A 55,616-nucleotide genomic window follows, 5' to 3' on the forward strand; every position below is an offset into this window, starting at 1 on the left:
GCGCAATGCGTCGCCCGACTATCACGAGCGCATCCTCGCCATTTGCGCGGAAGCGGGCTTTCGCCCGGAGGTGCGCCACGAAGTGCGCCATTGGCTGTCGGTGGTGTCCCTGGTCTCTCAGGGCATGGGCGTAGCCTTGGTGCCGAGCGCCCTGCGTCACGCGGCGCTTCGCGGCGCCGTGTTCCGGCCGCTAGATGAGAAAGTGGCGCGCTCGGACGCCTATTGCGTGTGGCGCGACGGCCCGGAGAACGCGGTCGTGCAGGGCTTCCTGCAGGTCGTGCGGGCCGCCCGGCCGCGCACGGATTGAGCCTCAGGCGTACAACGGCTCTTCTTCCATCGCCTCGCACTGGTCCTGCAACATCTGGATCTGGCCCTTCCAGTAGTCGCTCGAACCGAACCACGGGAAATTGATCGGGAAGATCGGATCCTCCCAGCGGCGCGCAAGCCATGCGCTGTAGTGGATGAGGCGCAGGGTGCGCAGTGGCTCGATCAGCGCCAGTTCGCTCCGGTCGAAGTCGCGGAACTGTTCGTAGCCGTCGAGCAACCCGCTCAGTTGGGAGGTGCGTTGCGCGCGGTCACCCGAGAGCAGCATCCACAGGTCCTGCACGGCGAAGCCGGTGCGTGCGTCGTCGAGATCGACGAAGTGCGGGCCGCCACCCGGACGGTCCGTCGGTGTCCAGAGAATGTTGCCCGGGTGCACGTCGCCGTGGAGCCGCAGCTTCTTCATCGCCGGGTCGCCCGGAGCCTGTCCATTGCTGCCAAGCGCCGTGGCAGAGATCATGTCGAAGGCCGCATTGCAGGCAGTTTCCCATTCACGCTGCACGTCGAGCGGCACCATGTCGTGGCCCAGCAGCCAGTCTCGGGAGGCGATGCCGAAAGTCTGGAGGTCGAGCGTCGGGCGCGCTTCAAAAGGCTTTCGCGCGCCGACGGCATGGATGCGAGCGAGAAAACGCCCCACCCACTCAAGCACTTCGAAATCGTCGAGTTCGGGCGCCCGCCCCCCGCGGTACGGGCTCACGCTGAATGCGAAGCCGCCATGCCGGTGCAGCGTCTGCCCCTCGACCGCGATCGGCGGCACGGCGGGAACTTCGGCGGCCGCAAGTTCGAGCGAGAAGCCATGCTCCTCGAGGATTGCGGCATCGCTCCAGCGTCCGGGCCGGTAGAACTTGACGACCACGGCACTGCGGTCTTCGAGGTAGACCTGGTAGACGCGGTTCTCGTAGGAGTTCAGCGCGGTCAGCCGCCCGTCGCCGTGCATGCCGAGCGTTGCGAGCGCGTCGAGCACCACGTCGGGCGTCAGGTTTTCGTAGGGATGTCCAGCCGAGGCCGCATCAGGGGGAGGGGAATTGGAAGGCACCACAGCGACATTGTCGACGCTGCCGGTGCCCGTGACGCATCAACCCAGGCTCAAGAGCGCCTTTGTGCTGCTTCGGCAGTCGATGCCGCGAGCGAAAGGATGTGTCCGGTGCGCGGATCCCCGTGCCCGGCCAATACTTCGGCGTAGGCCGCTTGCACAGCCGCATCGCCGTCATGGTGTTCGACACGCAGCCATGGCGCCTCGGCGTTGGTCACCCGCGCGATGAAGGCTTGCCAGGCCTGCACCATGCGTTGCTCGAAGACTTCGGCGCCCCATTCGGTCGTGCGCTTCTTGATCTGCGCGGGCGCGAAGAACAGCGTCGCGCGCGGGCCAGGCAGATCCTTGCCGGAGCCGCTGGCGGCCAGCTGGTCGACGTGCGTGCCGCCGATGGAGGCGCTGTGCTTCAGGTGAATGAACCGCGTGTGGATCGCCCGGCGCAGCGCGCCGTTGCCTGCGAAGTCCACGTAGACGCAGGGGGTGTCGGCTGCAAGCCGATCGAGCTCGTCATAGGCCAGCACGCGGTCATAGCAACCCAGGCTTTCGCAGAAGGGCTTGTTGGCAGCCGAAGTCAGTCCGATCACTTCGATGCCTTCGCGTTGCGCCAGTTGGAAGGCAGTGCCGTACGCCGTCTTGCTCGATGCGCTCGACAGCAGCATCGCGCCGGGCCGCGCACCGAAGAAGTCGTTGTCGCCGAGGAAGTCGTCGATCAGCCAGGACGTGATGAAGAGCGGTCGCAACAGCGCCTGGATGTCTTCGGTGTCCGCGGTGTAGAGCGGATCCGACTTGCATCGGAAATACTGGTTGTAGACCGCCGGCAGCGCCGCCCGGTGCGCGGCGCCGTCGGTGAATCGTTCGGGCGACAGGCGCTCGGGCGTCAGCACGGTCGCGGAAGCCATGGGGAAATAGCCGTAGAGCCGCTCGCCGACGGCGACGCCGGGGTGCAGCGAGAGAACCACCGATGCGAAGCCCCACACCGGAATCGCGCCCCAGCCCTCTTCGCCGGTCGGGTAGAACTGCCAGTAGCTCATCGCGTTGCCGAAGGCGGCGTAGGTGATGTTGTTGGCGGTGAGGGCGAAGCGGTCGATGCGCACCCGGACCTGGCCGTCGGAAAGCCGCAGGTCCTCGGCGGTGCGCAGGCGGGTGGATGCGAGGTCGTCCTTGCGGATCAGCAGGTCTGTCGTGCTCATGCTTGCTCCTTTGCGCTGCGGTGTTGCGGAAGACCTTAGCGCAGGCCTGCGGCGGTTGCATGAAAAAGGCCCGGCAGATCGTCGCCTAGGCGACGCCCTGACGGGCCTGGGTCGGGCGTCTTGCCGCCGATCAGGCGATCGCGAGTTCGACCTCGACGTTGCCGCGCGTGGCGTTCGAGTACGGGCAAACCTGGTGGGCGGTCTCGACCAGCAGCTTCTTCTGCGCATCGTCCAGGCCCGGCAGCGTGATCGCCAGCTTCACGGCGATGCCGTAGGCCGCACCGGCGTCGATCGGGCCGAGCGAAACGCTGGCGTCGACGGCGACGTCCTCAGGCACCTTGACGTTGATCTTGGGCGCCACGGCGCGCATCGCGCCGATGAAGCAGGCCGAATAGCCGACCGCGAACAGTTGCTCTGGGTTGGTGCCCGGCTTGCCCGAGCCGGGGGGGCTGAGCTTGACGTCCAGCGCGCCGTCGCTGGTCTTGCCGGCGCCGTCGCGGCCGCCGATGGTGTGGGCCTGGGCGGTGTAGAGCACTTTGTCGAGTTTCTTGACCATGGTGGTTCCTTCGGTTGGTTGGAGAGAAAGGGTGCTTCGACGTCGAAGCGGGGGGAAAACTAGGCGGCCTTGATGCGGTCCCGCAAGCGCTGCATTTCCTGCGTGAGGGTCATCAGTTCGTCCACGGAGCATTGGGAGGAGGCCAGCAGGCAGGCCGGTACGCTGGCCGCACGCGCCTTGAGCTTGCGGCCAGCGGCAGTGAGGTTGACGTGCACTCGGCGCTCGTCGCCGACATCGCGGATGCGCGCAACCAGGCCATTGGCTTCCAGCCGCTTCAGCAGCGGCGTCAGCGTGCCCGAATCGAGGAACAGGCGCTCACCCAGCTCGGACACCATGAGGCCGTCGCGTTCCCACAGCACCAGCATCACGAGGTATTGCGGATAGGTGAGCTGCAGCTTTTCGAGCAGCGGCTTGTACAGCTTGGTCATGGCCAGCGAAGCCGAATACACCGCGAAGCAGAGCTGGTTGTCCAGCTGCAGCAGTTCGTCAATGGAAAGGGCGGGAGGGGCCGGGGTGCGCATGGGCTGAAGTTTAGCTGGCAATTCAATTGTGTGCAATTTAATTTGTAGCAATGTGTTCGACCAAGCGGCGCCAAGCACCGCAGGGGAATCAACGCCCGCTGAATCGCGCGGGACGCCGCTCGATGAAGGAGCGCACGCCTTCGGCCGCATCTTCGCTGTTGGCAAGACCTTGCTGCACCGGAATGAAATCCTCCACCGCCGCGAGCGGCCCCTGCTCGATCGCCTTCATGACGTTGAGCCGCGTCGCCACCACCGCCAGCGGCGCCTGCGCCGCGATGCGTTGCGCGATGCGCAGGGCTTCGTCCAGCTCCTGTCCGGCCGGCACTACCTTCTGAACGAAGTTCAGGCGGAACGCCTCGGCGCTGTCGAACTCGTCGGCCGTCAGCAGGTGCAGCATGGCGTTGCCCAGGCCCGCGCGCTCGGCCATGCGCAGCGTGGCGCCGCCCGTGGCCATGATGCCGCGCTGCACTTCCATCTGCGAGAACCGGCAGTTGTCGGCCGCAACCACGATGTCCGCGCCGAGCATCAGCTCGATACCCACCGTGAAGCAGATCCCCTTGACCGCGACCACCATCGGCTTCGTCCGGCGACGGTAGCCCGCAAGCCGAAATCGTGCGGCTCCACGAGCCCCTGCGGAATCGCCTTCTCCCCACGCTTCATGAATTCCGTCACCGCAGGCAGGTCCAGACCCGCCGTGAAGTGATCGCCGAAGGCATGCAGCACCCCGACCCGCAGCGCCGGATCGTCGTCGAGCCGCGTATACGCCTCCGCCAGCTGCCTGAACATCGCCGGCGTCCAGCCATTGCGCTTGGCGGGACGGTTGATGCCGATCAGCAGCACATGGTCGAGCACCTGTGTATCGATGCAGCCTTCAGCCGGCGGTGTCGTGGGAACTGCAGTCATTCATGTCTCCAAATCAAAACGTTCGATCCCACCCGAAGTGGGCAAGCCTGGGGGTCAGTAGGAATAGACTCCGCGGCCGGTCTTGCGCCCGAGCTGGCCGGCGGCAACCATCTCCTTCAGCAGCGGGCAAGGACGGTACTTGGAGTCACCGAACTGCTCGAGATACACCTCCATCACGGCCAGGCAGACGTCGAGCCCGATCATGTCGGCCAGCGCCAGCGGGCCGATCGGCTGGTTGCAGCCGAGCTTCATGCCGGCGTCGATGTCTTCCGCCGTCGCGAGGCCCTCGGCCAGCACGAAGAAGGCCTCGTTGATCATCGGCACCAAGATGCGGTTGACCACGAAGCCCGGCGCGTTCTTCACGGTGATCGGCGACTTGCCGAGCTTCACCGAGAGTTCCTTCACCGCATCGTGCGTCGCGTCGCTCGTCAGGTAGCCCCGGATGATCTCGACCAGCGCCATCATCGGCACCGGGTTGAAGAAGTGCATGCCGATGAACCGGTCGGCGCGCGACGTGGCCGCGGCGAGCTGCGTGATCGAGATCGACGAGGTGTTCGACGCGATGATCGCCTCCGGCGGCAGCATGGCGTCCACCTGCTTGAGGATCTTCAGCTTGAGCTCGTGGTTCTCCGTGGCGGCCTCGATGACGAGTTGCGCGCCCTTCAGGTCGTCGTAGTTCGTCGAGCCCTTGATCAGCCCGAGCGCCGCGTCCTTCTGGGCAACGGTGAGTTTGTCCTTCTTGATGAGCCTGTCGAGGCTGCCTGCCACCGTGGCAAGGCCCTTGTCGACAGCGGCCTGCGCGATGTCGACCATGATCACGTTGACGCCTGAAACGGCGCAAGCCTGGGCAATGCCGTTGCCCATCGTTCCGGCGCCGATGATGCCGACCGTCTGGATAGCCATGAGAAATACTCCTTGAACTGAATGATGAAAGGGGAGGGGATTCGCCTGCGATCCGGCGGCCCATGCCCGAGATTGTGAAACAGCCGCCGGACGGCACCGTTGCCGCTTGTGACAGGCGAGTGATTTAAAGTGCCGCGTTCAGATCCCCCAGCGACGGAACCGCACCATGACCACCCTCGGCACCCCCCTCTCCCCTTCCGCCACCCGCGTGATGCTCCTGGGCTCCGGCGAGCTCGGCAAGGAGGTGCTGATCGCTCTCCAGCGCCTGGGCGTGGAGACCATCGCCGTCGACCGCTACGACAACGCGCCCGGGCAGCAGGTCGCGCATCACGCGCGCACCATCACCATGAGCGATCCCGCCCAGCTCAAGGCTTTGATCGAGGCCGAAAAGCCCCAACTCGTCGTTCCCGAGATCGAGGCCATCGCCACGCCCATGCTGCAGGAGCTCGAAGAGGCCGGCGTGGTGCGCGTGATCCCGACCGCCCGCGCGGCGCGCCTCACCATGGACCGCGAAGGCATCCGCCGCCTCGCTGCCGAGACGCTGGGCGTGCCGACCAGCCCCTACAAGTTCTGCGACTCCCTGGCCGAACTGCAGGCGGCCATCGACGGCGGCATTGGCTACCCCTGCATCGTCAAGCCCGTGATGAGCAGCTCCGGCAAGGGCCAGAGCAAGATCGACGGCCCCGCCGACGTGCAGAAGGCCTGGGACTACGCCATGGCCGGCGGCCGCGTCAGCCACGGCCGGGTGATCGTCGAGGGCTTCATCGACTTCGACTACGAGATCACGCTCCTGACCGTGCGCGCGCTCGACGGCGCCGGCGCGGTGCAGACGCATTTTTGCGACCCTATCGGCCACGTGCAGGTGAGCGGCGACTACGTCGAAAGCTGGCAGCCGCATCCGATGGCGCCGGCCGCGCTGCAGAAGGCGCGGGAGATCGCGCAGGCCGTGACGGCGGACCTCGGCGGACAAGGCCTCTTCGGCGTGGAGCTGTTCGTCAAGGGCGACCAGGTCTGGTTCAGCGAAGTCAGCCCGCGGCCCCACGACACCGGCATGGTGACGATGGCGACGCAGTGGCAGAACGAATTCGAACTGCATGCGCGCGCCATCCTCGGCCTGCCGGTTGACACCACGCTCAAGAGCCCGGGCGCCAGCGCCGTCATCTACGGCGGCGTCGACGCCACCGGCATCGCCTTCGACGGCGTGGCGCAGGCGCTCGCCGTGCCGGGCGTCGACGTCCGGCTCTTCGGCAAGCCCGAAAGCTTCGTCAAGCGTCGTATGGGCGTGGCGCTGGCGCATGCCGCCGACATCGACAGCGCACGCCGCAACGCCAAGGAAGCGGCGTCCCGCGTCAAGCCGCGCAAGGCCTGATCCTTCAACCCTCCCGGAGTGTTCCATGCTGCATCCACAAGCCCAGGCGTTCATCGATCTGCTCGTCCAGCGCGGCGTGCCGCCCACCCACACGCTGTCGCACACGGACGCGCGCAAGTTCTATCGCGAGCGGCGTGCGATCACGCAGCCCGATCCCGGTGAAGTGGCCGAGGTGCGCGAGCTGAGCGCGCCAGGCCCGCATGGCCCCATTCCGATGCGGCTCTACCGGCCGCTGGGCTCGAATGCGTCGACGGCGCTGCCGGTGCTCGTCTACTACCACGGCGGCGGCTGGACCATCGGCGACCTCGACACGCACGACACGCTCTGCCGGGAGCTGTCCAACCTGTCCGGCTGCGCGGTGGTGGCGGTGGACTACCGCATGGGCCCGGAGCATCGTTTCCCCGCGGCCGTGGACGACGCGCTCGCCGCGACGCGCTGGGTGCGCAACGAGGCCGCCTCGCTCGGTGTCGACGCCAGCCGGCTGGCCGTCGGCGGCGACAGCGCGGGCGGCAATCTCGCGGCGGTCGTCGCCATCGCCGCGCGCGATGCCGGCGACCTGCCCATCGCCTTCCAGCTCCTGATCTATCCAGCGACGGACATGCGCCGCGGCCATCCCTCGCACACCATCAACGGCCAGGGCTACGTGCTGACGAAGGACACGATCAGCTACTTCCACGACCACTACATCGCCGACCCGGCGCACGACCTCGACTGGCGCGCCTCGCCCCTGCTGCACGGGAACCTGGCGGGCCTGCCGCCCGCATTGGTGCTCACCGCCGGCTACGACCCGCTGCGCGACGAGGGCCTCGACTACGCGCGCGCCCTGACCGAGGCGGGCAACCGCGCCACCTACGTCTGCTTCGAGCGCCAGATCCACGGCTTCATCACCATGGGTCGCCTGCTCGACGAGGCCAATGCCGCGGTGTCCCTCTGCGCGGGCGAACTCCGCCGTGCGCTGAATCCGCGCGCATAGGGTAAGTCCCCGCGCCACCGACGTCGCCGCGCCGGTTTGCGCCGCTACGATCCTTCGAACCGACGGCGGCCATCGGGCCCGCCGTGGCAGTGCGGAGGAAAGGGCATCCTGGTGACCAGACAACCGACGGACGCGGCGCGCGGCAGCCAGGGCGAGCGCCTCATGTGGATCACGACACAGCGCGTGTTCTATGCAGGGCTTCTCGGCGCGGCGGCGGAACGCAGCCTGGGCGGCCATGGCGTCTACGTGTCGCCCACGGGCGCGCCGCTGCGCATCCGCCTTGGCGGTGGTGCATGGCAGAGCGGGGAGCTGCTGGTGGTGCCGCCGCAGGTGCCGCACCAGGTCGCGACCGACCAGCGGCTGATCCTCAACCTTCTCGTCGAATCGGAATCGGTCGACCCTGCACTGCTGCCGGACTTCCTGCAGCATTGCGGACCGGTGGAAGCGCCGCAGTTCGTCCGTCGCGTGCGCGATGCGCATGCGCGCCTGCTCGAGGCTTCCGGCCGCGAGAGCTTCGACGGCTTCGACTTCGACACGCTCTTCTTCGCCCGGCCGCTGGCGCCGCGTCCGCTCGACCCGCGCATCCGTGCCGTGGTCGACCGCATCAACGCCGACCCGGCCTCGCCGACTTCGGCCGAGGAATGCGCAGCCGCGGTCAAGCTGTCGTTCTCGCGCTTCCTGCATCTCTTCAAGCAGGAGACCGGCGTGCCCTTCCGCGCCTTCCGCGCCTGGAAGCGTGCGCGCAGCCTGCTGCGGTACGTGCGGCAAAGCGCCACGCTGACCGATATCGCGCTCGACACCGGCTACCCCGACTCGACCCACTTCAGCCATTCGATCCGGCAGGTCTACGGCTTGCGACCGAGCGACATCCTCGCCGGCTCGCGGCGACTCGCGGTGCATCAATGAGACGCGGGGCCGCGCGCTCCGGGATGCGGGTGAACCCTCTGCGTCGCGCGCGGCGCTCGCCGCTATAAACCGCGAAACCCGCACGAGACCTCCCTTTGCAAATCCTTCAGCTCCTGCTCTCAGGCATCGCACAAGGCTGCATCTACGGCCTGATCGCCCTGGGGTTCGTGCTGATCTACAAGGCCACCGAAACGGTGAGCTTCGCGCAGGGCGAACTCATGATGCTCGGGGCCTTCTGCGCGTTTGCCGGCATGTCGTTGTTCGGTTTGCCGTTCTGGCTGGCCGCGCTGCTGGCGATCGCGGCGATGGTGGCCTTCGGCGTGCTGGTCGAACTGGTCGTGATCCGTCCGATCCTCGGGCAGCCGCAGTTCTCGATCGTGATGCTGACCATCGGCATCGGCTACGTGGCGCGCGGACTCATCACGATGATCCCCGCCATCGGCACCGAGACGCACGCGTTGCCGGTGCCGTACAAGGACCAGATCTGGAAGGTGGGCGAACTCGTCGTCAACGTGGAACAGATGGCGATCATCGTGTCGACGGCGGCGCTGTGCGGCCTGCTGTTCGCGATGTTCCGCTACAGCAAGCTCGGGATCGCGATGCAGGCCTCGTCGCAGAACCAGCTTGCCGCCTACTACATGGGCATACCGGTGAAGCGGCTGAACGGGCTGGTGTGGGGACTGGCTGCGGCGGTCGCGGCCATCGCCGGGATGCTGTTGGCGCCGATCACCTTCGTGCACGCGAACATGGGCTTCATCGGGCTCAAGGCCTTTCCGGCGGCGGTCGTCGGCGGCTTCGGCAGCCTGCCGGGGGCGATCGTCGGCGGGCTGGTCATCGGCATCGTCGAATCGTTCGCGGGTTTCTATCTGCCGGACGGCTTCAAGGACACGGCTCCGTACATCGTGGTGCTGGTGATGCTGATGGTGAAGCCCAACGGTCTGTTTGGCGAGAAGCTGCGGAAGAAGGTATGACCCCCAGGCTCGCGCACTGCGTGTCGCTCTCCACCCCCTTGCAGGGGGCAACCCCGGCGGCCCGGCGAAGCCGGTTCCGCGGGGTTTCTGGAATCGCCCGCGCTGACGTCCTGGTGGAAAGCTGACATGCGCTACATCTTTAAGACCAGCTATGCGCAGGACATCGATCTCGCCAGGCACGGCGGGCATGTGTTCTGGTACAGCCTGCTGGGCGCGGCGTTGATCGTGGCGCCGTGGGCGCTGCCGGAATACTGGTTGGCGCAGCTGACCTTCGTGCTGATCTACGGCATCGTCGGGCTCGGGCTGATGCTGCTGGCGGGGTTCACGGGGCAGTTCTCGATCGGGCATGCGGCCTTTCTTGGCACGGGGGCGTACACGCAAGCGGTGCTGAACAACATGGGGGTGCCGTTTCCGCTCGCGTTGATGGCGGCTGCGGCGCTGTCGGCCGCGGTGGGCGTGGTGGTGGCGCTGCCGGCCTTGCGCGTGAAAGGCATCTACCTGGGTATCGCGACGCTTGCCTTCGGGTTCATCGTCGAGGAGGTGTTCGCGCGGTGGGAGAGCGTGACCGGCGGCAATTCGGGGCTGCATGTGAAGTCGCCAACGCTGCTGGGTCTGGATCTCGGGTCGAGCGAGAGTTTCTATCTTGTGTGCCTGCTGGTCGCGGTGCTGTGCACGCTGGCGATCCTGAACCTGCTGCGCTCGCCGACGGGCCGCGCCTTCGTGGCCATTCGCGACTCGGAGATTTCGGCGCAGAGCATGGGCATCCATCTGGCGCGCTACAAGACGCTGTCGTTCGCGATCTCGGCGGCGCTCGCGGGTCTGGGCGGTGCGCTGTATGCGCACAAGCTGAGCTTCATCTCGCCGGACCAGTTCAGCATTCTCCAGTCGATCGATCTGCTGTTGCTGGTGGTGATCGGCGGCCTGGGCTCGGTGCATGGCGCATTCCTCGGTGCGATCTTCCTGATCGCCATGCCGCAGCTGATTGCGCTGGGAAAGGATTGGCTTCCGCCGGTCGTGGGGCAGGCGCCGGGGCTGCAGGGGCTGGTGTATGGGCTGGTGCTGATCGCGTTCGTGCTGTTCGAGCCGCTGGGGCTGTACGGTCGGTGGCTCAAGATCCGCACGTGGCTGCAGCTGTTTCCGTTCTATCGGAAGGGGCTGTTCAAGCGCCAGAAGTCCTTCACCAAGTCGGACAGACTGAGATGACCCCCAGGCTCGCGCACTTCGTGTCGCTCTCCACCCCCTTTCAGGGGGCAATCCTGGCGGCCCGGCGAAGCCGGTTCCGCGGGATTCCTGGGGTTGGCTGCATCGGGATCACGGGGGAGCGCTGAATGGGCCGCACGGACATCCTGCTTTCGGCCGAGGACCTGAGCGTGCGCTTCGGTGGCGTGCTCGCGGTCAACAAGGTGAGTTTCGATGTGCGGCGCGGCGAGGTGTTCACGCTGATCGGGCCGAACGGCGCGGGCAAGACGACGGTGTTCAACCTCATCAGCCGGATCTACACGCCGACGACGGGCGAGATCACGTGGCATGGCGAGGGTTCGCCGATTGCGTTGACGGAGCAGGCACCGCACGAGATCGCGGCACTGGGCATTGCGCGCACCTTCCAGAACATCGAGTTGTTCGAGCATGCGACCGTGTTGCACAACCTGCTGATCGGGCGCCACACGCATCGCAAGACGGGCTTCTGGAGCGAGGTGTTCTTCACGGCGGCTACGCGCGGGGCGGAGATCGCTGCGCGCGAGAAGGCGGAGCAGGTGATCGATCTCCTGGACCTCCAGCATCACCGCGATTCGATGGTGGCGGGGTTGCCCTATGGCGTGCGCAAGGTGGTCGAGCTGGCGCGTGCGTTGTGCACGGAGCCGAAGCTGCTGCTGCTCGACGAGCCATCGTCGGGTCTCAACGTGGAGGAGACGGCGGACATGGCGTTCTGGATTCAGGACATTCAGCATGAGCTCGGCATCTCTGTGTTGATGGTGGAGCACGACATGTCGCTGGTGTCGAAAGTGTCTGACCGCGTGCTGGCGATGAACATGGGGGAAGCGTTGGCTACCGGGACGCCGCGCGAGGTTCAGTCTGATTTGCGTGTGATCGAGGCTTATCTTGGGACTGTGGATGACGTGAGTAGCTTGCGGAGGGCTGCATAGTGCTTGATGTCTGCTTGTCCCTTGAAGAGTTCCGCCCGGCAGGCGGTGCGGGCTGTGCAACCCCGCTGCGCCGGCCCTTCGGGCTGCCCTGCAGTGCTCGCTTCAGGCGGGGTCCGCGCAAACTCGCTTCGCTCAAACACGCGCGGCCCTTTTTCCGCCTGAAGCTGCGCGCTTCGGCGGCGCAGAGGGGTTGCACAGCCCGCACCGCCTACCGGGCTCCGTGGTTGAGCGACGGATGCGGGCCTCTTGAACGGAGCCGACTCCTGCCGTCACCACGACGGTTGCAGCGGAGGGCTCAACCCGAACGCGTCAGCGGTGGCGGGTGGTGTGCCCTGAGCCGGCCGTTGAGGCACCGCCGAGCAGCGCAGCGGTGCGCGGAAAAAGGGCCGCGCGTGTCTGAGCGAAGCGAGTTTGCGCGGACCCCGCGTACCGTGAGCAGCGCAGGGCAGCCCGAAGGGCCGGTGACGTCGGCCGGCACAGGGCACACCGCCCGCCGCCGCCCCCTTCAACCGTCATTGGAAGGCGTTCAAGCATGAGCGACACAGTCCTCCAGTTGCTGAACGTAGAAAGCGCCTACGGCCCCATCAAGGCCATCCGGGGCGTCAGCCTCAAGGTACGCGCAGGAGAAATCGCCACCGTCCTGGGCTCCAATGGCGCAGGCAAGACAACGATCCTCAAGACCATCTCCGGAATCATCGACCCCCGGAAAGGAAGCATCGAATTCCAGGGCCGCAACATCACCGCCAAGGACCCCGCCTTCATCGTCCAGCAGGGCCTGAGCCACGTCCCCGAAGGCCGCGAAGTGTTCCCGTTGCTCTCGGTCCGCGACAACCTGCTGATGGGCGCCTACACCCGCAAGGACCGCGACGGCGTCGCTCGCGACATCGAGACCGTCTACACCTACTTCCCCATCCTGAAGGAGCGCGCCACGCAGGACGCCGGACTGCTCTCCGGCGGACAGCAACAGATGCTCGCCATCTCTCGCGCCATCATGGCCGCGCCGCATCTCATCCTGCTCGACGAGCCCAGCCTCGGGTTGTCGCCCAAGCTCACCAAGGAAATCTTCGAGATCGTCGTGCGCATCAACCGCGAGCGCGGCACCACCATCCTCCTCGTTGAACAGAACGCCAACATGGCGCTCAATGCCTCCGACTACGGCTACGTCCTCGAGAACGGCCGCATCGTCATGGAAGACACCTGCGACCGCCTGCGCGAGAAAGAGGACATCAAGGAGTTCTACCTCGGCCTCAAGGACGACGGCGTGCGCGGCGAGCGGCGCTGGAAGAAAAAGAAGACCTGGCGATGAAGAACAACGCCATCCACGCAAGGGCACCCGCCGGACTCTGGGACCTGGACCACCTCCAGCCCCGGCTCGACGTCGTGGTCCCTGGCGACACCATTCCCGCCATGTTCTGGAACGCCGTCCGCATGCGCGCCGACAAGGTGTGGATGCGCCAGAAGAAGCTCGGCATCTGGCGAAGCTGGACATGGCAACAGACCGCCAATGCCGTCCGCGAGATCGCCGGCGGCCTGATGGCCATCGGCTTTGCGCCAGGCGAGTGCGCCTCCATCCTGTCGAACACCGTCGTCGAATGGGTGCTGAGCGACCTGGCGGTGCTCAGCTGCGGCGGTGTGTCCAACGGCATCTATCCGACCGATGCCGCGTCCCAGGTGCACTACCTCTGCCACGACTCGCGCACCACCGTGCTCTTCGTCGAGGACGACGAGCAGCTCGACAAGGCGCTCGAAGTGCGCGCCGGCCTGCCGCTGCTGCGCAAGATCATCGTCTTCGACATGGAAGGCCTGCGCGACCTGCGCGAGACCGATGTCATGAGCCTCGATGCTCTCTGTGCGTTGGGCCGCGACTACCTGCAGACCCATTCGAACGAACTGGAGCGCCGCGTCGCCGCCTGCCGCCCGGAAGACCTGGCCATGCTGGTATACACCTCCGGCACCACCGGCAAGCCCAAGGGCGCGATGCACAGCCACCGCGGGCTGGTCTACACCGCACGCGGCCTGAACACGCTAGTCGGGCAGCACGAGGACGACGAACGCATGTGCTTCCTGCCGCTGTGCCACATCGCCGAGCGCATGGGCGGCGAGTACCTCGCGATGTACACCGGGTCGATCCTCAACTTCGTCGAGAACCCGGAGACCGTGCCCGAGAACGTGCGCGAGATCGCACCGACCGTCTTCAACGCCGTGCCGCGCGTGTGGGAGAAGTTCTACTCGGGCGTGATGATCGCGCTCAAGGAAGCGAGTGCGCTGCAACAGGCCGCCTACCGCTGGAGCATCGGCGTCGGCACCACCATTGCCGACCGTGTGCTGGCCGGGCAGCCTGTCGGCGGCATGCTGCGGTTCAAGTTCCGGCTCGCGCGCTGGCTCGCGCTGGACAACGTGCGCAAGCTGATCGGCATCCATCGCTCCCGCTTCCTCGTGACCGGCGCCGCGCCGATCTCGCCCGACCTGGTGCGCTGGTACCTCGCGCTCGGCGTGCCCATGCTCGAAGTCTGGGGCATGACCGAGACCTGCGGCGCATCCACCGGCGTGCCGGCGACACGCATCAAGCCCGGCGCCATCGGGCCGGCCGCGAGCTACAACGAAGTGCGCCTCGACCCGGCCACCGGCGAGATCCTCGTGCGCGGCACCAACGTCTTCATGGGCTATCTCAACCTGCCCGAGAAGACCGCCGAGACCATCGATGCCGACGGCTGGCTGCACACCGGCGATGTCGGCACGGTCGACCAGGACGGGTATTTCCGCATCACCGACCGGATGAAGGACATCATCATCACGGCAGGCGGCAAGAACATCACCCCGAGCGAACTGGAGAACGAACTCAAGTTCAGTCCCTACATCACGGATGCGGTGGTGGTCGGCGATGCCAAGCCCTATCTCACGGTGATCGTCATGATCGACCAGGAGAACGTCGAGAAATTCGCGCAGGACCACGACGTGCCCTTCAGCAACTACCAGAGCCTCACCCGCACGCGGGAGGTGCAGGACCTGATCCAGGCCGAGATCGACCGCGTGAACGCGAAGTTCGCGCGCGTCGAGCAGATCAAGAAGTTCTTCCTGCTCGAGACCCAGCTCAGCGCCGAGGACGAAGAACTGACGCCCACGATGAAGCTCAAGCGCAAGCTGGTGCAGGCCAAGTACGCCGAGCGCATCGAGGCCATGTACGCGTAGCCGATCGATTTCTTAGGTCAACCCAGAGGAGACAGCTGTATGAAGATCAAGACACTCATCCCCCTCGTCGCGGCGTCCGGCCTGGCGTTGGGGTCGGGCCTTGCCGCTGCGCAGCAGCAGGGCGTGAGCAAGGACGAGATCCGGATCGGCACGATCCAGGATCTCTCCGGGCCGCTCGCCGGCTTCGGCAAGCAGTCGCGCAACGGCATGCAGCTCGCGGTGGACGAACTCAACGAGCAGGGCAGCGTCCATGGCCGCAAGCTCAAGCTCTTCGTCGAGGACTCGGGCTATGACCCCAAGAAGGCGGTGCTGGCGGCGCAGAAGCTGGTCAACCAGGACAAGATCTTCATCATGGCCGGCCACATCGGCACGGCGCAGAACATGGCGGCGATGCCCGTGCAGTTCGAGAAGAACGTCGTCAACTTCTTCCCGATCACCGCAGCGCGCGAGATGTACGAGCCGCTCAACAAGCTCAAGTACTCCTTCGCCGCGACCTACTACGACCAGATCCGCCTGGCGCTGCCCAAGATGATCAAGGAGAAGAGCGCCAAGAAGGTCTGCACGATCTACCAGGACGACGAGTTCGGCCTCGAAGTGCAGCGCGGCGCGGAGGCCGGCCTGAAGGCCGCGGGCATGGAACTCACGGAGAAGACGTCGTTCAAGCGCGGCGCGACCGACTTCTCGTCGCAGGTCGCGAAGATGAAGGCCGCCAACTGCGACCTCGTCGTGCTCGGCACCATCATCCGCGAGACCATCGGCACCGTCGGCGAGGCGCGCAAGACGGGTTTCAACCCGACCTTCCTGGGATCGAGCGCCGCCTACACGGACCTGATCCACAAGCTCGGCGGCAAGCCGATGGACGGCATCTACGCCACCATGACCGTGCAGAACCCCTACACGGACGAGCAGTCGCAGCCGCTGCGCTTCTGGGCCAACAAGTACAAAACCAAGTTCAACGAAGACCCGACGGTTTTCTCGGTGTACGGCTACATGATCGTGCAGAGCTTCATCCAGGCGGCGAACAAGGCGGGGCCGACGCTGACCACGGACAGCTTCATCAAGGCCATGGACGCCAGCACTTTCGAGCCCGACATGTTTGGTGCGCCGAAGATGACCTTCAGCGCGACCAAGCGGCTGGGCAACGAGCAGTCGCGTCTCTCGCAGATCGTCGACGGCAAGTGGAAGGTCGTGTCGGACTACGTGGCGCCTTGAAGCGACCCGAAGACGCACCGCAAGCGTTTCAGGCCGCCTGGAACGGCCACGACATGGCGGCGCTCGGGGCGCTGTTCCATGAGGATGCGACCTTCGTGAATCGGTTCGGCCACTACGTGCGCGGCGTCGAGGCGATCGTCGAGCTTCACGCGCCGATCCACGCGACCATCTACAGCGACTCCACGTTGGGCAACGAGTTGATCGATGTCGTCGCGATCAGTGACGACGCGGCAGTGGTGCACTTCTGGAGTCGCCTCACGGCCGGTGCGGCGCATCCGGCGGGGCCGCACGTGGTCGATACGCTGATCCTCGCGGTGCTGACGCGACAGGCCGGTGACTGGCGGATCAAGGCGCTCGAGAACGTCACCTTGACGAATCCCCGGACTGGGGAGGCCGTGTTGAGAGTGGGGCCTGATCGGCGAAAGCTCTGACAAGCGCGCCGACAAGGATCAACCACCCCGTCGCTATACTCCGCCCCGTCATGTCAACAAAAGACGTGATCGGGTTTGGAAGCCCGAAGTAATCCGAGAACGCAAGCCGCAGTCCCGCACAGAGTCTGCGGCTTAGTTGTTCGCGCCACCATTTTTGGCGGCTCGAGCGGGGAGCCGCAAGGTTCGCCGGTTTTCCTTGGATTGCCCGGTCTTCCAACCCGTTCGAGCTGCCGCCCCCGTTTGGAAGCGGGCGCGGCGGTTGTAGCAAACCGCAATCCTAGGAGGCCCACTCTTGGCACACCCTACCTGCGCGCCCGCGCGCCACCCCACAATGCCATCCGCCGGCGAGTCCGCGCCTGACTCGACTCAATCGGATCTCGCCGCCCTATCCAAACAGGCGACCGCCGAGGTCGACGCCGTGCGAGAGGCGCATGTCGCCCTCGCATGCGTCAACAAGGTGCTGCTTCACGCTCCCGGCCTGCTGGGCAATGAGGCACACGTCAGTCGCTTCGAATTGAAAGCGCTTGCATCGCTGGTCAAGTCGGAGGTCGAGCGCCGCCTGCGGGCGGCTCACTCGACCATCGCGGCGATGCAGCGCATCAGTCCGAAACTCGAGCGGAGTCTCACCGAGTTCGTGCTGGATGAATTCGCCGACCAGGAGTTGTCTCGCGAGGCCGCGAGCCGCTTGGCCGAGAAATCGCGCGGCGTCGAGCTGGACATTGACGACCTCTGAGGCCGGTCAGTGCTCGTGCCAACATTTTTGGTGGCTCGAATGGGGAGCCGCAAGGCTCGCCGGTTTCTTCGGATTGCCCGGTCTGTCAACCCGATCGAGCTGCCGCCCTCAAAGCCGGTGTCGAGCGCCGCGTGCAGGCGGCTCACTTAGACCATCGCGTCGACGCGGCGGGGCACTGATCCTGGGCGAGAGCGTCTTTCCTGTTCCTTGATCACTGGCCCGGATCGCGATCCAGGCGCCCAACAAAAAGCCGCCCGAGGGCGGCTTCTTCTTTCGTCCTCTCCTTTCGGGAGAGGGCATCCATCCTCACTCCTCGACGAAAGCCTCTTCCCGCTTCGCCTTGATGGACGGCAGCAGCACGATGCCGAGCAGCAGGCATGCCGCCACGAGCAGGCCCGCTGACAGCGGCCGCGTCACGAACACGCTCCATGTGCCACGCGACAGCAGCAGCGCACGCCGCAGGTTCTCTTCCATCATCGGCCCCAGGATGAAGCCCAGCAGCAGCGGCGCCGGTTCGGTCCTCAGCTTGATGAAGAGATAGCCGATGAAGCCGAAGGCCGCCACCATCCAGATGTCGAAGGTGTTGTTGTTGGTCGAGTACACGCCGATCGCGCAGAACAGCACGATCGCCGGGAACAGGAACTTGTAGGGCACCGTCAGCAGCTTGATCCACATGCCGATCAGCGGCAGGTTCAGGATGATGAGCATCGCGTTGCCAATCCACATCGAGGCGATCAGGCCCCAGAAGAGTTCGGGGTTGCTGGTCATCACCTGCGGGCCGGGCTGGATGTTGTGGATGGTCATCGCGCCCACCATCAGCGCCATCACGGCGTTGGGCGGGATGCCCAGCGTCAACAGCGGGATGAAGGAGGTCTGCGCACCGGCGTTGTTGGCCGACTCGGGCGATGCCACGCCGCGGATGTTGCCCTTGCCGAAGGGCACTTCGCCGGGCCGCATGCGGATTTTCTTTTCCAGCGCGTAGGCCGCGAACGAGGCCAGCAGCGCGCCACCGCCAGGCAGGATGCCGAGGGCCGAGCCCAGCGTGGTGCCGCGCAGGACGGCAGGCGCCATGTTCTTGAAGTCCGCCTTGGTCGGCCACAGGCCCTTGACCTCGGAGGTGAACACTTCGCGCTCTTCGTCCGGCTGGGAGAGGTTGCCGATGATTTCGCCGTAGCCGAACACGCCCATGGCGATCACCACGAAGCCGATGCCGTCGGTGAGTTCAGGGATGTCGAAGCTGAAGCGGGCGACGCCCGAGTTCACGTCGGTGCCGACGATGCCGAGCAGCAGGCCCAGCACGATCATGGCCACGGCCTTGAGCAGCGAACCCGAAGCCAGCACCACGGCGCCGATCAGGCCGAGCACCATCAGCGAGAAGTACTCGGCCGGGCCGAACTTGAAGGCCAGTTCGGTCAGCGGCGGTGCGAAGGCCGCCAGGATCAGCGTGCCGACACAACCCGCGAAGAACGAGCCCAGGCCGGCGGCCGCCAGTGCGGGGCCCGCCCGGCCCTGTCGCGCCATCTGGTAGCCGTCGATACAGGTCACGACCGAGGACGATTCGCCAGGGAGGTTGACCAGAATCGCGGTGGTGGAGCCGCCGTACTGCGCGCCGTAGTAGATGCCGGCCAGCATGATCAGCGCCGACACGGGCGGCAGCGCATAGGTGGCGGGCAGCAGCATCGCGATGGTCGCGACGGGGCCGATGCCCGGCAGCACGCCGATCAGCGTGCCCAGGATGCAACCGATCAGGCAATACAGCAGGTTGGTGAGCGTGAACGCGACGCCGAAGCCGGTCGCGAGGTTGTGAATCAGATCCATGAAGGTCTCCTCAGCCCGAAATGAAGGTGGGCCAGACCTGGATCTGCAACTTGAGCGCCCAGATGAACGCCACGTAGCTGCCTGCCGCCAGGATGGTCGAGAGAACCAGCACGTCGCGCAGCTTGAAATGCTCGCCCGCGAGGCTGGAGATGATCGTGAGTGCGTAGATCGCGATGATCATGCCCATCGCCGGCACGCCGATGCTCGGCAGTCCGCCGAGCAGCACGCCGAAGGCGAGGTTGGCCGCGATGACGAAGAACAGCGGCTTCCAGGCCCACTTGCCGATTGGGTCGCCGTCGACCGTCTCGACCACGAGCGACTGGAACATCACCAGGGCGCCGAGGATCGCCAGCAGGATGCCGAGCATGAGCGGGAAGTAGCCGGGGCCCATGCGGGCGCCGTCGCCGATGTTGTACGTGGTGGCGCCGATGGCGAACGCGGCCCCCACTGTGGTGAACATGACTCCTGAAAAGAAGTCCGCCTGACTCTTGATACGCATTGTCTCGACCCTCGTTGATGAGCCATCGAGGGTCGTCTTCCGTGCCTGACTGCTGGCTGACCTCTACTGTACGGACTTCCACGTACCGGGTTTCCTCGCCCAATGAAAAAGGCTCCCGAAGGAGCCTTTTTGCATCTGTGCTGACGAGGGCTTAGTAGCCGCCGCGGCCACCGCCGCCGCTGCGATTGCCGCCGCCACCGCCGTAGCCGCCGCCACCACCGCCGTAGCCGCCGCCACCGCCGCCGCCGTAACCACCGCCGCCGCCGCTGCGGCCACCGCCGCCGCCGAAGCCGCCGGGCGAACGGGGCTCCATCGGACGGGCTTCATTGACCGTCAGGCTGCGGCCGTCGAGTGCATGGCCGTTCAGGCCTTCGATGGCAGCCAGCGCTTCCGCGTCGGTGCCCATTTCGACAAAGCCGAAGCCCTTGGAGCGACCGCTGTCGCGTTCCATCATGACCTTGGCGCTGGCGACCGAGCCGTACTGGCCGAAGGCCTGCTCGAGGTCGTTGTCGCGGATGGAGTAGGCGAGGTTGCCTACGTAGAGTTTCTTGCCCATGGTGGGACTCCTAATCAAACCTAACAAACAAAGCGATGGAGTCCCAGAATCACAACAAACTAAAAGCGCTGTGGCGCGAAACTGACCGATCACCGGATCACGCGCGGGCAGCAGATGTGACCGCGACGTCCCGGCATTCTCCGTCACTATGGAACTTTTGGGTGAAATGCTTTTAATTTTTGAACCCATTTGTATCTGAATGCGCCGTATTTGCGACGCTAAAGACATTCAGGGCCTTTTTCGCAACGGATTCAGCAGGGCTTTCAGGCCGTTGTGATCGATTTCGTGCATCAGCGCGAGCAGGCGGCCGATTTCTCCCGGGGGAAATCCCTCGCGTGCAAACCAGGTCAGGTAGTTTCCGGGCAGGTCGGCGATCACGCGACCCTTGTATTTGCCGAAGGGCATTTCGCGCGTCACCAGTTTTTCGAGGTCCTCGGGGTTCATGGTGGCTATGCTCCCTCATCTCCGCGACCCCGGCCATTTTCATTCACCGATTCCATCAGGCCCACCTTTTCCATGCCATTCCAATCGCTGGGACTCGATCCTGCCCTCGCGCGCGCCGCCGCTGACAAGGGCTATGTCGCGCCCACGGCCATCCAGCTCGAAGCCATCCCGGCGATCCTGCGGGGACGCGATCTGCTGGGCGCCGCCCGGACCGGCTCCGGTAAGACGGCGGCATTCTCGCTGCCCCTGCTGCAACGGCTGGGGCGCGAGCCCCGGCAATCGCCGCGGCGCCTCCAGGCGCTGATTCTTGTGCCCACCCGCGAACTCGCCGCACAGGTGGGCGAGACGATGCGCAGCCTGGCGCAGCATCTGCCCGCGCCGCCCAAGATCGCCGTCGCGTTCGGCGGCGTGTCGATCAACCCGCAGATGATGGCGCTGCGCGGCGGCGCCGACGTGATGATCGCCACGCCGGGCCGATTGCTCGACCTCATCGACCATCGTGCGCTGCGGCTGTCGACCGTGTCGACGCTCGTGCTCGACGAGGCCGATCGCCTGTTCGACCTCGGCTTTGCGGACGAACTCGGGCGGATCCTGTCCCTGTTGCCGGAACAGCGCCAGAACCTCCTGTTCTCGGCCACCTTCCCGCAGGCCACCCAGTCGCTGGCCGAAGGCCTGCTCCACGATCCGGTGCGCGTCGAGGTGCAGTCCGAAGCGGCCGAGGAGCCCGCGATCCAGCAGCGCGCGATCGAGGTCGACGCCGCGCGACGCACGCAGTTGCTGCGCCAGCTCGTCAAGGACAGCGGCTGGAAGCGCGTGCTGGTGTTCGTCGCCACCAAGCATGCGTCGGAAATCGTGGCCGACAAGCTGCGCAAGGCCGACATCGAAGCCGAGCCCTTCCACGGCGAACTCAGCCAGGGCAAGCGCACGCAGGTGCTCGCCGACTTCAAGTCCTCGCGCGTGCAGGTCGTCATCGCCACCGATCTGGCCGCGCGCGGCATCGACGTGGCCCAGCTGCCCGTGGTGGTGAACTACGACCTGCCGCGTTCGGCCGTCGACTACGTGCACCGCATCGGCCGAACGGGCCGCGCGGGCGCGAGCGGATTGGCCGTGAGTTTCGTCAGCGCGGCGACGGAGGCGCATTTCAGGCTCATCGAAAAGCGCCAGGGCCTCAACGTGCCGCGCGAGCGGGTGGCAGGCTTCGAACCGGTGGAAACGGCAGCGCCGGCGCCCGCCGGCGCCGGCGGCATCAAGGGGAAGCGGCCGAGCAAGAAGGACAAGCTGCGCGCTGCGGCGCGCTGAACGCGGTCACTCCCGCGGCGGCTTTTTCGCGATGCCCATCGTCTTCGCGAGGATGCCCAGCATCACCTCGTCGGCGCCGCCGCCGATCGAGGCCAGGCGGCCATCCCGGTACAGGCGCGACACGCGGTTTTCCCAGGTGAAGCCCATGCCGCCCCAGAACTGCAGGCAAGTGTCGGCCACCTCGCGGGTGAGCCGGCCGCACTTCAGCTTGGCCATCGAGGCCAGCGCGGTCACGTCCTCGCCCTGCACGTGGAGATCGCACGCCCGGTAGGTGAGGGCGCGCAGCGCCTCGACCTCGGTCTTGAGCTCGGCGAGCTTGAACTGCACCCACTGCTGGTCGGCCAGCGTGCCGCCGAAGAGCTTGCGCTGCTGCGCCCATTCGATGGTCTCGGCGATGCAATCGTCGAGCGGCTCCAGCGAACTCGCGGCGCACCACAGGCGCTCCTCCTGGAACTGCTGCATCTGGTAGACGAAGCCCTGGCCTTCCTCGCCGATGCGATAGCGCTGCGGCACGCGGACGTCGTCGAAGTAGATGAGGCCGGTGTCGCTCGAATGCATGCCGATCTTGCGGATCTTCTTCGCCTTCTCGATGCCGGGGCTGTCCATCGGCACGATGACGAGCGACTTGTTGCGATGCACGGGGCCGTCGCCGGTGTTGACCAGCATGCACATCCAGTCGGCTTGCAGGCTGTTGGTGATCCACATCTTCTGGCCGGTGATGAGGTAGTCGTCCCCGTCCTTGCGCGCATGGCTCTTGAGGCCGGCGACGTCGCTGCCCGCGCCGGGTTCGCTGACGCCGATGCAGCCCACTGTCTGGCCCGCGATGGCGGGCGCCAGGAATTCGCGCCGCAGCGCATCGCTGCCGAAGCGCGCCAGGGCGGGAGTGCACATGTCGGTCTGCACGCCGATCGCCATCGGCACGCCGCCGCAGCTCACATGGCCCAGCGCCTCGGCGAGCGCCATCGCGTACGAATAGTCGAGGCCGGATCCTCCGTAGGCCTCCGGCTTGTTGAGCCCCAAGAGTCCCAGCGCGCCCATCCGCCTGAACACGTCGTGCGCCGGAAAGCGCTCCGCGGCTTCCCATTCGTCGACGTGCGGATTGATCTCCTCGTCGATGAAGCGGCGCATCGTCTTCTGGATCTCGAGGTGTTCGTGGGTGTACTGCATGCCTGGTCTCCGGTCGGTCCTTTGTCAGCTTCGCAGACTCTAGGCTCGGCCTGCGAGCCGTGCTTGCGGGAAGTGGCTACACGCGGGCGCATGCCAGCGGATCAGCGCTGCGGGCGAATCCGATACAGGGCGTTGTTGCGATCGGCCGTCATGTAGATCGTGCCATCGCTGCCCACCGCCACGCCGGTTGGCACATAAGGGGGCGGCATGCCAGGCCCGCCTTCCAGTCCGATCGGCAGGTTCTCGGCGACGGTTCGGCGCGTGCCGCTCGCGATGTCGATCTCCACCAATCGCCGCGCGGCGCTCTCCGCGACGATGAAGGTGCCCCATGGCGTCTGCGCCACGCCTTCGGGCATGGCCAGGCCTTCCGCGACCGCGCGCAGCGGGGCGCTGGCATCGAGCGGTATGCGGGTCAGCTTGCCGGCGGCTTCGGTGACGTAGAGCGCGCCGTCCTTGCCCATGATCATCTGCACCGGTCCCGCGAGGCCGCTGGCGATGACTTCCTTCTTCTCGAACTTCGGCCCGCTCGCGCGCGTCACGCTGCCGGTCGCGATCTCGGCGTAGATGACGCTGCCGTCAGGCATCGGGATGGCGTCGACCGGCGCTTTCAGGCCGTGCAACACGCTGGTGGTCTGGAGCGTCTTGCGGTCCACGAGCTGCACCGTGCCCGTGAACCAGGAGGTCAGCGCGAAGTGCGTGGACGACAGGCCGACCGCGAACGGGTATTCGAGCTCCGGATCGCGCTGCATGCGGAAGACGTCGCGCACCGCGCCGCTCGTGGCATCGACCTGGCGGAAGCCGAAGATGTCGGCCACCCACAGGTCGTTGCCGTCGATCTTGAGGCCGGCCGGCACGGCCAGCTTGCCGCCGGTGAGCAGACGCAATTCACCCGTTGCGGGATTGAAGGCCTCGATCGAGTTGTCGGCCATGTTCGACACGTAGATCGTGCCTTCGGGCGCGATCGCGAGGTTGTCGAGCGACGGCTTGAGCTGCTTCGCGACCGTCTTGCGCCCCGTCGCGAGTTCGACGCGCACCAGCTCGCCGCTGCGTGCGTCGACCACCCACAGGTTGCCCTTGCCGTCCAGGTTGGCCGCGGCGGGGATCTTGAAGCCGTCGGCAATCACCGTCATCGCGCCGTTGGCCGGATCGATCTTCACCACCTGGCCCTTGAACCACAGCGGTCCGTAGAGCATGCCGTCCGGCCCGACCTCGAAGCCGTTGAACCCGCCCATGTCCTTCTTGATGAGGCGCGGCGGCTTCTGACCGGCGACGTCGATCTCCCACAGCGCATCGCCCAGGAACACCTGCGAGGCGTAGAGCTTGCCGTTGCGGCGGTCGAAGTCGAGCGAGTTGAGGCCGGGCAGGTCCTTGGCGAGCACGCGCATGGGTGCGCCGTCGCTGTCGCGCGTGCGCAGCATGCCCATCAGGTAGTTGGTCCACGCCAGCTCGCCCCTGGGGCCGACCGCGATGTCGTCGGCCTGGCCTTCCACGCTCTTGATGAGCACACGGGCGGCGCCGGTCTGCCGGTCGACCTCCCACAGGCTGTTGCCGACCACGGAGCCGGCGAGAAGACGGCCCTGCCGGTCGATCGCAAGCCCGTGCACGCCGGAGAAGGACGAAGGCGCCACGATGGCTTCAGGCGGCGCCCAGGCGCCCGGTCGCGTGGGGGGCGCAGTGGTGCAGGCGCCCAGCAGGAATGCCGACGCCAGCAAGGCGCCACCGAAGATCCGCTTCATGTTGTCTCCTCGTTGTGAAAGTCGCCGATGCAGTCTAGGAGCCGAGCCCCGGTTTGCAGTCACGCGCGGGACAAGCGCGGCCTCAGGCCCGAAAGCGCTTCCGCGTCACCCCGAGCGCAAGCCAGTACGCGGCAACGGTGTACACCACCAGCACCAGCGCGTGCCGCCACCAGTCAGGCGGCCATTGGTCCATGAACAGCGGCCGCACCAGCGCCACCGCATTGGTCAGCGGCAGCCACGCGGAAACCGCGCGCACCACGCCCGGCAACTGATCGAGCGGGAAGAACACGCCCGACAGGAACATCATCGGCGTCATGAAGAGCGTGAAGTAGTAGGTGAAGAAGTCGTAGCCCTTCGCCAGCGCGTTGAAGATCAGCGCGATGCACGAGAAGGTGATGCCGACGCCCACCAGCACGAACCACGCGATGAAGAGCTTCGGCGTGTGGCTGATGCCGAGCCCGAGCATCACGAACAGGATCGCGGTGGTCGTGAAGATCGCCTTGAAGCCCGCCCAGAGCATCTCCGCCAGCACCACGTCGTCGAGCCCGACCGGTGCGTTCATGATGCCGTCCCAGGTCTTCTGCACGTGCATGCGCGAGAAGGCCGAATACAGCGCCTCGAAGGAGGCCGCATTCATCGCGCTCATGCAGACCGAGCCGCTCGCGAGGAAGAGGATGTAGGGCACGCTGGTGCCGTCGACCTGCACCTCGCCCACCAGCGCGCCCATGCCGTAGCCGAAGGCCACGAGCCAGATCAGCGGCTCCGCGATGTTGCCGATCAGGCTCGGGATCGCGAGCTTGCGCCACACCAGCAGGTTGCGCAAGAACACAGGCCACCAGCGCATCGAGAGTTCGGGCGGGCGCCAGACCGAGCGCGTCGGTAGTGCGGCAGACGAAGAAGCCAGGCTCGACATGTGATTCAACCGTCCTCTCTGATCTGGCGGCCCGTGAGTTTGAGGAACAGGTCCTCCAGGTTGGCCGGGCGATGGAAGGTGCGCAAACCGCTGCGGTCACCCAGCGCCGCCATCAGCCCGCGCGCATCCTGCGTGTAGAAGAACACCGTCTCGCCGCTGACCTCCACGCGCGCGGCAAAGTCCTTCAGCGGCGACTGCGCCAGTTCGAGCGCACCGTTGCCGTAGAGCTCGACCACGTCGGGCTCCAGGTACTCGGCAATCAGGTCGCGCGGGCGGCCTTCGGCGATCTTGCGGCCGTGGTCCAGCACCAGCAGGCGCGAGCACAGGCGCTCGGCCTCGTCCATGAAGTGCGTCGTCAGCAGGATCGACTTGCCCTGTTGCAGCAGCACCTGCAGCCGTTCCCACATGAGATGCCGGGCCTGCGGATCGAGCCCGGTGGTGGGTTCGTCGAGCATCAGCAGCTTCGGGTCGTTGACCAGCGCACGCGCGAGCGAGAGCCGCCGCCGCATGCCGCCGGAGAGTTCACCGGGCTTGGCGTCGGCCTTGTGCGAGAGCGCCGCGAACTCCAGCAGTTGCGGAATGCGCGGCGCGATCTCGGCGCGGCGCATGCCGAAGTAGCGCGCATACACCATCAGGTTCTCCGCGCAGGAGAAGTCGGGGTCGAGCGTGTCGAACTGGCTCACCACGCCGAGCTGCGCCTTGATGGCGCGCGCATCGTGCGGCATCGAGAGACCGCCCAGCGCCTCGATCGTCCCGCCGTCGGGCGTGGTCAGGCCGAGGCACATCCGGATGGTGGTGGTCTTGCCGGCCCCATTGGGCCCGATCACGCCGAGGCATTCGCCCGGCGCGATCTCGAAGGACAAGTCATCGACCACGGTGGTGTCACCGTAGCGCTTGTGAAGATGGCTGGCGTGAAGGAGGGGCGCGCTCACCAAACCATTGTGGCGCATGAGAACGAAGGGCCAGGAACCCCGCGGAACCGGCTCAGCCGGGCCGCAGGGGTTGCCCCCGGACGGGGGTGGAGAGCGACACGAAGTGCGCGAGCCCGGGGGCGATCTAAACCTCCAATCCGGCGAACTCGGCCTTCATCCAGTCGATGAAGGCACGCGTGCGGGCAGGCAGCAAGCGAGCGTGCGGATAGATCACGCTCACCGGCCGCGGCGGAAGCTCGAAGGCATTGAGCACGATCGCGAGCCGCCCCTGCGCCACCAGCGGCAGCACCTGGTAGGAGAAGAACATGCCGAATCCCATGCCCGCCGCGCAAGCCTCGACGGCCGGTGCGATGTGGTTGAACTCCAGGTTGCCCCGCGGCGCGATCGCAAGAGGACGGCCCTGGTCGCGGAAGTGCCAGTGCGGCGTGCCGCCGGGATGGATGCGCACGCAGTTGACATCGAGCAGTTCGCGCGGATGCCGCGGCGTGCCGTGCGCCCGCAGAAAGCCAGGGCTCGCCACCACCACGCGGCGGATGCTGCCGAGCTGCTGGGCGACCAACGACGAGTCGTCCAGCGCACCGATGCGGATGCCCACGTCGATGCCTTCTTCCAGCAGGTTCACGTTGCGGTCGTGCAGCAGCACGCTGCAGCGCATCTTGTCGTGACGCTGGAGAAACCTGACGATCGCCGGCGACACGTACATGTGGCCGAACAGCACGGGCGCGGTGACGGTGAGTTGCCCCGCGGGCTCGGCTGCATCGGCGGTGAGCGCCCGGTCCGCGGCGTCGGCCGCCGCCAGCACCTCGCGTGCGCTCCGCAGATAGCTGCGACCCTCCTCGGTGAGCGAGATTCGCCGGGTGGTGCGATGGAACAGCCGAACGCCCAGGTGGGCCTCGAGTGCGGCGAGCGAGCGCACCACCGCCGGGAGCGAGGTGTCGAGCGCGTCGGCCGCTTTCGTGAGGCTGCCCTGGTCGGCGATCTGCACGAAGGTCTGCATGGCTTTAAGGCGATCCATCCGGCGATTAAACCGGAAAACGCAGGAGTCCACTGCATTCGAAGCCATTACTTCATCGGCGGCATGTCACGAGAATCGGGCATTGCCCACAACGCAGCAGGAGATTCGCATGACAGCCGTCCGCCCCGCGCAACCCATCAAGGTCTACAGCTCGTCCATCTCCGGTCACTCGCACCGGGTCAGGCTCTTCTTGTCCCTCCTCGGCCTGCCCTTCGAAACCGCGGAGACCGATCTGGGCGCCGGGGAGCACCGCACGCCGGAATTCCTGCGCCGCAATGCCTTCGGCCAGGTGCCGGTGATCGAGGACGGCGACACGGTCCTGGCCGATTCGAACGCGATCCTGGTCTATCTGAACGAACGCTACGCCGACGACCCTTCGCGCTGGTACCCGCGTGATCCCGTTGGCGCGGCGCAGGTGCAGCGCTGGCTGTCGGTGGCCGCCGGGCAGCTTGCATCGGGCCCCTCGGTGGCACGTGTCATCGTGCTCTTCAAGCAGGCGCGCGATGCAACCGATGTCATCGCACGCACCCATGACCTCCTGCGCGTCATGGAGGGCGAGCTGTCGCAACGTCCGTTCCTCGCCGGCTCGTCGGCCACGCTGGCCGACATTGCCAACTACACCTATGTGGCGCACGCGCCGGAGGGGAATGTCTCGCTCGAGGCCTATCCCCGCGTGCGCGAATGGCTGGCTCGCGTCGAGGCGCTGCCGGGCTTCGTGCCGATGGCACCTTCGTGCATCGGGCTTGCAGCATGAATGCCTCCAACGCCTTGGCATCGCCCTGGCATGAGGGCGAACTCGCCATGCAGTCGCTCGCGGGCGTCCGCGAGCGCATGGCGATGATCGGGCCGCGCGTGATCCGCGACTACATGCCGGACCAGCACCGCCTCTTCTTTGCGCAGCTGCCCTTCCTTGTCGCGGGCGGTCTCGATGCAACGAACCAGCCCTGGGCAAGCGTGCTGGCGGCGCCACCCGGCTTTGCGCACTCGCCCGACGAGCACTATCTGCGAATCGATGCTCGCCCGCCGGCCGAGGATCCGTTCGCGGCGGCGCTCCGCCCCGGTGCACCGATCGGGCTCCTCGGCATCGAACCGCAAACGGGGCGTCGCAACCGGATGAATGGCGTGATCGACCAGGACGACGCGCGCGGTTTCTCGGTCGAGGTCCAGCAGAGCTTCGGCAATTGCCCGAAGTACATCCAGGCGCGCGAACCGGTCTTCGTGGGCGCTGTTCAGGCGACGTCGAGCGCCCGGCGCAGCGATCGGCTGGACGACGCGGCACGGCGGATGGTGAGCAATGCCGACACCTTCTTTATCGCCACGGCGCATCCCGCGGCTGGTGACGCCGCCACGGCGCACGGTGTCGACGTTTCGCATCGAGGCGGCCGGCCGGGTTTCGTGCGCGTGACGGGCGATGGCACGCTGACCGTGCCGGATTTTGTCGGCAACTCGTTCTTCGCGACGTTGGGCAACATTGCCGTGTACCCGCGTGCGGGGCTGCTGTTCATCGATTTCGAAACCGGCGACCTGCTCCAACTCGCGGTAACGGCCGAAACGATCTGGGACGGGCCCGAAGTCGCCGCGTTCGCCGGTGCGGAGCGCCTGCTGCGAATGCAGGTCGTGTCCGCCATCCACAGGCCGGCGGCGCTCCCGCTGCGCTGGAGCCCCGCGGAACTGTCGCCATTCCTCCTGGCGACCGGGCGCTGGCCCGCGGTCAATGGAAGGTCGGAATCCGCGCATTGACGGACGGCCGATAGCCCCAGCCGCGTTCCAGCAGTGCGTCGGTGGCGATGCCACGCGAGAGGAGCGCTTGGAGGCCGGCCGCCGCAACGGTGCAGGCCAGCGCCTGCCCGGGACAGGCGTGCGAGCCATGGCCGAAGCCCAGCGTGCGGCGCTCGGCACGCATCAGCTCGAAGGTCGCCGGCGCCGGGTTGAGCGAGGGATCGCGGTTGGCGGCACCGAGGACCAGCAGCACGACATCGCCCGGTGCGAGTTCGGTCTCGGCGATGGCCGTAGAGCGCGCGACGAAGCGGCGCGTGTTCTGGATCGATGGATCGTGCCGGGCCACTTCGTCCACCAGCGCAGGCAGCAGCTCCCAGTGCGAGTCGAGCCGTCGGCGCAGCGCCGGTTCGCGCGCCAGCGCCACCAGGCTGTTGCCCAGGAGGCCGGCGGTGGCTTCGCAGGTCTGCGACAGCAGGCCGACGAGATTCGCCAGCAGTGCGCGCGAGCGATCGGCAGGCGCCTGCGCCTGCACCGCCGCTAGCAGAGTGCCGTGGCGCCCGGGGCGGAAAGCGATCAGTTCCTCGAAGCGCGCCATCAGGGCGGAAGCGGCGTCGCTCGCTTCATCAAGTTGGGCGGCGGTCGACAAAGGGGACAGACAGGCCACGAAGTCGCGCATCCACTCAGATATGCGCGGCAACTCGTCGTCCACGAAACCGAGCAGATGGGCAACGCAGCGCACCGGCAACGCAAGGCAGGTGTCTGACAGCGAATCGACCGACATGCTCCCGGCGACCTCCAGCGCAGCGGCGTGCGCGACGCGGAGATCGAGTCCTGCAAGCGCGCCTTGCAGGATCGGTTTGTGAGCCGCATGCGGCGCCCCGTCGTTCATGCGAACAAGCCGGCCGAACACTTCACCGACGGGCGTGCCGACGATGGCGGCCGGGACGGGTTCCAACGGAGGGCGTACGCGCAGCGCGTCGTTCGCCAGCGCGTCGCGCACGACGTCCGCGCGGCTGGCGACCCACACGCGCAGGCGCTCGTCGCGAACCAGTGCCGGGCCATTGCGCAATGCCGCGTACCAGGGATAGGGATTGCAATGCGTCACAGCGGCGACCGCATCGACCGGTGGATCCATGTGTTTCATGCCGCCAGTCTGGTGCTTCTCCAACACGCACACTTCGTTTACCATCGAAGTATGGATGCACCAACCGCTGACACCCACCTCGCACGCGTGGCCGGCGCGATTGCGGAACCCGCGCGCGCCCGCATGCTCTGCTGCCTGCTCGACGGACACGCCCGCACCGCCACGGAACTGGCCGCGGTCGCCGAAGTCGCCGCCTCGACCGCCAGCGCACATCTCGCGCGCCTCAAGGAACAGCGACTCGTCGACGCCGTCGCGCAGGGCAAGCACCGCTACTTCCGCCTCGCCGGCAGCGAAGTCGCCGCCGCGCTCGAAGGCCTGCTGGTGGTCGCCGGTGCCCCACGCAGCGAATTCCGCCCCAACACCCCGAGCCGCCTGCGCTCCGCGCGCACCTGCTACGACCACATGGCCGGCACCGCCGGTGTCGCGCTGCATGACCGATTGCATGCACAAGGCTGGCTTCAGGAAGTGTCGGAGGGCGAATACGACCTCACGCCCGAGGGCGCCGTCGCACTCGAAAGCCTGGGCATCGATGTGGAGGATGCCCGCAACACACGCCGCCGTTTTGCCTGCGCATGCCTCGACTGGAGCGAACGCCGACCGCACCTCGGCGGCGCACTCGGCGCCGCGTGGTTGCAACTCTCCCTACGCCGCGGCTGGGTAAAGCAAGACCTGGACGGTCGGGCGCTCGCACTGACACCCAAAGCGCAGCGAGAAATGCCCGAGCTCTTCAACGCGTAAGCCCCACGGAACCGGCTCAGCCGGTCCGTAGGGGTTGCCCCCGGAAGGGGGTGCAGAGCCACACGAAGTGGGCGAGGCTGGGGGAGAGCCTACTGAAACGCGACTTCGGCAAAACTGCGGAGCTTGCGGCTGTGGAGACGGCTCGAGCCTTCCTGCCGCAGGATCTCGATCGCGGCCATGCCGATGCGCAGGTGCTGCTCGACGCGCTCGCGATAGAACTGGTTCGCCATGCCGGGCAGCTTGATCTCCCCGTGCAGCGGCTTGTCGCTCACGCACAGCAGGGTGCCGTAGGGCACGCGGAAGCGGAAGCCGTTGGCGGCGATGGTGGCGCTCTCCATGTCCAGGGCGACGGCACGGCTCTGGCTGAAGCGCCGCTGCGGCTGGTTGCCCGGCAGCAGTTCCCAGTTGCGGTTGTCGGTGCTGGCGACGGTGCCCGTGCGCATGATCTTCTTGAGTTCCGTGCCTTGCGTGCCCGTGACTTCGGCCACCGCCTTTTCGAGCGCGAGCTGGATCTCCGACAGGGCCGGGATCGGCACCCACAGCGGAAGCTCCTCGTCCAGCACGTGGTCCTCGCGCACATAGGCATGTGCCAGCACGTAGTCGCCGAGCTGCTGCCCCTGCCGCAAGCCAGCGCAGTGGCCGAGCATCATCCAGGCATGGGGCCGCAGCACCGCGACGTGGTCGGTGATGGTCTTCGCATTGGCCGGGCCGACGCCGATGTTGACCATGGTGATGCCCGTGCAGTCCTCGCGAACCAGGTGATACGCCGGCATCTGCGGCAGGCGCGGCGGCGGCGTGCCCTGCGTGCCGTCGAGCAGTTCGCCGTACAACTCGCTCGACCCCGCGGCCAGCCCACGCCGTCGGGTCACGACGTTGCCCGGCTCGATGAAGGCGATGTACTCGCTGTTCTCGTCCGTCATCGCCTCGTGCCCGAGCCGCACGAATTCGTCGATGTAGAACTGGTAATTGGTGAACAGCACGAAGTTCTGAAACCACTCCGGCGCCGTGCCGCTGTAGTGCCGCAGCCGGTGCAGCGAATAGTCGACCCGCGCCGCGGTGAACAACGACAGCGGCTGCGCCTCGCCCGGCTTGGCCTCGAAGGTGCCATTGGCAATGCCGTCGTCCATCGCCCCGAGATCGGGCAGGTCGAACACATCGCGCATCAACGCGCGCCGCTCCGCCGACATCGTGCCTTCGATGTGATCGTTCTCGGCAAACGAGAAGTGAATCGGAATCGGCTGCGTGCTGGTCCCGATCTCCAGCTCGACCCGATGATTCTCAAGCAGCAGCCTGAACTGCTCGCGGTAGTACCGCAGAAACAGATCCGGCCGCGTCAGCGTTGTCTCATACCGCCCCGGCCCCGAAACGAACCCGTAGCTCAACCCCGCATTGGCAACCGGCGTGCTCCGCGAAACCGTGTGCGTGTGCACCCGCACGAACGGATAACACGCCCGGACCCGGCCCGGCAGGCTTTCCCCGGCCACAAACCGCTGCATCGCTTCCCGAAGGTGCTGCAACCCCCCGTTGTAGATCAGTCGAACCTGCTCCAGGGCAGCATCAGGATCCGTAAATCGGGCGGGCGCAATAAAGGCGGGCATGTAAGGCATAAGCCATTGTGGCGCACCCACCGTTGCCCCAATAAGACGACCCGAAGACGGCCGGCGAAGCCCGGCCGCATTCGTGAAACACCGCGGATCCGGCTCCGCCGGTCCGCCGGTGTTGCCCCCGGCAGGGGGTAGGCGGCTACACGAAGTGAGCAAGCCTGGGGGCGAGCCAGGTCACGGCATGGGTTCGCGCATCGTCACAAACTCCTCCGCCACCGTCGGATGGATCCCGATGGTCCCGTCGAAGTCCGCCTTCGTCGCCCCGCAGCGCATCGCGACCGCAAAGCCCTGCACGATCTCGCCCGCATCGGGCCCCACCATGTGCAGGCCGACCACGCGGTCGCTGGCCTTGTCGACGATCAGTTTCATGAACGTGCGTTCCTTGCTCTCCGACAGCGTGTGGCGCAGCGCGCGGAACTCGCTCGAAAAGATCGTGACCTTGCCCAGCTTCATGCGCGCCTCGGCCTCGGTGTAGCCGCAGGTACCGATGTTCGGATGGGTGAACACGGCGGTTGGCGTGTACTGGTAGTCGAGCTGCTTCTTGCCCTTGCCGAAGAGCGTGTCGACCACCACCATGGCCTCGGCCAGCGCCACGGGCGTGAGCTGCTGCCGGGTGGAGACATCCCCTACTGCGAAGATCGAGGGCACCGAGCTGCGGTAGTGCGCGTCGACGATCACGCCGCCCCGCGCGTCCAGTTCCACGCCCGCGGCTTCGAGGCCCATGCCTTCGGTATTGGGAACGCGGCCGGTCGCGAAGAGGATGGTGTCGGCCTCGACGCGCTGGCCGCGCGAGAGCAGGGCGCACAGGCCGCTCTCCAGGCGCGTCACCATGCTGATTTCCGCATTGAACCGGATGTCGATGCCGGTGCGCGTCATTTCCCTGGCGACGAACTGGCGAACGTCCTCGTCGAACTCGTTCAACAGGTGCGCGCTTCGCTGCACCTGCGTGACCTTCGCGCCCAGTCCGTTGAAGATCGATGCGAACTCGCAGGCGATGTAGCCGCCGCCGACCACCAGCAAGCGCTTCGGAAACGGATCGAGATCGAACATCGCGTCGGAGACGATGCCGAGTTCGCGACCGGCGATCTCGGGCACGAAGGGCATGCCGCCCGTCGCGATAAGCACGTGCTGCGCGGTGAAGTGCTTCTCGCCGACCTGCACGCAATGCGCGTCCCTGAGTTGCGCCCACCCCTGGATGAGCTGGACGCCCGCGCCCTCGAGCAGGCTCTGGTAGACGCCGTTGAGCCGCGTGATCTCGCGCGCCCGGTTGGCCTTGAGGCGCGCCCAGTCGAAGCGGGGCTCGCCGACCTGCCACCCGAATCCCGCGGCTTCCTCGAAGGATTCCGCATAGCTGGCTGCGTAGCTGTAGAGCTTCTTGGGAATGCAGCCGACGTTGACGCAGGTGCCGCCGAGCTCGGCGCACTCGGCCAGCCCGACGCGTGCGCCGCGCTGGGCCGCCATGCGCGCCGCCCGCACCCCGCCGCTTCCGCCGCCGATCACGAAAAGGTCGAAGTCGAATGTGCGCATGGGAACTCCTTCGCGCCGACTGTAGCCGGCGGGAGGAGAAGCCGCTGCGCGCGGAACCCTACGGCCGATCAGGCTGCTGGTTCGGATCCCGCTGTCCCGGGATGCCGCCGCGCTGCGGCATCCGCGCATCGGCCGCGCGCTGCTGTTGCGCCTGCATCATGCGTTGCTGCACCTCCTGCGCCTGCCGGGCCGCCTGCTGCTGCTGCATCTGCTGGGCCTGCAGCATCTGTTGCTGCTGTGCCTGCATCTGCTGTTGCGCCTGCATTTGCTGCTGGGCGCGCAAGGCCTGTTGCTGCTGCATTTGCTGCATCTGTTGCGCCTGGGCCTGGGCGGCGCGTTGCTGCATTTCCTGTTGCTGGCGCATGGCCTGCTGCTGTTGCTGCTGCAACTGCTGCCCTTGTTGAGCCTGCGCTGCCTGGGCCGCCGCACGCTGCTGCATTTCCTGCTGCTGTCGCTGCGCCTGCATCTGGACTTGCTGTGCCTGCTGTGCCTGTTGAGCTTGCGCGGCCTGGGCCGCCGCACGTTGCTGGATTTCCTGCTGCTGCCGCTGCGCCTGCATCTGCAGTTGCTGCGCATGTTGAACCTGCGCCGCCTGGGCCGCCGCGCGCTGCTGGACCTCCTGCTGCTGGCGTTGAGCTTGCTGGAATTGCTGCGCCTGTTGCGCCTGTTGCGCCTGCATCGCCTGGGCCGCGGCGCGTTGCTGGACTTCCTGCTGCTGCCGCTGCGCCTGCTGGAGTTGCTGTGCCTGTTGTACCTGGGCGGCAGCGCGCTGCTGAACTTCCTGTTGCTGGCGTTGGACCTGCTGGAACTGCTGCGCCTGCTGGGCTTGCACGGCCTGGCCCATGGCGCGCTGCTGGGCTTCGAACTGTTGCCGCTGCCCTTGCTGCATCTGCTGCTGCGCTTGTTGCATCTGCTGGACCTGTTGAAACTGCCGGGCCTGCAACGCGGCCGGCGGGAGCATGGCCGCAGGCCGACCGAATGCAGCGCGGCCTTGATCGCCGCGCAGCGGGATCGGTGCACCCATGCCGACCGGCACGCTCCCGATCCGGTCCGGCGGCACGCGGATGACGTCGCGCCTTGCAATCGGACCGCGGCCGAAGAGATCAGTCGGGACGACGGTGACGGCGCCGGGCATCAGCGCGTTGGCATAGCCGGTGCGTCCGCCTCGTCGTTGCATCGCGGCGGCGCGGTTGGCCTCGTCGATGTAGCGCTGGCTGGCCTGGTAACCCGGACGCCACGTCTCGCCGGGAGCGAGCGGGAACCAGCCCACGCCGTGCCGGCCGCCCGGAATCAGGTTGGGGTTCGCGCCGCCGCCGACGAAGCCGACGACCGCGGGCGAGTAGATCGGCCGTGCGTGCGGCCGACCGGGCACCCAGCCCCAGCGCGGGCCGATGCGCGCCCAGCGTCCATAGTGCGCTGGCGCAAAGCCCCAGGGCGCGGCATCGATCCACGTCCAGCCCCACGGGGCGACGTCGACCCATTGGCCGTCCTGGTAGGGCGCCCATTCGGCATCGACACCGCGGGGGTACCAGACGTTGCCGTAGTTGGGATCGTTCTGCCAGTCGCCGTACGCGTCGAGCTGCTGGTAGCCGACCACGTCGCGCGAGACGTAGCGTGCGGAAACCGATTGGTCTTCGACGCGGTCACGCTCCGCGACCCAGCGATCGAATTCGCCGGCCGGACGAACGGGCGCGCCGTTCGCCGCCGCGAGATTCCGGCCGGATGTCGTGATCTGCTGGTTCGCCCCCAACGGCATGGTTTCGCCGCCTTCGCCGTACAGCGTGACGTTGCCGGCCGCGACCGCGACCCGCGTCGTGCCCTGGGCCGCATCCGTCTCGATGCGGTAGTCGCCCGGCGCATCGATGACGACGGCGAGGTTGCCTGTATCGACCTCAAAGCGCTGGCCGGCGAGTGCTTCACGCACGCGCACCTGCACGCTGCCTTGCGAGGCGGTGATGCGTGCGGTGTCGTCGTCGATCTCGGACAGTGTGATGCTGGTCTGGTCGTCGAGCCGGATCGCGGAGGAGCCGACGTACAACTCGGCGCGCGCGTTGCGATCCGTCCAGAGCCGGTCGCCGGTGGTGAGCGGCCGGTTCGGCACGACCTCGTACCAGCTGTCCTCGCCGGCCGGCGAGAAGCTCACCGCGCCCTGGTGGAAGTTGAGCCGGCCGACGCGGCCCGGCGGGTCCTGCTGGGCGGCGGCCTGCAGCCCTGTCAGGAGCAGCGCGAAACCCAACAGCCAGGCGGCCGCGCGGCCGGGGAGCGGGGACTTGCCTTGTCTCATGGTTGTTCCTTCGTCATGTCGGATACAACGCGCAACGAGGGTTCCGCGCTGGCATCCGCCTTGCAAAGCAAGGCAAATATCTCGCGTGGGAGGCAACGACGTGTAAGCCCGGCGCTTGCGCCGGTGTGGGCCGCCTACTGAACGGTGGCGGGGGCCGGATTCGCGTGCAGGAGGAAGAAGCGCAACATCTCGGCGCTGGCATCCGGTCCCGACGGGTCGGTATACGAGCCCTGAGGACTGCCGCCGGCCCAGGCATGGCCGGCGCCGTGCAGCACCCAGTGCTCGATGACCGGGTGGCCTTCGGCACCTCCGTAGGTACGGCGGGTGAAGGCGCGGCCGCGGGCCGATGTGCCGCTGGCTTCCTGCACGTTGGGCGCGACACCGTCCGCCCGCCCCGCGAGCACGGCCGCCACCACCTGGTCGCCGTTGCGGGGATGGACCGTGGCGTCGGCATCGCCGTGGAAGACGATGGTCGGCGGTGTCGGGCCGGGTGTCGCGCCCTTGGTGTGGCCGCTGTTCATTGCCGCCAGTGCGGACATCAGGTCGCTCGCCGAACCGCTCGGAAGCCCCGAGTGGACACCCACCGCGGCGAAGAGGTCGGGGTGGGTGCGCCCGAGGATGTCCGCCATCGCGCCCCCGGCGGACAACCCCGCGACGTAGACGCGGGTCGGGTCGACCGCCTGGCCGGCGATGACCGATTGCGTGAGCGCCGCCAGTAGGGCCGGTTCGCCCCGATCGCGCTGCTGGTGCTGCGACTTGAACCAGTTCCAGCATTTCGACGAATTGGCGTGCTGCGTCTGCGCCGGGTAGAGCACCAGAAAGCCGTGCTCGCGCGCCAGCCGGTTCATCTGCGTACCTGCCGCGAAGTCCTCCGGATGCTGGGTGCAGCCATGGAGCATCAGCAGCAGCGGACGCGGCGTGCCCGCGCCCTTCGCCGGTACGAAGAGCTTGTAGGCGATGGAGCGGTGCTGGTGGGCAAAGAGGCCGTCGATCCACTGCTCCTCTGTACCGGTTTCCGTTTTCGTCGCAGGCGACGGGGCGGCGGGGACGACGGGTGCGTAAGGGGACTCCACCTCCGCGGGCGCCGGTTCGACGAATTGCGATTCGACGTCGATGACCAGCGTGTCCTCGTTGGCCGCGCGGGTTGGCGGTGGCGAGGCCTCGCCAGGGCGTGCCGCGGCAGCTTGCGCAGCGGCAGATCGGCCCAGCGCACGCTGGATCGCCCGCGTCGCTTCCTGCAGGTTGCCGGACTGCGTCAGGCGGGTGGCCCGGCGCATCAGTCGTTCAAAAAGGGGGTTCATCGTGGCCTTGGGTTGTATGGAAGGGAGCTGGAAACTTGAACTGCTCAATGGACCCGGTCGGCCAGGGCAGCCTTGACGGCGGGGCTCGCGTGCAGGGCACCGAGCACGGTGATCGATCCGATGGTCTCGAGCGCGAGCTCGGGCGTCACGTCCGCCGCGATGCTGGCAAGGCCGAGCACCCGGATCTCGAGCTTCTCGCCGGCGCGGCGGACCGCTTCGAGATCGGCGACGCTGAATTGCTGCAAGCCGAGCACCAGCATCTTGCGGGCCACCACCTGCTTCAGCGCCTCGCCGTGGGCGGTGAGCTGGTTGCGGATGGCGGTCCGGATGAAGTCGGTCCGGTTGGAATAGAAGCCTTCGGCAACCATCAGGTCGATGTGCCCGAGGTCGACGTAGCCCAGGTTGATGGTGATCTTCTCGGCGTCGGGCAGCCGGGTCCGCAGGGCCGGTGGTGCATGTTCGGTTTGCATGGCGCCATCCTATCACCATCCAGCTGGATGGTGTGGGGATGTTTTCAGGAGGGTTTATACATTTCTGACGATCCTGCTGCTTTGCGCCGGAGGGTCTTCATGAACTGGGAGAATCGAATGCAGGAATTCACAACCCGTACCGAGGAATGCAGATGAGCCACCCGAACGCCCCCGCCCAGGACAGACTCGGCGTGAAACCGGCCGCAGGCTATGCCGGCGACGTCACACCGGAGCAGGCCGCACTCTGGATGACGAGCGGGGAAGCCGTGCTGGTCGACGTGCGCAGCGATGCAGAACGTGAATGGGTCGGCTATGTCCCCGGCGCCGTCGGCCTCGCGTGGAAGCAATGGCCCGGAATGGCCTTCAACCCGAACTTCGACGAGGGCCTGCGCGCCGCAGTCCCCGCCGGAAAAAAAGCAGTCCTGCTCTGCCGCAGCGGCGTCCGCTCCGTCTCCGCAGCCAAGCACGCCACAGAACTAGGCATCGAGGCCTACAACATCCTCGAAGGCTTCGAAGGCGACACCGACGACCAGGGCCACCGCGGCCAAAAAGGCGGCTGGCGCCTCCGCGGCCTCCCCTGGAAGCAAAAATAAAAAAGGCCCCAAGGGGCCTTTTCCTTTCAAGAAACACCGTGGAACCGGCTCCGCCGGTCCACCGGTGTTGCCCCCGGTCAGGGGGTAGGCGAAGCGACACGAAGTGCGCGCAGCCTGGGGGCGAGTCAGAGCTTGGGGATGCGGAGCTTCTGGCCCGGATAGATCTTGTCCGGATGGCTCAGCATCGGCTTGTTGGCCTCGAAGATCGCGTTGTACTTGTTGGCGTCGCCGTAGTACTTCTTCGAGATGGCCGAGAGCGTGTCACCGCGAACAACGTCGTGGTATTGCGCCGGATCTGCGGCAGGCGCGACCAGGTTGTTGTCCACCTGCGTCACGTTGGCAACGTTGCCGGCCGCGAGCGATGCTTTCTCGCTGGCTTCCTGCGACGGCGCATTGCCGGACAGCGTGACCACGCCGCTGCTGGCGACGTACGTCACCGCCAGGTCCGTGAGTCCGAGGTTCTGGGTTTCGATGTAGGTCTTGATGGCGTCGGCCGCCACCTTGTTCGCATCGGGTTCCGCTGCATGCGCAGCCGATCCGCCGAACAGTTTTTCGCCCGCTTCTTTGATGAAACTTAGCAAACCCATGGTTACTCCTTGATTGAATATTGGAGCGGCCACTTTAACCCCGGAATTTGACGGTCCCGGCGGGGCCGGCCTGCGCATATGCAAGCGGCCGTAAGCACAACTCGCAATAATGCCGCGCATGGCATTCCTCGCGATCGACATCGGCAACACCCGCCTCAAATGGTCCCTCTACGACGTGGCGCGGCCTGGTGCCGAGTTGCTGGCGCATGGAGCCGAGTTCCTCGATCACATCGAGCGCCTTGCCGAGGGACCGTGGGCCGACCTGCCTCCGCCCACGTCGATGCTCGGCTGCGTGGTGGCCGGCGATGCGGTGCGACGCCGCGCCGAAGAACAGGTGGTGGAGCGTTTCGACTGCTCGCCGCGCTGGGTGGTCTCCAGCCTCGCCGAAGCCGGCATCGTGAATGGCTACGACCATCCAACGCGCCTGGGTGCCGATCGCTGGGTCGCGATGATCGGCGCGCGCCATCGCATGCTGTCGCAAGGACCGGTGCGGCCGATGGTCGTGGTGATGATCGGCACGGCCGTGACCGTGGAGGCCGTCGATGCCAACGGGAAATTTCTTGGCGGCCTCATCCTGCCGGGGCACGGGATCATGTTGCGCGCCCTCGAATCGGGCACCGCTGGCCTGCATGTGCCGACCGGCGAAGTGCGCGAGTTTCCGACCAACACCAGCGATGCCCTGACGAGCGGCGGCACCTACGCGATCGCCGGTGCGGTCGAGCGCATGGTGCAGCACGTGCGGGCGCATTGCGGCGCCGAGCCCGCCTGCTACGTGACGGGAGGGGCGGGCTGGAAGATGGCGCCGAGCATGAACGGCGACTTCGAGCTCGTGGACAGCCTGATCATGGATGGCCTGCTCGTGATCGCCGAGGAGCGCTTGCTGCCCGGCTGATCGTCCCGCAGACCTTCAGCGGTTTCCCGTCAGGCCGTCCACGGCCTGGAACATCGCCTGCCGGGCCTGGCTGATGATCTGCCCGCGCCACGCATCGGTGTCCGTATAGAACGCCCGAAGCATCTCCGCGCGAATCGATGCAGCAAGTTCGGCCGGCGCCTCGGGATGGTTGTGCAGCCAGTGGTCCGCGCGCAGCGCACCCATCACTTCCATGACGGGGACGGTCCCGTATTCGAGCGCGATCCCCGTGTACTCGGCCTGCGGGCACTCCTCATAGACCGCGCTCCACATCAGCCCGGTCAGGAATGCGGAGGTGGACGATCCGTCGTAGATCGATGTCACCGGCGCCGCCGGAGTGCCCCACCATGCATTGGCGCGCGCGTAGGCGGCCTTGTCGTCCCTGCACGAGAAGATGCGTTCGCCGATGCCGTTGGGCCCGAGGCCGGTATGGAGGTCGATCCACGCCATCTGTCGCGTCGACTTCGCATGCGTTCGCAGGACTTCGCGGATGGTCCCGTTGCTCCATGTCGGCGCGTTGCCGCCGAAGAAGAGGCCGTCCGGGAACTGGTACTGGCCACTCGTCACGGCGGCCTGGTAGGCGGCCGCGCCGTGCTGGTCGATCCATGCCGCGATCGCCGCATGGTTTTCCGCTGTCGGCGGCCACTCGGCGGGCAGGAGCAGCGAGTGGAGGCTGGCGTACGCCTCGTTGACGGGCAGGGGCCCACCGAAGTCGAAGAAGTTGCGATTGAGGTCCACGTTCTCGTGCGTCACCCGCCGGCCGTGTGAAAAGCCGTGCGGATTGAGCGCATGCACGTAGAGCACCGCCACACCCTGGTCGCGCGCCTTCTGGCGCCACTCGTCGTCGTGCAGCGCAAAGATCTGCACGCCGCTGCCGCAATAGCCTTCGACGCCGTGGCAGGCGCTGGTCACGATCAGCAGGCGCTCGGCATCGGGGCTGCCGTCGAGGGCGACGTCCATCGCCAGTTCCTCGCCGTCGCGCCCCTTCAACGGGTGAACGTGCGATTGCACGGCAAGCCCGGCGCTCGCGCAGGCCTGCAGGTACTTCTGCCGGGCCAGCAGGTAGCGGGACGAGAAGGCCTCGCCGACGCCGATCATGCGGCCGCCCCTTGCGCAAGGAACTGCTCGGCCAACTGCACCCAGCAGGTCGCGCCCAACGGGATCAGGTCGTCATTGAAGTCGTAGCTGGCGTTGTGCAGCATGCACGGACCGCCCCCGTGGTGCCCGTCGCGATGGCTGCCGTCGCCGTTGCCGATGAAAGCGTAGGCGCCCGGCTTTTCCAGCAGCATGAAGGCGAAGTCCTCGGCCGTCATGGCCGGGTCCTGCACCAGCACGTTGTCCTCGCCGACGATGCCGGCCATCACGCGGCGCGCGAAGTTGGCCTCGGCTGCGCTGTTGATGGTCGGCGGATAGTTGCGATGAAAGTAGAAGTCGCACTCCGTGTCATGCGCGGCGCTGACGTGCTCGGCGATCTTCTTCATGCGCGACTCGATCAGGTCGAGCACTTCGAGCGAGAAGGTCCGCACCGTGCCCTTCAGCACGCAGGTGTCGGGGATCACGTTGGTGGCTTCGCCCCCGTGGATCATCGTGACCGAGATCACCCCGGCGTCGGTCGGCTTCTTGTTGCGCGTGATGATGGTCTGGAAGGCCTGCACCATCTCGCACGCCACGGGCACCGGATCGATGCCGGTGTGCGGCAGCGCCGCATGGCCGCCCTTGCCGCGGATCGTGATGACGAACTCGTTGCTAGACGCCATCGCCGGACCCGGGCTCACGGCAAACTGGCCGGCCTTCATGCCGGGCCAGTTGTGCATGCCGAAGACGGCTTCCATCGGGAACTGCTCGAACATCCCTTCCTTGATCATCTCGCGCGCACCGCCGCCGCCTTCTTCGGCGGGCTGGAAGATCAGGTAGACCGTGCCGTCGAAATTCCGGTGCGTCGCCAGATGCTGCGCTGCGGCGAGAAGCATCGCCGTGTGTCCGTCGTGCCCGCAGGCGTGCATCTTTCCGGGGTGCTGGCTCGCGTGCGCGAAGGTGTTCAGCTCGGTCACCGGCAGGGCGTCCATGTCGGCGCGCAGGCCGACGGCGCGGCTGCTGGTGCCGTTCCTGACGATGCCGATCACGCCGGTCGTGCCCAGCCCGCGGTGGATCGGGATGCCCCATTCGGTGAGCTTGGCCGCCACCACGTCGGCGGTGCGGACTTCCTGGAAGCAGAGCTCGGGATGAGCGTGCAGGTCGCGTCGCACGGTGGCGATGCCGGCCGCCTGGGTGACGAGGGAATCGATGAGTTTCATGGGAAGGAGTCTAGGCTTTGCGGGGTGTGCCCGCAAAGATCATGCCTCTGAGCGGAGTCCCTGATGATCGAGCCGCGGGCGCCATCGCGGACTTCCGGGACAATGGTCCGCATGTCACATGTGCTCTCCCCCCGAAGCCTCGAACTCGCGCAGACCCTGGTGCGCATGAACACCGTAAGCGCCAATAGCAATCTGGAGCTGATCGACTTCGCGCGCGACCATCTGGCCGGGCTGGGCGTGCGCAGCCGGATCACCTACAACGCCGACAAGACCAAGGCCAATCTCTTCGCCACCCTGGGTGCCGGCAAGAAGGCCGGCGTGATCCTCTCGGGACACACCGACACGGTGCCATGGGATGGGCAGGCGTGGAGCGTCGATCCGCTTTCGGCCATCGTTCAGGACTGGCCGCAGGACGATGCGGACGCCGACGTGGCCGTTGTCGAGCCGCGCCTCTACGGGCGGGGATCGGCCGACATGAAGAGCTTCATCGCGCTCGCGCTGGCCAACGCCGAGTACTTCATCGAGAGCGATTCGCCGTTGGCGGTGCACTTCGCCTTCAGCTACGACGAGGAAGTGGGCTGCTTCGGCGTGCGCGAACTCATCGCGGACATGAAGGACCAGGCCATCAAGCCGCTGGCCTGCATCATCGGCGAGCCGACCCTGATGATCCCGGCCATCGCGCACAAGGGCGTGTACCGCTACAAGTGCTGCGTGCGCGGCAAGGAAGCGCATTCGTCGCTCACGCCGCAGTCGGTCAATGCCATCGAGATGGCGGCGCGGGTGGTCGGCAAACTGCGCGACATGGCCGAGGGCTTCGAGCGCGACGAGCCGCGCTATGCGGGCTTCGACGTGCCTTTCAGCACCGCGAGCGTGGGCCAGTTCCATGGCGGCATCGCCGACAACGTGGTCCCGCGCGACGCCGAGTTCCGCTACGAATTCCGCAACTTGCCGACCGCCGACGCGGCGCAGATGCAGAAGGAAATCGTTGCCTACGCGAGCCGCACGGAGGCCGCGATGAAGAAGGTCGCGCCCGATGCCGGGTTCAGCTTCGAGACCATCTGCGAGGTCCCGAGCTTCCTGGGCTCTGCCAACGATCCCGTCACACGGCTCGCGCAGCGGCTTGCCCGGGAGTCGCGGACCACGCTGGTGGCTCTCGGTACCGAGGCGGGCCTTTTCAAGAACGCGGGCATCCCGACCGTGGTGTGCGGGCCCGGCAGCATCACCCAGGCGCACCAGCCCGACGAGTACGTGACGCTCGATCAGCTGGCGCGCTGCGAAGCGTTTCTGCAGGGGCTGGCGGCGACGAAGGAGATCCGCTGAGTCCGGCGCCGGGTCGCCGCGCGCCGGCGTGCGGACCATGAAACGCATTGCGCTCGGCCTCCTGTGCGCTGCCGCGCTGCTCTACGCAGTGGCGACGGCGCTCGAGCCCCGGCATCCGGGCTGGGGCTATGTCGCGGCCTTTGCCGAAGCGGCCATGGTCGGCGCGATTGCCGACTGGTTCGCCGTCGTCGCCCTGTTCAGGCATCCGCTCGGACTGCCCATTCCGCACACGGCGATCATCCCGGCCAACAAGGACCGCATCGGTGCCAAGCTGGCCGGCTTCATCTGCAACAACTTCCTGAGTACACCGCAGGTGCTGGCCAAGCTGGAACAGGTCGATCCGGCGGCACGGCTCGCAGACTGGCTCTCGCGGCCGGATCGCGCTGAAAAACTCGGCGAGCACCTGGTGGCCGCGGTGCGCTACGGGCTGACCGCCTTCGACGACACGCGGGTCCGAGACTTCCTCGGCCGGATGGCGACGGCGGGGCTGGCGCAGGTCGACGTGTCACGCCTGGCTGGGCAGGCGCTCGACGCGCTGACCGCGGGCGGACGGCACCAGGCGCTGCTCGACGACGTGCTGGTGCAGGTCGCCGGCGTCGTCGAAGGCGAGGAGGTGCAGGAGCGCATCACCGAGGCGATCGCGCGCGAGGTCAAGGCGCTGCGCTACGTGGGGCTGGACCAGGTCGCGGCGAAGCTTGCGACCCGCAAGATCGTGGCGGCCGTGGCGCGCACCATCGCCGAAATGGCCGGCGACCCGGCGCATCCGCTGCGGCAGCGCTTCGATGCCTTCATGGCCGATTTCGTCGAACGCCTCAAGACCGACCCCGAATTCCAGCGACGCGGCGAAGCGATCCGCGCCGACCTGCAGGCGCATCCCGCGCTCGGCGACTATCTGCACGGACTCTGGAGCGAGGTGCTCGACTGGCTGCACAGCGATCTGGCGAAGTCCGATTCGAGCATCCGCCAGCGGATCGTTTCCATGGCGGGCGCCATGGGCGCGCGCCTGCATGCCGACGAAGCGATGCGGCGTTGGATCAACGAGCAGATCGTCGATGCGGCGCCGCGTGCAATCGAACGCTACCGCGAGGACATCCGCCGCTACATCGTCGAGCGGGTCGAGGAATGGAACGCCGACGAGATGACCCGGGAACTCGAGCTGAACATTGGGCGCGACCTGCAGTTCATCCGGGTGAACGGGACGCTGGTGGGCGGCCTGGTCGGCCTGGCGATCCATGCCGCCACACAGTTCTGGAAGAGCTGAGTCGGCTCAGGTGCGGATGCGTCCGTCGCCCGTGATCATTGACAGCTCGACGAACTTCGACGCCACGTGGTTGCGCGGCGAGAAGGAGACCTCGAAGCCGCCGAACTGCTGTCGGTCGATGCTTTCGAGCCCGGCGATCAGGCCCTCGCGGCTGACCTTGCCGGGCGCCCGCCGCAGCCCTTCGACCAGCACCTTCGCAGCCAGGAAGCCCTCCAGGCTCGAGAAGTTGGCCTTGGTGTTGCCGCCGCCCTTGCGCAGCGCGTCGTTGAACTCGCGCGTGATGCCGTTCGCCGCGTTGTAGGGCGAAGGCACGACCTGCGTGACCACCACGCCGGCGCCGTCCTTGCCGAGCTCGTCGGCCAGCGCCTGCGTGCCGACGAAAGACACGTTGAAGAAGGTGCCGCCGTACCCGGCCTTGCGCGCTTCGCGGATGAAGGCGGCACACGACTTGTAGGCGCTGACCTGGACCACGGCGTCGGGACGCGCCGCAACGATGCTCTTGACCGCCGTGGCGACGTCGACCGAATTCCGCTCCACCGTGGCGAGCGCGGTCGGCTTGAGGTCCAGTTGCGACAGGGCCAGCGTGACGCCGTCGAGACCGGCCTTGCCGTAGGCATCGTTCTGATAGAAGACCGCGATCTTCTTCAGGCCGAGGTGGGTGAGCTGCTTCACGATGAGCGCGGTCTCGTCGTTGTACGAGGCGCGCAGATGGAACACGTTTCGGTGGAAGGGCTCGCGCAGCGCCATCGCGCCGGTGAAGGGCGCAATGAAGGGGATCTTGGCGTTCACCGCCAGCGGCAAGGCCGCAAGGCTGGTGGGCGTGCCAATGTAGCCGAACAGCGCAAAGGCTTCGTCGTCGATCAGCCTCTTGGTGTTGGCGGCGCACCGATCGGGCTCATAGCCGTCGTCCAGGAACTTGATCGCGACGTCGCGGTGCCCGGGCTGTGCGTTGTACTGGTCGAGATAGAGCTTGGCGCCTTCGTAGAACTGGATGCCGAGCTGCGCGGCCGGTCCGGTGAACGGTGCGGACTGGCCCAGGACGATCGGCGTTTCGCTCTGCGCCCGTGCCGATTGAAAGCCGGCGAGTGCCGCCGCGCCGGTAGCGATCGAAAAATGCCTGCGATTCAATTTCATGAAAACCCCTCAGCGCGCATTCGCGACGCAGAACTTAGACTCGCCTGTTGGCTGTTGCCCCTGTTGACTCATGACTCTCCAAACCCAAGTGCTCGGCGCATGCCCGCATGACTGCCCCGATACCTGTGCGCTCGTGACGACCGTTCAGGACGGCGTGGCCATCAAGCTGCAGGGCAATCCGGCCCATCGGCACACCGCGGGCGTGCTCTGCACCAAGGTCTCGCGCTACATCGAACGGAACCACCATCCCGAACGTCTTGTGCAACCCTTGAAGCGCTCCGGACCCAAGGGGAGTGGCCTCTTCGAGCCGGTGACATGGGAGGCCGCGCTGGACGACATCGCCGCGCGACTCCGTGCGATCAGAAGTAACAATCCGGAAAAGATTGTGCCTTACAGTTACGCCGGAACGATGGGTCTCGTGCAGGGCGAATCGATGGATCGTCGTTTTTTCAACAAGCTCGGCGCGTCGCTTCTGGACCGCACGATCTGCTCCACCGCCGGGGGTGAGGCCTTAGGTTTTACTTTGGGCGGCAAGGTGGGAATGCGGGTCGAGTTTTTCGCGGAAGCGAAGCTGATCTTGATCTGGGGCAGCAACTCGATCGCCAGCAACCTGCACTTCTGGCGCCATGCGCAAGCCGCGAAACGCGCCGGCGCGCGGCTGGTGTGCATCGATCCGCGGAAGACCGAGACGGCGGACAAATGCGACGAACACATCGCGCTCTTGCCCGGCACCGATGCGGCCCTTGCCTTCGGCCTGATGCACGAGCTGATCGTGAACGACTGGCTCGATCACGACTACATCGAGCGGTACACGGTGGGCTGGGCGCAGCTTCGCGAGCGCGCGTTGCAGTGGCCGCCTTCGCGCGCGGCAGCCGTCTGCGGCGTGCCGGAGGCGCAGATCGTCGAACTGGCGCGAGCCTATGGAACGACCAGGCCGGCGGCCATCCGGCTCAACTACGGAATGCAACGCGTGCGAGGCGGCGGCAACGCGGCCCGCGCGGTGGCGTGCCTCCCGGCGCTGGTCGGCGCATGGCGCGATCGGGCGGGCGGCCTGTTGCTGAGCAGTTCGAGTCTCTTCCCGGTGGACCGTGCGGCATTGCAGCGGCCCGACCTGCTTGACGGCCGGCGCCCGCGCACCATCAACATGGCCTCCATCGGCGACGCGCTGCTCGACGAGGCGAATCCGATCGAGGCCGTGGTCGTCTACAACAGCAATCCCGTCGCCATCGCGCCGGAGTCGGGCAAGGTTGTCGCCGGCTTCGCGCGCGAGGACCTCTTCACCGTCGTCCTCGAACAGTTCCAGACTGACACCGCCGACTACGCCGACTACGTGCTGCCGGCCACCACGCAGCTGGAGCACTGGGATATTCATTACAGCTACGGCCACACCGACGTGATGCTGAACCGGCCCGCGGTCGCGCCGCGCGGCAAGGCGCGCAGCAACACCTGGGTGTTCCGGGAACTGGCGAGACGCATGGGCTTCGACGACCCCTGCTTCGCGGACGACGACGAGACCTTGTGCCGCACCGCATTCAGCGAGGAAGCGGTCGCCTTCGAGGAACTCATGGCCCAGGGATTCGCGACGCTGAAACTGCCCGACGCGCCTTACGCAGAAGGCAATTTCCCGACGCCGTCCGGACGCTGCGAGTTCTACAGCGCGCGGCTGGCCGCGCAGGGCCAGGACGGCGTGCCCGATCACGTGCCCAACTACGAACCCGCGGGCAGCTCGAAGGAATTCCCGCTCGCGATGATCTCGCCGCCGGCGCGCAACTTCCTCAATTCGAGCTTCGTCAACGTTCGTAGCCTGCGTTCGATCGAAGGCGAGCCGCTGCTCGAAATCAACGAAGCGGACGCCTCGGCGCGCGGCATCGTGGACGGCGCCACGGTGCGCGTGTTCAACCAGCGCGGCGAGCATCGCTGCCGCGCCGAAGTCTCGCGGCGCGCCCGGCCAGGCGTGGTGCACGGCCTCGGCATCTGGTGGCGCAAGCTCGGCATGGACGGCACGAATGTCAACCAGCTCACGAGCCAGCGGCTGACGGACATCGGACGCGGCCCGACCTTCTACGACTGCCTCGTCGAGGTGGAGTCCGTCACCGAGGCTGCGGTCTCGCCATGAAAGTCGGACGCGGGCGTCTCGCAGCATGCGCGGCGGTCGCAGGGATGGCGTTGCTGGCGGGTTGCGCCGATCTGGGCTACTACTGGCAATCGGCCAGTGGCCACCTGGGGCTGATGCGGGCGGCACGTCCGGTGGACCAGTGGCTCGAAGACCCGACGACTTCCGACGCGCTCAAGACCAAGCTCGAACTGACAACGCGGCTCCGCCGCTATGCGGTGACGGAGCTTGGCCTGCCCGACAACGACAGCTACAAGGCCTACGCCGACCTGCACCGCAACGCCGCGCTCTGGAACGTCGTGGCCGCTTCTCCGCATTCGCTGACCTTGAAGACCTGGTGCTTCCCGGTCGCCGGCTGCGTCGGCTACCGGGGCTACTACGACGAGGCCGCGGCCAAGGCGGAGGCCGCCGAGTTGCAGGCGCAGGGCCTGGAGACGTCCGTGTACCCGGTGCCCGCGTACTCGACGCTCGGCTGGATGAACTGGGCCGGCGGCGATCCGCTGCTCTCCACCTTCATCGGCTACCCCGAAGGGGAACTGGCGCGCATCGTCTTCCATGAACTGGCGCACCAGGTGCTGTACGTGCCGGGCGACACGATGTTCAACGAATCCTTCGCGACCGCCGTGGAGCGCATCGGGGGGGCGCGCTGGCTGAAGACCCACGCCAGCGAGGCGGCGGCGCAGGAGTACGCGCAGTTCGACGCGCGCCGCCAGCAGTTCCGCGCGCTCACCGCCGACACCCGGCGCGCGCTGCAGGAGATCTACACGTCGAAGGACGCGGAGGCCAAGGACTGGGAAGCGGTGGATGCCCGCAAGAAGGCGGCCATGGACGAATTCCGCCAGCGCTATGCGACGCTGCGTGCGTCCTGGACAGGCCCCCGGCAGGGCGCCTACGACACCTGGGTGGCCCGCGCGAACAACGCGAGCTTCGGTGCGCAGGCGGCCTACGACGAACTCGTGCCGGGTTTCGAGGCCCTGTTCGAGCGCGAGGGCGAAGACTGGCCGCGCTTCTACGCCGCCGTCAGGCAACTGGCCAAGATGCCCAAGGATGGGCGCGACCTGGCGCTCAAGACAGGCACGCCCCTATCGACGGACCTCAAGCAAACTCAGGCACCCTGCTGCAAGCCCAACAACACGAAGAACGGAGCCCCCGGTGTCTGAAATCCACATCGAACGCAACCATGACCTGGGATTGGCCGCAGCGCGCGAGGTCGCGCACCGATGGATGCGAAAGGTCGAAGAAGACTACGGCATCGAATGCTCCTACGACGAAGGCGAGACCTGCGACGTGGGCCAGTTCACCCGCGCCGGCATCGACGGCACCGTGGAAGTCAGCGGCAGCCGCTTCACCCTGAACGCCACGCTCGGCTTCCTCTTCGCGAGCTTCAGCGAGCAGATCGAACAGCGCCTGCAGCAGAACCTCGACGAATTGCTGGGCGACAAGTCGACCGCTGACGACGACGATGCCTACAACGACAAAGATTGGCTTTAAGACGCACGACGCCAAAAGCGGCGCGCCCGAGCCCAGGAACCCCGCGGAACCGGCTCAGCCGGTCCGCCGGGGTTGCCCCCGGAGAGGGGGTTGGCGGCCACACGAAGTGGGCAAGCCTGGGGGACGATCTATTTCAGTGACTCGATGAGGTCGATGTACTGCTGCTTGGCCTCGTCGGCGCCCAGGCCCTTGCGCGACGTCCATGCATCCCACTTCGCGCGGGCGACGATGTCGCTGAAGCTCGGCTTTTTCTCGGCGTTGTCACCGGCGGTGGCCTGCTTGAAGAGACCGTAGATCTTGAGCAGCGTCGGGTTCTCCGGACGCTCGGCGAGCAATTTGGAGTTGGCTTGGGCGGCTTCGAACTGGGCGTTCAGGTCGGACATGGCGGAGGAGGGGTTTCGTCAAAAACCCGATCTTAAGTGACGTAGCCGTCTATAAATTTCAATCGGACAGGCCGGCGCGTGCCAGTTCGACATCGAGCCGCTCGCGCGCATCGGCCGGCTCGAGCGACGCCGCCTTTTCGTAGAGGCGCGTGGCCTCGGCCATGCGCGAATCGCCCTGCAGCATCAGCAGCCCGCGCGCGTATTCCATGAGGACGCTGGCCGAGTGTGGATTGAGCTGCAGGCTGCGCTCGAACAACTCGATGGCGGTTTCGGCGCGCACGCCGTAGGTCATGCGGCCGACCAGCGAGCCGACCTTGTCGATGACTTCCGCATGGAAGGCCCCGAGCGCCGCGTGCGCATCGGCGTGGTGCGCCTGCAGTTCGATCACGCGCTCGAGGGCGCCCTTGACCTTGCTGCCCAGTCCCTGCGCCAGCGCGCGCGCCACGCTGATCCCCTGGCTGTAGCGCCCCAGCGCATAGGCCTGCCAATAGAGGGCCTGGCAGTTGTCGGGCTCCGAAGCCACCTGCGCCGTAGCTCGCTCGGCCACCTGCTTGAAGAGCGCCAGCCGGACCGCCTCGCGCGGCTCGAGGTAGTTGGCGTAGATGGCGGTGGCCTGATTGGCGAGCGCGAGGCCTTCGCGGCCGTGCTTCAGGCCGATGGCCGCTGCCCGTTCGAACTCGCCGCTGTGATAGAGCGCCCAGCCCTCGGCCAGGGGTCCCGGCACGGGCGGCTGCAGGCCTTGGCCGGCATGGAGGCGTGGCCAGTGCGTCAACAGGTTGGAGGTGTCGAAGCGGGGGGCGTCGTGATAGGGCAATCGGGTCCATTGCCCCGGTGGGGGTGGGGCGCCGACGGACAGCAGCGAGAGAGGTTGGAGGTCCGGTGGGGTCATTCGATAGAGGTCAGACCGTTGCAGATTGATCTTCGCCGGCATAGGCGCTGCTGAGCGTCAGCAGATGCCGCCGTTGCTCCGTCGCCAGATAGGGTGCCAGCAGGTGCAGTGTGTGATGGGCGCCTCGCAGCAGGGCGCCCTGGGCATGCGCGGGCTCGAGCGCCTCGCGCGGATTGCGGACGTATTCATAGCTGAGCCAGTAGGTCAGCACCACCACCATGCTCTGCGCGAGCGTGTCGACTTCGCGCGCATCGATGTCGAGATGGCCGGCGCGGCTCAGTCCGGCCAGCAGGGCGCGAATGGCCCGCGCCTTGTTCTTGAGCACGATCTGGAACTGCGTCTCGAGGTGCCTGTTCTTGCTCAGCAGGTCGTTCAGGTCGCGATAGAGGAAACGGTAACGCCAGATCAGCTCGAACAGGCTGTGCATGAAGAACCATGCATCCTCGACGTCGTGCACCCCCTCGCTCGCATGCAGCAGGGTGACGAGTTCGGTCTCGTAGCCTTCGTAGAGCCGATTGATCAGCTCGTCCTTGGCGGGGTAGTGATAGTAGAGGTTGCCGGGGCTGATGTTGAGTTCGGCTGCCACCAAGGTCGTCGAGACGTTCGGCTCCCCGAACCGGTTGAACAGGTCAAGTGCGGCTTCGAGGATGCGTTGCGCAGTGCGGCGTGGCGCTTTCTTGGCCATGTCGGAGCCCCGTTTTTGTCTCTGGGGGACACTCTAGCGCAACTACGCCGCCGCAGGTGCGGCGATCACCGCTTGCCCCGCGGCCGGCGGCGGGGCTCAGTCTCCGGTCAGGCCGGGTCAGCTATTTCCCGGCGCCTTGTGGCGCTGCGAAGGCTTCGCGGCTTCCGAGGCTTTGCGCGCGGCGGCCTTGCGCGGCGTCGGACGAGCCGGCGCGTCGGCGGCATCCTTGCGTTTCAACTGCGCCTCGAGGGCTTCCACCCGCGCCTGCAGTGCCGCCACCTCCTGTGCCGACGGCATGCCGAGCTTTTCGAGGGCGCGCGCGACGCGGTCCTCGAAGATGTTCTCCAGCTTTCCCCAGCCGCCCGCCGCCTTGGTGCCGAATTCGCTGGCGAATCCGGCCATCCGAGCCTGCGCCTGGGCCAGGGTTTCCTCGGCGGCCTGCTGGGTCTTCTTCTGGACGCCGACGCCGTCCTTCACCAGCGCCTCGAAAGCCTTGCTGCCTTCCTGCTGCATCTTGGCGAAGGCGCCGAGGCCGGCGAGCCAGATTTGTTGGGCGGAATCTTTGATACGGTCGGTGGCGGCCGATGCGGGGTCGTCGCTGTTTGGCGGTGGCTTTTCCATGGACGGATCTCCGAGTGGGAATAGCCTGAATGTAGATCACCGGCCGACTGGCTTTTAGGGCCGCGCATCCAGTGGCGCTAGGCGTGGTGTTGCCAGAAGAGGGCCTGGAGGTCGCCGCGGATCGTGTCGATGCCGGCGGAAACGGAATGCTTCAGTTCGATCCACGCCGAGGCGTTGGCTTCCTCCCTGCGGCCGTCGGGGCCGCCGCCATGGAAGGCTGCCACGCCGGCCAGGAGAGCGCATGTCGCTGCGACGGCCCATCCCTTGGCGGTGTTCTTGCCGCTTTCTCTTTCTCTGTGGGGCATTGGTGAGGCCTGCATGGTGTCGCGCTGATCCCTTGGGCTTTCCCTCTCAACGGACAACTTCTGCAAGTTGAAACCGAGGCGCCGGCTGTCGCCGCTGTGTCCGAAGTCGGTCGGGCGCAGAGGGTCGGCGATGTCGAGTTCGATCACCAGTGCCTTCACCTGCGGGTCGGCGTCGGGGCGCAGGAACCTGAAGGTCGTGCCGGCCAATTGCGTGCGGCCGTCGCGGATCTGGACATTCGCGCGCTGCCCGTTGAGCCAGGCGCGAACAGTTGGCGCGCGTGAGGGCGATGGGGCGTAGATCGTGCCGTGCAACGTGATCGAGATCGTCTTTTCATTCGCGAATGCGTCGGCCCGCAACGGAATGACGATGCAGGCGCGCTCTCCGACCGTCCAGACGCCCGCCGCTTCGGGCGAACTCCAGCCGAAGGTCAGCCACGCGGTCGCATCGCGGCCGGCACAGATGTCGTAGGCGTGGTCCAGCGTCAGTTGGGGAAAATTGTTCAGCCCGGGATTGTTCGGATCCAGTCCCCAGCGCATCCCGAACGCGCGATCCAGGGCATCTTCCTGAACGCTCGAGATGCGTCCTGTGGCAGGGCCAGCCACTGAACAGATCTTCGCCATGCCTTGCAGCGACAAGATGCGCGGTCCGATGGGAATCCAGTCCGAGCAGTTCGGCGGAAGCTTGGTGCGGTTGTTTCTGTCGGGCGAGATCAGACGAAACGACCGCTTCATGAAGTAGTCGGCCTCTTGCAATGCACCCGACGAAAGCCCGCAGACGAAGCTCAGATTGTCTGAAGCCAGGAGCCCATAGATATTGGCGTCGGTCCAGGCTGCGTTGGGTATGTTCGCCGCGAGATGCTCCAGATGGCCCAGGCTTTCTTCGTTCGGATGCGGCTTGATCGCCAGGATATCCACCTGCCTGGCGAGTTGCCTGACCTGCTCGATCACATCCGCCGGGCGCGCAATCTCGCCGTTCTGGACGAGCGCCAGATCGACGCTGGTCTGTCCGCAGAACAATCCGACGCTCAGGTCTTTGTCAAAGATGTTCGATGAGCCTCGGCGGGCGAAATATCCCTTGAGAACGGCGGCTTCATTCCAGAAGTCCTCTTCACCAATCCGCCAGCCTTCGAGCGTTTCCTCGATCAGGCGGTCGTTGGTTCTTGCGCAGAAGGCGAGGTGAGCGCCAAAACGGATCGGTGCGATTTCGAGATCAATGAACGACGCGCCGCAGCGATCGACATGGCGCATCAGCGATGGCGGCATGCCCCAGCCGATCACCAGCGTGGTGGACGTGAAGCGCGGAATCAACCCGGATTCCTCAAGCGGCTGCAGGTCGGCCAGCGCCGTCTTCGCCCAGCCGTGAGGATCACGAGGGAGCCCCAGCACGCCCATCATCGCCGCCACGTCGAGTTCACCGCCATCGCTGAGTGCGGCTATTTCGTTGCAATGAATGCCGAGCCGTTCGGCCTGAAGGCCGAGTGCCCGAAAAAGAAAGCGGCGGTTCGAAGGATGCGATTGCAGCGTGTTGTCGACGGAGCGAAAGAAGTCGTCCGTGAACACGATCTCGTCAAAGCGACTGACGGTCGTCATTGCATGTCCTGAAGCCTGATTTGGCGAGTCGGATTCAGCGCGATGAAAGTGAGTTCCAGGCTTTACCAAAGAAACCTTGGCGACTGTCCTACACGCCGAAGGCGCTTCGGCTGACGATAATTCGGGCTGACTGCCGGCTGACCTGAATGGATGTTCGGTACTTTTTTAATCGAAAGTACTACTGAATGGCCTGCTGCCGGCAGTGTGCCCCACGTACAAGAATCAATGAGCTTTCGTTTTCGTGGACGACTTCTTTCGCTCGTCCGACAACGGACTGTCTTCTCATCCCCTTAATCGTCAGTTCCTTCGGAAGTTGTTCGAGTCGGCCGCGACACGGTTGGGCCTTGTCTGCGATGAAGCATTTGCTTCGAGCGACGGCGGCACGATCGACGTGGCGGCGGCCATGGACGCTTTGTCGCTGCCGCGCTGTGTTGGTGGCTGGGCGCAAGCGTCCGGCGCCGACATTTCGGCGGCCAGCCGGGCAGGCCGATTGCCCGACCTGGATTCGCGATGCCTTGTGATCGGATGGGGGATGCCGCCCTCGTTGTTGAACTACGTCGACAACAGCGGGGCTGTGTTCATTGACCTCGAGATCGATCCGATTCGCTTCACACGGCATCTCAAATTCTGTGCGCGGACCAATGACGGGCCGACGGAAAAGGCTCTGCAAGGCCTTCGAATCGACGATGGACATTCGTGGAACGACGCCGCGGCGCTCATGGGATATTTCGCTCGCCGTGGCGGTCGGAGCCTGTTCGACTCCGGCGTGAGCGTCGGCTTGTTCGTTGGTCAGACGTCCGTGGACCTCGCGCTTGTCGAGAAGGGGAAGTTGGCACGCCCGGTCGATGCAGTGGATCGCGTGCGGGAGCTTGCGAAGAGTGTCGATCTGCTCCTGATCAAACGCCACCCGTACGAGCCC

53 protein-coding genes and 1 pseudogene (2 of these 54 only partly in view) are annotated in these 55,616 nt (G+C 66.5%); 24 read left to right on the forward strand and 30 right to left on the reverse strand.

Translation table 11 applies throughout. The features are described from left to right. On the forward strand, positions 1-307 hold the final stretch of the coding sequence (locus ACSFBL_RS30195) for a LysR family transcriptional regulator (protein ID WP_435519502.1). Its footprint begins 584 nt before the window's first position; only the last 307 of its 891 coding nucleotides appear in the window; its start codon lies beyond the left edge, outside the window; it ends in the stop codon at positions 305-307. Between the two features lie 3 nt (positions 308-310). Here the strand turns inward: ACSFBL_RS30195 and ACSFBL_RS30200 are convergent, their stop codons facing one another. The 6 genes and pseudogenes from ACSFBL_RS30200 to ACSFBL_RS30225 form a co-directional block, all read right to left on the reverse strand. Next, positions 311-1,357 carry a serine/threonine protein kinase gene (locus ACSFBL_RS30200; protein ID WP_435519503.1) on the reverse strand — a complete coding sequence of 349 codons (1,047 nt, stop codon included), beginning with the start codon at positions 1,355-1,357 and terminating at the stop codon, positions 311-313. A 50-nt stretch (positions 1,358-1,407) separates the two neighbouring features. Further along, positions 1,408-2,544 (reverse strand): DUF2855 family protein, encoded by a 1,137-nt coding sequence (locus ACSFBL_RS30205; protein WP_435519504.1) that lies wholly within the window; start codon positions 2,542-2,544, stop codon positions 1,408-1,410. 130 nt (positions 2,545-2,674) lie between these two features. Beyond that, a complete protein-coding gene (locus tag ACSFBL_RS30210; protein WP_435519505.1) occupies positions 2,675-3,100 on the reverse strand; it encodes an organic hydroperoxide resistance protein in 426 nt (141 codons plus the stop codon). Positions 3,101-3,159: 59 nt separating this feature from the next. Beyond that, on the reverse strand, positions 3,160-3,621 hold the full coding sequence (locus ACSFBL_RS30215; protein ID WP_435519506.1) for a MarR family winged helix-turn-helix transcriptional regulator: 462 nt from the start codon (positions 3,619-3,621) through the stop codon (positions 3,160-3,162). An 88-nt stretch (positions 3,622-3,709) separates the two neighbouring features. Beyond that, a pseudogene (locus tag ACSFBL_RS30220) lies at positions 3,710-4,524 on the reverse strand (crotonase/enoyl-CoA hydratase family protein). Between the two features lie 54 nt (positions 4,525-4,578). Then, positions 4,579-5,427 carry a 3-hydroxybutyryl-CoA dehydrogenase gene (locus ACSFBL_RS30225; protein WP_435519507.1) on the reverse strand — a complete coding sequence of 283 codons (849 nt, stop codon included), beginning with the start codon at positions 5,425-5,427 and terminating at the stop codon, positions 4,579-4,581. 166 nt (positions 5,428-5,593) lie between these two features. Between ACSFBL_RS30225 and purT the strand changes: the two genes are divergently transcribed. The 11 genes from purT to ACSFBL_RS30280 all read left to right on the forward strand — a co-directional run bounded on the left by purT (position 5,594) and on the right by ACSFBL_RS30280 (position 17,355). Next, positions 5,594-6,796, forward strand: coding sequence for a formate-dependent phosphoribosylglycinamide formyltransferase (gene purT, locus ACSFBL_RS30230; protein ID WP_435519508.1), 1,203 nt, complete (start codon positions 5,594-5,596; stop codon positions 6,794-6,796). A 25-nt stretch (positions 6,797-6,821) separates the two neighbouring features. Then, a complete protein-coding gene (locus tag ACSFBL_RS30235; protein ID WP_435519509.1) occupies positions 6,822-7,769 on the forward strand; it encodes an alpha/beta hydrolase in 948 nt (315 codons plus the stop codon). Positions 7,770-7,931: 162 nt separating this feature from the next. Then, the gene (locus tag ACSFBL_RS30240; RefSeq protein WP_435519561.1) at positions 7,932-8,675 is read left to right on the forward strand and encodes a helix-turn-helix domain-containing protein; all 744 of its coding nucleotides are present in this window, start codon (positions 7,932-7,934) and stop codon (positions 8,673-8,675) included. 95 nt (positions 8,676-8,770) lie between these two features. Beyond that, entirely contained in the window at positions 8,771-9,646 is an 876-nt protein-coding gene (locus ACSFBL_RS30245) for a branched-chain amino acid ABC transporter permease (protein WP_435519510.1), read from the forward strand. 126 nt (positions 9,647-9,772) lie between these two features. Further along, positions 9,773-10,849 (forward strand): branched-chain amino acid ABC transporter permease, encoded by a 1,077-nt coding sequence (locus ACSFBL_RS30250; RefSeq protein WP_435519511.1) that lies wholly within the window; start codon positions 9,773-9,775, stop codon positions 10,847-10,849. Between the two features lie 125 nt (positions 10,850-10,974). After that, positions 10,975-11,790 (forward strand): ABC transporter ATP-binding protein, encoded by an 816-nt coding sequence (locus ACSFBL_RS30255; RefSeq protein WP_435519512.1) that lies wholly within the window; start codon positions 10,975-10,977, stop codon positions 11,788-11,790. A gap of 532 nt (positions 11,791-12,322) precedes the next feature. Next, entirely contained in the window at positions 12,323-13,096 is a 774-nt protein-coding gene (locus ACSFBL_RS30260; RefSeq protein ID WP_435519513.1) for an ABC transporter ATP-binding protein, read from the forward strand. After that, positions 13,093-14,979 (forward strand): AMP-dependent synthetase/ligase, encoded by a 1,887-nt coding sequence (locus ACSFBL_RS30265; RefSeq protein ID WP_435519514.1) that lies wholly within the window; start codon positions 13,093-13,095, stop codon positions 14,977-14,979. The genes ACSFBL_RS30260 and ACSFBL_RS30265 overlap by 4 nt, the downstream gene beginning before the upstream one ends. Positions 14,980-15,018: 39 nt before the next feature. Next, on the forward strand, positions 15,019-16,191 hold the full coding sequence (locus tag ACSFBL_RS30270) for an ABC transporter substrate-binding protein (protein ID WP_435519515.1): 1,173 nt from the start codon (positions 15,019-15,021) through the stop codon (positions 16,189-16,191). Then, a complete protein-coding gene (locus tag ACSFBL_RS30275) occupies positions 16,188-16,622 on the forward strand; it encodes a YybH family protein (RefSeq protein WP_435519516.1) in 435 nt (144 codons plus the stop codon). Before ACSFBL_RS30270 ends, ACSFBL_RS30275 begins: the two co-directional genes overlap by 4 nt. Positions 16,623-16,953: 331 nt before the next feature. Further along, entirely contained in the window at positions 16,954-17,355 is a 402-nt protein-coding gene (locus ACSFBL_RS30280; protein ID WP_435519517.1) for a hypothetical protein, read from the forward strand. Between the two features lie 306 nt (positions 17,356-17,661). Here the strand turns inward: ACSFBL_RS30280 and ACSFBL_RS30285 are convergent, their stop codons facing one another. From ACSFBL_RS30285 to ACSFBL_RS30300, 4 genes are all read right to left on the reverse strand, one after another. Then, complete coding sequence (locus ACSFBL_RS30285) at positions 17,662-19,173, reverse strand: tripartite tricarboxylate transporter permease (protein WP_435519518.1); 1,512 nt, start codon at positions 19,171-19,173, stop codon at positions 17,662-17,664. A 10-nt stretch (positions 19,174-19,183) separates the two neighbouring features. After that, complete coding sequence (locus tag ACSFBL_RS30290; protein WP_435519519.1) at positions 19,184-19,672, reverse strand: tripartite tricarboxylate transporter TctB family protein; 489 nt, start codon at positions 19,670-19,672, stop codon at positions 19,184-19,186. A gap of 151 nt (positions 19,673-19,823) precedes the next feature. After that, positions 19,824-20,228, reverse strand: a complete 405-nt coding sequence (locus ACSFBL_RS30295; protein WP_435519520.1) for an RNA recognition motif domain-containing protein — start codon at positions 20,226-20,228, stop codon at positions 19,824-19,826. A 228-nt stretch (positions 20,229-20,456) separates the two neighbouring features. Beyond that, positions 20,457-20,672, reverse strand: a complete 216-nt coding sequence (locus ACSFBL_RS30300; protein ID WP_435519521.1) for a DUF3820 family protein — start codon at positions 20,670-20,672, stop codon at positions 20,457-20,459. Between the two features lie 72 nt (positions 20,673-20,744). Between ACSFBL_RS30300 and ACSFBL_RS30305 the strand changes: the two genes are divergently transcribed. Continuing rightward, the gene (locus ACSFBL_RS30305; protein WP_435519522.1) at positions 20,745-21,971 is read left to right on the forward strand and encodes a DEAD/DEAH box helicase; all 1,227 of its coding nucleotides are present in this window, start codon (positions 20,745-20,747) and stop codon (positions 21,969-21,971) included. 6 nt (positions 21,972-21,977) lie between these two features. On the opposite strand, the gene ACSFBL_RS30310 is transcribed toward ACSFBL_RS30305, so the two are convergent. The 5 genes from ACSFBL_RS30310 to ACSFBL_RS30330 all read right to left on the reverse strand — a co-directional run bounded on the left by ACSFBL_RS30310 (position 21,978) and on the right by ACSFBL_RS30330 (position 27,734). Continuing rightward, complete coding sequence (locus tag ACSFBL_RS30310; RefSeq protein ID WP_435519523.1) at positions 21,978-23,138, reverse strand: acyl-CoA dehydrogenase family protein; 1,161 nt, start codon at positions 23,136-23,138, stop codon at positions 21,978-21,980. Positions 23,139-23,239: 101 nt separating this feature from the next. Next, positions 23,240-24,874, reverse strand: coding sequence for a Vgb family protein (locus tag ACSFBL_RS30315; RefSeq protein ID WP_435519524.1), 1,635 nt, complete (start codon positions 24,872-24,874; stop codon positions 23,240-23,242). Positions 24,875-24,956: 82 nt separating this feature from the next. After that, a complete protein-coding gene (locus tag ACSFBL_RS30320) occupies positions 24,957-25,787 on the reverse strand; it encodes an ABC transporter permease (protein WP_435519525.1) in 831 nt (276 codons plus the stop codon). A 5-nt stretch (positions 25,788-25,792) separates the two neighbouring features. Beyond that, the gene (locus tag ACSFBL_RS30325) at positions 25,793-26,737 is read right to left on the reverse strand and encodes an ATP-binding cassette domain-containing protein (RefSeq protein WP_435519526.1); all 945 of its coding nucleotides are present in this window, start codon (positions 26,735-26,737) and stop codon (positions 25,793-25,795) included. Between the two features lie 106 nt (positions 26,738-26,843). Next, positions 26,844-27,734 carry a LysR family transcriptional regulator gene (locus tag ACSFBL_RS30330; RefSeq protein ID WP_435519527.1) on the reverse strand — a complete coding sequence of 297 codons (891 nt, stop codon included), beginning with the start codon at positions 27,732-27,734 and terminating at the stop codon, positions 26,844-26,846. A 109-nt stretch (positions 27,735-27,843) separates the two neighbouring features. Between ACSFBL_RS30330 and ACSFBL_RS30335 the strand changes: the two genes are divergently transcribed. Beyond that, positions 27,844-28,488 (forward strand): glutathione S-transferase family protein, encoded by a 645-nt coding sequence (locus tag ACSFBL_RS30335; RefSeq protein ID WP_435519528.1) that lies wholly within the window; start codon positions 27,844-27,846, stop codon positions 28,486-28,488. Then, positions 28,485-29,474, forward strand: a complete 990-nt coding sequence (locus ACSFBL_RS30340; RefSeq protein WP_435519529.1) for a flavin-nucleotide-binding protein — start codon at positions 28,485-28,487, stop codon at positions 29,472-29,474. Before ACSFBL_RS30335 ends, ACSFBL_RS30340 begins: the two co-directional genes overlap by 4 nt. Here the strand turns inward: ACSFBL_RS30340 and ACSFBL_RS30345 are convergent. Next, entirely contained in the window at positions 29,446-30,597 is a 1,152-nt protein-coding gene (locus ACSFBL_RS30345; RefSeq protein ID WP_435519530.1) for a cytochrome P450, read from the reverse strand. The genes ACSFBL_RS30340 and ACSFBL_RS30345 overlap by 29 nt on opposite strands. 51 nt (positions 30,598-30,648) lie before the next feature. On the opposite strand from ACSFBL_RS30345, the gene ACSFBL_RS30350 reads away from it, so the two are divergent. After that, complete coding sequence (locus ACSFBL_RS30350; RefSeq protein WP_435519531.1) at positions 30,649-31,335, forward strand: ArsR/SmtB family transcription factor; 687 nt, start codon at positions 30,649-30,651, stop codon at positions 31,333-31,335. 89 nt (positions 31,336-31,424) lie between these two features. On the opposite strand, the gene ACSFBL_RS30355 is transcribed toward ACSFBL_RS30350, so the two are convergent. From ACSFBL_RS30355 to ACSFBL_RS30375, 5 genes are all read right to left on the reverse strand, one after another. Further along, positions 31,425-32,942: an AMP nucleosidase gene (locus ACSFBL_RS30355; protein WP_435519532.1), complete on the reverse strand. Its 1,518-nt coding sequence runs from the start codon at positions 32,940-32,942 to the stop codon at positions 31,425-31,427. Between the two features lie 171 nt (positions 32,943-33,113). Next, entirely contained in the window at positions 33,114-34,466 is a 1,353-nt protein-coding gene (gene gorA / locus ACSFBL_RS30360; protein ID WP_435519533.1) for a glutathione-disulfide reductase, read from the reverse strand. Positions 34,467-34,524: 58 nt separating this feature from the next. After that, the gene (locus tag ACSFBL_RS30365; protein ID WP_435519534.1) at positions 34,525-36,750 is read right to left on the reverse strand and encodes a DUF6600 domain-containing protein; all 2,226 of its coding nucleotides are present in this window, start codon (positions 36,748-36,750) and stop codon (positions 34,525-34,527) included. 134 nt (positions 36,751-36,884) lie between these two features. Next, the gene (locus tag ACSFBL_RS30370; protein WP_435519535.1) at positions 36,885-38,051 is read right to left on the reverse strand and encodes an extracellular catalytic domain type 1 short-chain-length polyhydroxyalkanoate depolymerase; all 1,167 of its coding nucleotides are present in this window, start codon (positions 38,049-38,051) and stop codon (positions 36,885-36,887) included. A 44-nt stretch (positions 38,052-38,095) separates the two neighbouring features. Continuing rightward, positions 38,096-38,521, reverse strand: coding sequence for a CopG family transcriptional regulator (locus ACSFBL_RS30375; RefSeq protein WP_435519536.1), 426 nt, complete (start codon positions 38,519-38,521; stop codon positions 38,096-38,098). A gap of 152 nt (positions 38,522-38,673) precedes the next feature. Here ACSFBL_RS30375 and ACSFBL_RS30380 point away from each other — a divergent pair, with 152 nt between their 5' ends. Continuing rightward, positions 38,674-39,114 (forward strand): rhodanese-like domain-containing protein, encoded by a 441-nt coding sequence (locus ACSFBL_RS30380; RefSeq protein WP_435519537.1) that lies wholly within the window; start codon positions 38,674-38,676, stop codon positions 39,112-39,114. A 125-nt stretch (positions 39,115-39,239) separates the two neighbouring features. On the opposite strand, the gene lysM is transcribed toward ACSFBL_RS30380, so the two are convergent. After that, positions 39,240-39,701, reverse strand: coding sequence for a peptidoglycan-binding protein LysM (gene lysM, locus ACSFBL_RS30385; protein ID WP_435519538.1), 462 nt, complete (start codon positions 39,699-39,701; stop codon positions 39,240-39,242). 118 nt (positions 39,702-39,819) lie between these two features. Here lysM and ACSFBL_RS30390 point away from each other — a divergent pair, with 118 nt between their 5' ends. Continuing rightward, complete coding sequence (locus ACSFBL_RS30390) at positions 39,820-40,593, forward strand: type III pantothenate kinase (protein WP_435519539.1); 774 nt, start codon at positions 39,820-39,822, stop codon at positions 40,591-40,593. 15 nt (positions 40,594-40,608) lie between these two features. On the opposite strand, the gene ACSFBL_RS30395 is transcribed toward ACSFBL_RS30390, so the two are convergent. Both ACSFBL_RS30395 and ACSFBL_RS30400 read right to left on the reverse strand, forming a co-directional pair. Continuing rightward, positions 40,609-41,709, reverse strand: coding sequence for a M14 family metallopeptidase (locus ACSFBL_RS30395; RefSeq protein ID WP_435519540.1), 1,101 nt, complete (start codon positions 41,707-41,709; stop codon positions 40,609-40,611). Next, positions 41,706-42,905: a M20 aminoacylase family protein gene (locus ACSFBL_RS30400; protein WP_435519541.1), complete on the reverse strand. Its 1,200-nt coding sequence runs from the start codon at positions 42,903-42,905 to the stop codon at positions 41,706-41,708. Before ACSFBL_RS30400 ends, ACSFBL_RS30395 begins: the two co-directional genes overlap by 4 nt. A 111-nt stretch (positions 42,906-43,016) precedes the next feature. On the opposite strand from ACSFBL_RS30400, the gene argE reads away from it, so the two are divergent. Both argE and ACSFBL_RS30410 read left to right on the forward strand, forming a co-directional pair. Further along, a complete protein-coding gene (argE, locus tag ACSFBL_RS30405) occupies positions 43,017-44,225 on the forward strand; it encodes an acetylornithine deacetylase (protein WP_435519542.1) in 1,209 nt (402 codons plus the stop codon). A 37-nt stretch (positions 44,226-44,262) separates the two neighbouring features. Continuing rightward, positions 44,263-45,486 carry a DUF445 domain-containing protein gene (locus ACSFBL_RS30410; protein ID WP_435519543.1) on the forward strand — a complete coding sequence of 408 codons (1,224 nt, stop codon included), beginning with the start codon at positions 44,263-44,265 and terminating at the stop codon, positions 45,484-45,486. 6 nt (positions 45,487-45,492) lie between these two features. On the opposite strand, the gene ACSFBL_RS30415 is transcribed toward ACSFBL_RS30410, so the two are convergent. After that, on the reverse strand, positions 45,493-46,620 hold the full coding sequence (locus ACSFBL_RS30415; protein ID WP_435519544.1) for an ABC transporter substrate-binding protein: 1,128 nt from the start codon (positions 46,618-46,620) through the stop codon (positions 45,493-45,495). Positions 46,621-46,690: 70 nt separating this feature from the next. Between ACSFBL_RS30415 and ACSFBL_RS30420 the strand changes: the two genes are divergently transcribed. Genes ACSFBL_RS30420 through ACSFBL_RS30430 form a run of 3 tightly spaced genes read left to right on the forward strand, consistent with a single transcriptional unit; the run spans position 46,691 to position 50,224 of the window. Further along, positions 46,691-48,736 (forward strand): molybdopterin-containing oxidoreductase family protein, encoded by a 2,046-nt coding sequence (locus ACSFBL_RS30420; protein ID WP_435519545.1) that lies wholly within the window; start codon positions 46,691-46,693, stop codon positions 48,734-48,736. Further along, the gene (locus ACSFBL_RS30425; RefSeq protein WP_435519546.1) at positions 48,733-49,893 is read left to right on the forward strand and encodes an aminopeptidase; all 1,161 of its coding nucleotides are present in this window, start codon (positions 48,733-48,735) and stop codon (positions 49,891-49,893) included. Before ACSFBL_RS30420 ends, ACSFBL_RS30425 begins: the two co-directional genes overlap by 4 nt. Then, positions 49,886-50,224: a polyhydroxyalkanoic acid system family protein gene (locus ACSFBL_RS30430; protein WP_435519547.1), complete on the forward strand. Its 339-nt coding sequence runs from the start codon at positions 49,886-49,888 to the stop codon at positions 50,222-50,224. The genes ACSFBL_RS30425 and ACSFBL_RS30430 overlap by 8 nt, the downstream gene beginning before the upstream one ends. A 128-nt stretch (positions 50,225-50,352) precedes the next feature. On the opposite strand, the gene ACSFBL_RS30435 is transcribed toward ACSFBL_RS30430, so the two are convergent. The 5 genes from ACSFBL_RS30435 to ACSFBL_RS30455 form a co-directional block, all read right to left on the reverse strand. Continuing rightward, positions 50,353-50,607 carry an acyl-CoA-binding protein gene (locus tag ACSFBL_RS30435; protein ID WP_435519548.1) on the reverse strand — a complete coding sequence of 85 codons (255 nt, stop codon included), beginning with the start codon at positions 50,605-50,607 and terminating at the stop codon, positions 50,353-50,355. A gap of 58 nt (positions 50,608-50,665) precedes the next feature. After that, positions 50,666-51,496 carry a tetratricopeptide repeat protein gene (locus ACSFBL_RS30440; RefSeq protein WP_435519562.1) on the reverse strand — a complete coding sequence of 277 codons (831 nt, stop codon included), beginning with the start codon at positions 51,494-51,496 and terminating at the stop codon, positions 50,666-50,668. Between the two features lie 10 nt (positions 51,497-51,506). Then, positions 51,507-52,181, reverse strand: a complete 675-nt coding sequence (locus ACSFBL_RS30445) for a TetR/AcrR family transcriptional regulator (protein WP_435519549.1) — start codon at positions 52,179-52,181, stop codon at positions 51,507-51,509. Between the two features lie 117 nt (positions 52,182-52,298). Further along, positions 52,299-52,802: a phasin family protein gene (locus tag ACSFBL_RS30450; protein ID WP_435519550.1), complete on the reverse strand. Its 504-nt coding sequence runs from the start codon at positions 52,800-52,802 to the stop codon at positions 52,299-52,301. Between the two features lie 77 nt (positions 52,803-52,879). After that, positions 52,880-54,697: a hypothetical protein gene (locus ACSFBL_RS30455; RefSeq protein ID WP_435519551.1), complete on the reverse strand. Its 1,818-nt coding sequence runs from the start codon at positions 54,695-54,697 to the stop codon at positions 52,880-52,882. Between the two features lie 241 nt (positions 54,698-54,938). On the opposite strand from ACSFBL_RS30455, the gene ACSFBL_RS30460 reads away from it, so the two are divergent. Next, positions 54,939-55,616, forward strand: the 5' end (the start) of a protein-coding gene (locus tag ACSFBL_RS30460) for a hypothetical protein (protein WP_435519552.1). 951 nt of this gene lie beyond the right edge of the window; 678 of the gene's 1,629 nt are visible here — the first part of the coding sequence; the start codon lies at positions 54,939-54,941; its stop codon lies beyond the right edge, outside the window.

It is taken from the genome of Variovorax glacialis (assembly GCF_051216375.1).
GTDB lineage: Bacteria > Pseudomonadota > Gammaproteobacteria > Burkholderiales > Burkholderiaceae_C > Variovorax.

Coding starts and splice junctions, on each gene's coding strand:
- ACSFBL_RS30205 (WP_435519504.1), bottom strand. CDS start 2,544: ATGAGCACGACAGACCTGCTGATCCGCAAGGACGACCTCGCATCCACC.
- ACSFBL_RS30210 (WP_435519505.1), bottom strand. CDS start 3,100: ATGGTCAAGAAACTCGACAAAGTGCTCTACACCGCCCAGGCCCACACC.
- ACSFBL_RS30215 (WP_435519506.1), bottom strand. CDS start 3,621: ATGCGCACCCCGGCCCCTCCCGCCCTTTCCATTGACGAACTGCTGCAG.
- ACSFBL_RS30225 (WP_435519507.1), bottom strand. CDS start 5,427: ATGGCTATCCAGACGGTCGGCATCATCGGCGCCGGAACGATGGGCAAC.
- purT (WP_435519508.1), top strand. CDS start 5,594: ATGACCACCCTCGGCACCCCCCTCTCCCCTTCCGCCACCCGCGTGATG.
- ACSFBL_RS30235 (WP_435519509.1), top strand. CDS start 6,822: ATGCTGCATCCACAAGCCCAGGCGTTCATCGATCTGCTCGTCCAGCGC.
- ACSFBL_RS30240 (WP_435519561.1), top strand. CDS start 7,932: ATGTGGATCACGACACAGCGCGTGTTCTATGCAGGGCTTCTCGGCGCG.
- ACSFBL_RS30250 (WP_435519511.1), top strand. CDS start 9,773: ATGCGCTACATCTTTAAGACCAGCTATGCGCAGGACATCGATCTCGCC.
- ACSFBL_RS30255 (WP_435519512.1), top strand. CDS start 10,975: ATGGGCCGCACGGACATCCTGCTTTCGGCCGAGGACCTGAGCGTGCGC.
- ACSFBL_RS30260 (WP_435519513.1), top strand. CDS start 12,323: ATGAGCGACACAGTCCTCCAGTTGCTGAACGTAGAAAGCGCCTACGGC.
- ACSFBL_RS30265 (WP_435519514.1), top strand. CDS start 13,093: ATGAAGAACAACGCCATCCACGCAAGGGCACCCGCCGGACTCTGGGAC.
- ACSFBL_RS30270 (WP_435519515.1), top strand. CDS start 15,019: ATGAAGATCAAGACACTCATCCCCCTCGTCGCGGCGTCCGGCCTGGCG.
- ACSFBL_RS30280 (WP_435519517.1), top strand. CDS start 16,954: ATGCCATCCGCCGGCGAGTCCGCGCCTGACTCGACTCAATCGGATCTC.
- ACSFBL_RS30285 (WP_435519518.1), bottom strand. CDS start 19,173: ATGGATCTGATTCACAACCTCGCGACCGGCTTCGGCGTCGCGTTCACG.
- ACSFBL_RS30290 (WP_435519519.1), bottom strand. CDS start 19,672: ATGCGTATCAAGAGTCAGGCGGACTTCTTTTCAGGAGTCATGTTCACC.
- ACSFBL_RS30295 (WP_435519520.1), bottom strand. CDS start 20,228: ATGGGCAAGAAACTCTACGTAGGCAACCTCGCCTACTCCATCCGCGAC.
- ACSFBL_RS30300 (WP_435519521.1), bottom strand. CDS start 20,672: ATGAACCCCGAGGACCTCGAAAAACTGGTGACGCGCGAAATGCCCTTC.
- ACSFBL_RS30305 (WP_435519522.1), top strand. CDS start 20,745: ATGCCATTCCAATCGCTGGGACTCGATCCTGCCCTCGCGCGCGCCGCC.
- ACSFBL_RS30310 (WP_435519523.1), bottom strand. CDS start 23,138: ATGCAGTACACCCACGAACACCTCGAGATCCAGAAGACGATGCGCCGC.
- ACSFBL_RS30315 (WP_435519524.1), bottom strand. CDS start 24,874: ATGAAGCGGATCTTCGGTGGCGCCTTGCTGGCGTCGGCATTCCTGCTG.
- ACSFBL_RS30320 (WP_435519525.1), bottom strand. CDS start 25,787: ATGTCGAGCCTGGCTTCTTCGTCTGCCGCACTACCGACGCGCTCGGTC.
- ACSFBL_RS30325 (WP_435519526.1), bottom strand. CDS start 26,737: ATGCGCCACAATGGTTTGGTGAGCGCGCCCCTCCTTCACGCCAGCCAT.
- ACSFBL_RS30330 (WP_435519527.1), bottom strand. CDS start 27,734: ATGGATCGCCTTAAAGCCATGCAGACCTTCGTGCAGATCGCCGACCAG.
- ACSFBL_RS30335 (WP_435519528.1), top strand. CDS start 27,844: ATGACAGCCGTCCGCCCCGCGCAACCCATCAAGGTCTACAGCTCGTCC.
- ACSFBL_RS30340 (WP_435519529.1), top strand. CDS start 28,485: ATGAATGCCTCCAACGCCTTGGCATCGCCCTGGCATGAGGGCGAACTC.
- ACSFBL_RS30345 (WP_435519530.1), bottom strand. CDS start 30,597: ATGAAACACATGGATCCACCGGTCGATGCGGTCGCCGCTGTGACGCAT.
- ACSFBL_RS30350 (WP_435519531.1), top strand. CDS start 30,649: ATGGATGCACCAACCGCTGACACCCACCTCGCACGCGTGGCCGGCGCG.
- ACSFBL_RS30355 (WP_435519532.1), bottom strand. CDS start 32,942: ATGCCTTACATGCCCGCCTTTATTGCGCCCGCCCGATTTACGGATCCT.
- gorA (WP_435519533.1), bottom strand. CDS start 34,466: ATGCGCACATTCGACTTCGACCTTTTCGTGATCGGCGGCGGAAGCGGC.
- ACSFBL_RS30365 (WP_435519534.1), bottom strand. CDS start 36,750: ATGAGACAAGGCAAGTCCCCGCTCCCCGGCCGCGCGGCCGCCTGGCTG.
- ACSFBL_RS30370 (WP_435519535.1), bottom strand. CDS start 38,051: ATGAACCCCCTTTTTGAACGACTGATGCGCCGGGCCACCCGCCTGACG.
- ACSFBL_RS30375 (WP_435519536.1), bottom strand. CDS start 38,521: ATGCAAACCGAACATGCACCACCGGCCCTGCGGACCCGGCTGCCCGAC.
- ACSFBL_RS30380 (WP_435519537.1), top strand. CDS start 38,674: ATGAGCCACCCGAACGCCCCCGCCCAGGACAGACTCGGCGTGAAACCG.
- lysM (WP_435519538.1), bottom strand. CDS start 39,701: ATGGGTTTGCTAAGTTTCATCAAAGAAGCGGGCGAAAAACTGTTCGGC.
- ACSFBL_RS30390 (WP_435519539.1), top strand. CDS start 39,820: ATGGCATTCCTCGCGATCGACATCGGCAACACCCGCCTCAAATGGTCC.
- ACSFBL_RS30395 (WP_435519540.1), bottom strand. CDS start 41,709: ATGATCGGCGTCGGCGAGGCCTTCTCGTCCCGCTACCTGCTGGCCCGG.
- ACSFBL_RS30400 (WP_435519541.1), bottom strand. CDS start 42,905: ATGAAACTCATCGATTCCCTCGTCACCCAGGCGGCCGGCATCGCCACC.
- argE (WP_435519542.1), top strand. CDS start 43,017: ATGTCACATGTGCTCTCCCCCCGAAGCCTCGAACTCGCGCAGACCCTG.
- ACSFBL_RS30410 (WP_435519543.1), top strand. CDS start 44,263: ATGAAACGCATTGCGCTCGGCCTCCTGTGCGCTGCCGCGCTGCTCTAC.
- ACSFBL_RS30415 (WP_435519544.1), bottom strand. CDS start 46,620: ATGAAATTGAATCGCAGGCATTTTTCGATCGCTACCGGCGCGGCGGCA.
- ACSFBL_RS30420 (WP_435519545.1), top strand. CDS start 46,691: ATGACTCTCCAAACCCAAGTGCTCGGCGCATGCCCGCATGACTGCCCC.
- ACSFBL_RS30425 (WP_435519546.1), top strand. CDS start 48,733: ATGAAAGTCGGACGCGGGCGTCTCGCAGCATGCGCGGCGGTCGCAGGG.
- ACSFBL_RS30435 (WP_435519548.1), bottom strand. CDS start 50,607: ATGTCCGACCTGAACGCCCAGTTCGAAGCCGCCCAAGCCAACTCCAAA.
- ACSFBL_RS30440 (WP_435519562.1), bottom strand. CDS start 51,496: ATGACCCCACCGGACCTCCAACCTCTCTCGCTGCTGTCCGTCGGCGCC.
- ACSFBL_RS30445 (WP_435519549.1), bottom strand. CDS start 52,181: ATGGCCAAGAAAGCGCCACGCCGCACTGCGCAACGCATCCTCGAAGCC.
- ACSFBL_RS30450 (WP_435519550.1), bottom strand. CDS start 52,802: ATGGAAAAGCCACCGCCAAACAGCGACGACCCCGCATCGGCCGCCACC.
- ACSFBL_RS30455 (WP_435519551.1), bottom strand. CDS start 54,697: ATGACGACCGTCAGTCGCTTTGACGAGATCGTGTTCACGGACGACTTC.